Origin of the sequence: Anaerococcus obesiensis ph10, assembly GCF_000311745.1 — a bacterium.
In the GTDB taxonomy this organism is placed as follows: Bacteria; Bacillota; Clostridia; order Tissierellales; family Peptoniphilaceae; genus Anaerococcus; species Anaerococcus vaginalis.
The window spans coordinates 535167-592837 of sequence record NZ_HE978531.1 but is presented as its reverse complement, the minus strand read 5'-3'; the positions used below and the strand labels follow the sequence as shown (position 1 = coordinate 592837).

The window sequence follows — 57671 nt, the reverse complement described above, 5'->3', positions numbered from 1 at the left end:
ACAATGGCGAAAAAACAATATTCTTAAAAAGCTAAAGGTGCTTTTGAAAGAATTTATAAAGTAAACGCCTTGTAGATGGGGGCAGATTTTCCTTTATAAATTGAAGGGAGATCTGTCCTTATATTTTTTTAAAGAAGTGATGAAAACAATAAAGTTGAAGAGAATCTCTCTTAAAGCCGTTAGGCTATTGTTCCTTGAAAACTGAATAGACCATGACGGGACTTTTAATTACTTAGTGAGCGTAAGGAATTTACGCCATGACTTTCCTGCTGAAGAAATTCGGTTTAAATGAATACTGTCAAAGACAAGGATAGAAGGAAACGAGCGATAAATAAATTTTCTTAAAGCAAAGAACGAGGATAACTTTGCGAGCGATGACCTAAGTAATGATAATGATACTTCTTTAGTGAAAGCCGGCTCATCTTAACAGGGGCGGTGGTGAGATTCCAATGTTGCTTATCCTAAGCACCCGTTAATGTCATAAAACTTTAGATAAAATTATATGAGGAGGATTTAGAATGAATAATGAACTATTAAGATATAGCCTCCAATTATCTATGCTGTCTATGTTACTTTCTAAGCACTTGCTCAGTGATATTGAATATAAAAAGATAAAACTAAAGCTGATGAAAAAGTATAATATCTCTACAGAATTATATTTATAATGTTTTGCAAGTGTGGTATAATAGAACTGCATAGAAAGATACAAAAAGGAGGCAGTGCAGTGAAAAAGGATGTTAAAGTTATTAAAGGTGATACCACACTGAAAAGAACTGCATCAGGGTGTGTTCAACGCTCAATAAAGAGAGTGGCAGCTTATTGCAGAGTTAGTACGGATACTGAAGATCAGATTAATAGCTATAATTCTCAGGTAGAACATTACACAGAATTTATACAGAAAAATAAAGAGTGGACTCTTGCCGGAATATATGCTGACGAGGCGATAACAGGAACACAGGTTGATCGAAGAATTGACTTTCAAAGATTAATAAACGACTGTATGAACGGCGATATAGATATGATAATTACAAAGTCTATATCAAGATTTGCAAGAAATACATTAGACACCTTAAAGTATGTAAGAAAGTTGAAAGAGTTTAATGTTGCGGTCTTTTTTGAAGAGGAAAACATAAACACCTTAACAATGGACGGAGAGTTGCTTTTAACAATTTTAAGTTCAGTTGCGCAACAGGAAGTAGAGAACATTTCAGCCAATGTCAAAAAAGGTTTGAGAATGAAGATGGAAAGAGGAGAAATGGTAGGCTTTCAAGGGTGTTTAGGCTATGACTATGATCCGGAAACTAAAAGCATTTCTATCAATGAAAAAGAAGCTGAGATTGTAAGATATATTTTCAGAAGATATATTGAAGGTGTTGGCGGTATGGTAATCTCCAGAGAACTTGAAGAACAAGGATATTTATCGCCAAGAGGAAATAAAAGATGGACGGAAACAACAGTTTTAGGAATCATAAAAAATGAGAAATATAAAGGGGATCTTATGATGGGAAAGACCTATACGGTTGATCCTATTTCAAAGAGAAGATTGGATAATTTCGGAGAACAGGATAAGTTTTATATAGAGAACCATCACGAGCCAATCATTTCGGAAGAAGATTTTGAAAAAGCTCAAGGTATTAGATTAAGAAGGTCAAAAAACAGAAATACCGTTGCTAATAATGGCGGTAAGAGAGAAAAGTATTCAAGAAAATATGCTTTTAGCAGTATGCTTGAATGTGGATTTTGTGGTCATAATCTTTCAAGAAGAAATTGGCATTCGAGTTCAGAGTATACAAAAGTTATATGGCAGTGTGTCAATGCTACTAAAAACGGAAAGAAGTATTGTCCGCATAGTAAAGGGATTGAAGAAGAAGCCATAGAAAAAGCATTCATGGAAAGTTATCGTCAGGTATGCCACAATAATGTTGAAATTACTAATGAATTCCTTAAAACTGTGGAAGAAGAATTGAAAGACAACAGTTTAGCTAAAGACCTGAAGAAGATAACAAATCAACTTGATAAGATACTAAAGAAAGAAAAGGATCTTGTTGAGTTAAGGCTGAATGAATCAATCAGCATGGATATATATCAGGATAAGTATAATGAAATAGCTATTAGTAAAGAGAAATTACTTGCAGAAAAAAGGACTTTAGAAGTAACACTCACTGATGAAAAAGCGTTGAAGAAAAGGCTCGAGGGGTTTAAAAAATTACTTGAGTCCAATAAATATCTTGAGGAATTTGATAGGGCAGTATTTGAAAGTATAGTAGATAAAATCATCATTGGGGGAACTAACGATGAAGGTGAAATTGATCCTGCAATGATTACTATCATATATAAGACTGGAAAAAAAGATTCTCAGGACGGAAGATTATTCAAGAGCAGAAGAAAAAATGCCAAGGAAGTTAATGAGGAAACTGACAACAAATTGTATCCTCATTCAAGCGACGAGGTTAATAATTTGTATTCCTATCCTATTGACAACACATGTGGAGACTGTAGTATTGATGTCAAGAAAATAGAATAACAAGCTATAAAAGTGTTGAAACTAATGGCTTTTAGGATTTTAGAAGAAATCTTAAAAGCTATTTTTCAATTAGAAAAACACCTTGTGGGAACATATCAATAGTAAAAATCGTAGGGGTGTGTAGACAGAATAGATATTTATAGGGAGAGTGGACAGAATAGACATATAAAATATATTAAAAAAAGAGCTAGCCAAAAATAAATAGGCTAGTTCTTTTAGTTAGAAAGGAATCTGATCATCACTTGAAAAATCAAATCCTGAATTAGAATCATCAGTAAAATCTTTATTGTATTCACTGTGGTCGCATAAGATTCCATCTATAAAAAATCTTGTTTTAGCCCCACAAGTTTCGCAGTATCTGGCATTACTTGGGTTATGATGTATTTCACCAATATCATCAAAACCATTAAAATTCTGAGTATGAATTCCTTCACAATCATTATATAAGTTCGTTCCACATATTTTGCAAAATAATGCATTATCACTAAATTCTTCGTTTCCACATTTAGGACAAATTTTTACTTTCATTGTTGATTCATCAAATTCTACACCATCTTCATAAAGCATATCTCGTTCACCTCTTTTTTCTGTATTCTCTTTAATATAATCTTTCATTGTAGTGGGACTTCCGCATGTTGAGCAGTAATAATCAGTTAGTCTAACTTCGTGATCCTTGTTATCAGAACAAGAGTTATATATAGGAACCCCACATATAGGACAAAATTTTGCATGACGATTAAAGTTGTTATGACCACATATAATACAAGTACTATACTTAATAGAATTGTTACTATCAGATAAACGCTTATATTTAAATCCAAAAGCTAAAGATTTAGAACCACAATTAGCACAATAGTCTGTTCCTTTTTCGTGTTCAACACCACACTCAGGGCAATATATACTGAGAGGATTAAATGTGTTTTTAAAGAAAGAAAGCATAGAATTAGAAAAATCTCTTAAGTCTCTTGAAATGTATTGTAATCTAACCTCAGCAGCTGGGACAGTTATGCTAAATAAATCAGATAGCGTGCTAGGATTTTTCTTTTTTTCAAACATAACAACTTGTTCAGCAAGAGGTGCAGGTGATAATAGATTCCTAGCAAAATTATTTGCTTCTTTTTCAAGTTCTTCGTATTTATGTTTACCAACACCCTTTCTGGATAGAACATCAACACCATACATTTGGTGATGACCAATAAAAATATGTCCTAGTTCATGAGCGATGGTAAATCTAATCCAGTTCTCAGTTTTATCCACGTCATTATAATAAATAATATACTTATTTGTATCGGGTCTATAACTACAAGCGCCTAAATCACTATCGAAAAAATCAATCACATCTTGTAAAGAACAGTTAGCATAATTCATATATTCAGAGTAAGTTTTTACACTGATTTCATTGCTAAAGCAATCAATAATTTTATTTAAATCAATAGGAATTTCAGAGATTTCGGCATCTTCCAATAATTCATATGATTTCTCTAGAGAAATCTTATAATCTGGAGCATACCTCACTATTACATATCTCCATTTGCATCGCCGAATTCTTCTTCAAAATGCTTCTTTAATACCTTTAACATCTCTTCTTTTTTTCCTTGATCCATGTTTCTTGCTGCTCTTTGAATAATACGAATTTCTGGTTCATCATCTATTTGCTTATTTAAGGCAAGCAGATAGTTATAGTCGACTTGTAGAACTTCAGATATAGCCTTAAGAGTGTTATTATCTGGAGTTATTTTATCGTCGTTTTCAATTCTTGAAACTGTAGAATTACTAATTTTTACTTTTTTTGCCAATTCACGCTGAGATATTCCTAGTTCTTCACGTCTATTGGATATAACCTTTCCCAAAGTATCTTTCATAAAACTTCCTCCTTGTAATAAAATTATACCACAAGTGTTGCGCGCAATCAACACTTGTGGTATAATTTATGTTGAATAGATGGAACGAGATAACTTCTATATTTTTTTAAGTTAAGCGTTCCATTAAATCAACAACAAGAAAGAAGTTATTTTATCACAAGCTAAAATATAAAGAAAGGAAGATGCCTATTAAAGAAATTCAAGAAGTAAAAGATGCAAATAATAAACTTATTTGTAAAATTGAAGCAGAAACTGGGATATTACAAAATATCTATAAAAAACAAGAAATTAAAGTTAGACTTGAAGTCGGACAAAGTATTGAACTAGCTAGAGGTGGATGTATCACCTTAGTTAAAAGAATAGATAAAACAGAGTACGACATAAAGAGTTACAAAAAATCAGCATAAATTTTTAAGAGTTGCAAGACGGCCTAATTTATCTTAACGGATGAATTAGGCTTTTTTTATAACAAATTATATCAAGCCTGATTAGCTATAAGGGCGTGAGATACACATATAAACTAATTTCAATCAATTTTGAAAGAAGTATATGGAGTACCTCTAGTTTCTTATAGCCTTTTTTAGGTGAAAGACAACTATGCTCCATAAACTGTAGGTAAAATTTGTATTTCTCGCTCCTTGCTATCGGACAAGAAAGCGAGGAATATTTTGAAAATTAGAAAGACTAGATCGGACGAAAGAACCACGTATGTTTATAGGTTTGCAGATGAAACAAAAGTGGAACTAAAACCAGGAAAAGATGGGATAACAGAAGTGGACATCAAAAAACTACATGCTTTAGACGACAGTGAAGTTTACTATAACAACAAGAATCTAAGACCTGAACGAACTAAAGAAGAGAAAGCTGAAATAGATGCGTGGAAACAAGAATTTATAAGCGACTTTAAAAAGAGTCATGGATACGAACCTAATGAGGATTTGTTAAAAGGAGAAGTAGAGGAAAGATTCCCAAGGAACTATAACTTATCTCTTGATTTCGATAACGATGGGGATATTGATCCAGATAAAAGATTAATAGCAACTATTAAATCCAAAGACATGAATGAAGAATTTGAATGGTCGGAGCATATGGAAAATATACTTTCTTTATTAACGGATAAACAGCGATTAGTAATCAAGTTGATGTTTGTGGATGGATACAAGCAGTCAGAAATTGCAGATTTAATGAACATATCTTCAGCTGCGGTTAAGAAACATTTGGATAAGGCAAAAGAAACAATCAAAAATAATTTTTAAATATTTTAGGACGAGGTTAAAAACTCGTCCTTTTTCTTTGCCTGTGATTTGTAAGGGAGATGACCCTTTCAGAAAGGAGGCAAACATGAGGCACAAAATAATCATCAATGTAACAAATGAGAAGGGACAAAAGACAAATGTCCTTAAAGGTGCAGTCGGAAAAATTCCAAACAGATTAATAAAATTTTTGTTTGGAGACTACAGACAAATTTATCTATTAGACCCTGGTATGACAGTTGATTCAGTGGATGTTAGAGAAATTGAGAAAGGAGAAAAAGGTGTCAAGAATAAAGCTACTGATGGAAATCAAAGAAGATGCAGAGAATCTTGCATCTAGTATAGGTGTCCTTCTAACAGCACTAGAAAGTGATGAGGAACTGCCTAAAGAAGAGAAGGCAAAACAAGAAGAAAAGACCTATGAGATTGAAGATGTTAGAAAGATACTAGCCGACAAATCAAGATTAGGCCATACAGCTAAGATAAGAGAACTCTTAGAAAAGTATGGAGCTAAAAAGTTATCTGAGATTGATCCAAGTAACTATAAGGACTTGGTAGCAGATGTGGAGAAGTTGTAATGGGCGCTCATGCTATTTTATCAGCATCATCTTCTAATAGATGGATTCACTGTCCACCAAGCGTTAAGCTATCTCAAAAATATGAAGATAAAGTTAGTCCTTATGCACTTGAAGGCACCTCAGCTCATGCCTTAGCAGAATATAAACTAAAGAAGTTATTAGGTTTAGATATTAAAGACCCAACAGAGGATTTAGATTTTTATGATGAAGAAATGGATGAGCTAACTGAGGGATATGCTTCATATGTGACAGAAGTAATAAGTAGGTACGAAAGCCCAGCCGTCTTTGTAGAGGAAAGGCTTGACCTATCAGAATATGTTAAGGAGTCATTTGGTACAGCTGACTGTGTAGTTGTTGGAGTAAAAGACCTTCATGTAATTGACTTAAAGTATGGTCAGGGAGTTTTAGTAGATGCTGAAGAAAACACACAACTCATGTTATACGGACTTGGTGCTCTGACTCTCTTCGATGGAATTTATGATATCGAGAAAGTACTTCTTCATATCTATCAACCAAGAAGATGTAATATATCAACTTATGAAATTAAGAAGATAGAGCTTTATAAGTGGGGAGAAACCGTACGAGAGATTGCTGAGAAAGCATATAAAGGCGAGGGGGAATTCTCTTGTGGAGAATGGTGTATTTTCTGCAAAGCTAAGAATAAGTGTAGAAAAAGAGCGGAGAAGAACCTAAAACTAGCACAAGAAGAGTTTACTCTGCCACCAGAACTATCTGATGATGAAATTGAAGATATTTTACCAAGATTAGACGAACTGGAACAATGGGTCAAAGATATCAAGACCTATGCTTTAGAAAGAGCAATGAAGGGCCATAGATGGAGAGATTTAAAACTGGTTGAAGGTAGATCTAATCGAAGATACAGAAATGAAGATGAAGTAGTTAAGAAAGTAAAAGAACTGGGATTCAATCCCTTTGAAGAAAAGTTACTTGGCATCACAGCAATGACCAAGTTATTAGGAAAGAAAGTCTTTGATGAAAATATCACCGACTTATTAGAAAAACCAAAAGGAAAGTTAACCTTAGTAAGCGTTAGAGACAAACGAGAAGAAGTAAAAATTGACAATGTTAAAGAAGAATTCGGAGGTAAATAATATGTCAAATATCAATAAAACAAAAGTAATTACAGGTGAAGTTAGATTAAGCTATGCGAATGTTTGGGAACCAAAGTCAATCAATGGTGGTAAGGAAAGATACTCAGTATCCATTATCATCCCAAAGAGTGATCAAAAGACAATCGAAAAAATTGAAAAAGCAGTGGATGCTGCTATTGATGAAGGGCTTTCTAAATTTAATGGAAAGAAACCAAATAAGAAGTCTATCAAACTTCCATTAAGAGATGGTGACACAGAAAAAGATGATGAGGCTTATGCAGATGCATATTTCTTAAATGCCAACTCTATGACAGCACCTCAAATTGTGGATAGAAACGTAGAACCAATCTTAGATAGAAGTGAAGTCTACTCAGGAGTTTATGCAAGAGTATCCCTTAACTTCTATGCCTACAATGTAAATGGAAATAAGGGCGTAGCGGTTGGGCTAGGGAATATTCAAAAGCTAAGAGATGGTCAACCTCTAGGAAATAGGTCTAACGCAGCAGATGACTTTGATGCTATGGACGATGATGACGAAGATTTCTTAGCATAGGAGGACTTTATATGAAAGAAACAATTTTAGCTATTTTGATGGGATTATGGTCTTACTACTGGTATAAGTTAGGCTATGTTCAGGCTCAAATTAATGAAACACAAAAGAGAATCAGGGAAATTTATAGAGATATAGAGAAACGATTGGATGAAACGCAAAGAACTATTGATAAATGCATCCAATCATTGGACGAAATTAAATATAAATGAAGAAAATATCAATAGATCTTGAGACCTATTCTTCAGTTGATTTAGGCAAAAGTGGTGTATACAAATATGCCGAGAGTGAGGATTTTGAAATCCTCCTCTTTGCCTATTCTATTAATGATGAAGATGTTAAGGTCATAGATTTGGCAAGCGGAGAGATTATTCCTAAAGAAATATTATCAGCACTTAGTGATGAAAGTATAGAAAAGTGGGCTTTTAATGCAAACTTTGAAAGGGCATGTTTATCAAGGTTTTTAGGTAAGAGACTAAAACCTCAAGGTTGGTATTGCACCATGATTTGGTCAGCCTATCTTGGTCTACCTCTATCGCTTGAAAAAGTTGGAGAGGTTTTAAAACTTGATAAGCAAAAAATGAATGAAGGCAAGGGCCTTATTAGATATTTTTCTATTCCTTGCAAACCTACTAAGACTAATGGTATGAGGACAAGAAATCTACCCCATCATGATTTAGAAAAGTGGTCTACCTTTAAGGAATACAACCAAAGAGACGTGGAAACAGAAATAGCTATAAAGAAAAAACTATCAGCATTTCCCATGCCTCGATCAGAATGGGAAAACTACTGGATAGACCAGAATATCAACGATAGAGGAATTTTAATTGATGAAGTTTTAGTTGATTCAGCTATTAAATTTGATGAAATCTTACGAGAAGAAAATATGGATAGAGCCATAGAATTAACAGGTCTTGAAAATCCAAATTCTCCTATGCAGCTTAAAGAATGGCTGAATGAGAAAGGCTTAGAGATAGATTCTTTAGCTAAAAAAGATGTAGAGTCTGCTCTTAAAAACGCTGAAGGTGATATTAAAGAAGTCTTGGAACTTAGACAGGAATTATCTAAGTCTTCAGTTAGAAAATATGACGCTATGAAAAATGTAAAAGGAAAAGACAATAGAGCAAGGGGTCTGATCCAATTTTATGGAGCAAATAGAACTGGAAGGTATTCAGGAAGGCTTATTCAAGTTCAAAACTTAAGAAGAAACAATCTAAAAGACTTAGAACTAGCTAGGAGCCTTGTAAAAAATAGAGATTACGAAACTATGGAGATTCTATATGATTCACCATCTGATGTCTTATCCCAATTAATAAGGACAGCCTTTATACCAAAAGAAGGCACCAGGTTTATTATTTCTGACTTTTCAGCAATAGAGGCCCGTGTCCTTGCATGGCTTGCAGGAGAACAATGGGTACTAGATGCATTTGAAAATGGAGAAGATATCTATTGCAGAACAGCATCGAGGATGTTTGGAGTGCCAGTTGAAAAGCATGGAGTAAATGGTCATCTTAGACAAAAAGGAAAGATAGCGACGTTAGCTTGTATTGCTGAAGGCGAGTTGGTTCTTACAGATAAGGGGTTAGTTCCTATAGAAAACCTTACAAAAGCTCATAAATTATGGGATGGAGAAAACTGGGTTTCACATGATGGAGTTATATATAAGGGGATAGGAGAAGTGATTGAATATGATGGGCTTAGAGCAACAAAAGACCATATCGTATGGATCGAGGGGCAAGAAAAGCCAATACAATTTGGAGAAGCTGCCACCAGCGGAGCACATCTCCTACAATCAGGAGATGGTAGGAGAGCAATATGGGTGGGTGAAGATTATAAGCCCAGAAAAAAGATGGGCGAAAAACTGGAATTCTTGTTATGTCCTCACAAGATGTCAAGGCTGTGGAAGCATTCAATGGCAAGACAGGGGAAATTTAACAACAGGAAGGTCAAAAGGATGTCAAGCTTGCTCCCAGCCAAGACAAATTCCACGATGGTTGGACAGAAGGCTAACAGCAGCAAAGCAAAGGTGTACCAACCCAAAAGATCCAGAGTTCAAAAACTATGGAAAAAGAGGAATAAAATTCAAGTTTCCATCAATTCTAGAGGCAGGTCTTTATTTAATAGAAAGATTTGGATTGCCAAAAAGAGAACTAGAAATAGACAGAATAGACAACAATGGGCATTACGAAAGAGGCAACTTAAGATTTGCGACTCGTATAGAGAATGCTTCGAACAAGAGAAATACTGTATTAACAGAATTTCATCAAAAATACTGGCCTTATGCACGAAGTGTTGTTATAAGGAAACTTTCAAAAGGATTAAGCCGAGACGAAATTATAGAGGATGCAGAATTAGCTGTATTCGAGAAAAGAAAAAATTGGAAAGGTATAGAAGCAAGACTAGACTTTATGATATACGAAATGCCGGAAAGAATAACCGTTTTACCGTATCAGGGAAATTAGTTCACAACTGTGGCTACCAAGGAGCCTTAGGTGCTCTTAAAGCAATGGGTGGTATTGAGATGGGTTTATCTGAAGATGAACTTCAATCAATAGTTGATTCCTGGCGAGAGGCTAATCCAAATATAGTGAGTCTTTGGTGGGATATTGATTCAGTTGTAAAAAGAGTCGTAAAGACTAGAACAAAAGAAAAATACAAGAATTTAGTTATTAGCTATGAAAAAGGCATTCTTTTTATACAACTACCCTCAAAAAGAAGACTTGCTTATCCAAAGGCAAAAATCGGGATTAATCGATTTGGTGGAGAATCAATTGTCTATGAAGGAATCGTAGTAGGAAATAAGTGGGACAAGATAGAATCCTACGGAGGAAAATTTGTAGAAAATATTGTTCAAGCAATAGCCAGAGATATTCTCGCTGAGGCTATGATGAGGCTTGACAAAAAAGGATTTAATATCGTCATGCATATCCATGATGAAGTTGTAATAGAAAGTGATTCATCTAGCATAGAAGAAATAAATGAAATCATGTCTTTAGTTCCTATTTGGGCTCCTGGACTTATCTTAGATGCAGATGGATTTGAAAGTGAATTTTATAAGAAAGATTAATGGAGGTTTATTCATGTTTTATGTTAAAGAAAAAATAAATGATGTCATGGAAATAAGCATTGAAATAAATGATGAGAATGTTTTTTGCACCTGTCCAAAGTGTGGAAAAGAAGTTCGAGTAGATTTAGTTGAAGTATTGGAAGAGGGAGATTTAGTTTCTACCCAAGTTTGCTGTAATACTTGTAGTGAAACAATGAGGGATATTTATGAATAAGGAACTATACAACGGGAGTGGGTGCAAGGATCCCACTCCTTATCAAGCAATTAAAAATACAGAGAAGAGATACTATCCCTTGGTATATATCTGCAGTTCATTTTCTGGAGATATTGAAAATAATGTAATCAAGGCACAGAAGTACTCTCGCTATGCTTTGGATAAAGAAAATATTCCCATAGCACCACATCTTTTATTTCCCCAGTTTATGAGTGATAAAAGTGAGAGAGGACTTGCCATGCATTTTAATTATGTCCTTCTTGGAAAATGTGAAGAAGTATGGGTCTTTGGTGACAAGATAAGTCCTGGAATGGCTGAAGAAATAAGAGTTGCTGAGAAGAGAAAAATGAAGATTCGATATATAAAGGAGGTATCCTAATTGAAAATATACACCTCAAATTTAATAGGAGTTGAGTCAAACTGTGTTTATCCAAATGAGATTAATGCAGTAGATGTAAGGTCTTTTGAGAAGGCAGCAAGTTTTGATCATGTAATGGCTAAGTATAAAAACTCCTACAGGTCCAATGATAATTTTATAGAGTCAGAATGTATACCAATGGATATAGACAACGATCATTCAGAAAATCCAGATGATTGGATTTCAGTCAATGATTTAAAGAGAATATTTGATGGAGTTAAATTTGCCATAGTTTACAGCAGAAACCATAGAAAAGAAAAGAATGGAAAAGCTGCAAGACCAAGAATGCACATATATTTTCCAATTCCTAAGATTACAAATTTAGCTGAATATGTAGGAATAAAAGAAAAATTGTCAGAGACCTATACTTTCTTTGATGGAAATGCCTTAGATGGAGCGAGGTTTTTCTTTGGAGTAAAGAACCCTGCTGTTGAAATAGTTAGGGGAAGGAAATATATAACTGATATTTTAAAAGATAACTTTGAAAATTTTGATAATTCTCAAGACTTGATTCAGCAAGGCTCTAGAAATTCAACTATGAACCATTTTGCAGGTAGGGTTTTAATTCGATATGGAAATACAGATGAGGCAAGAGAATTATTCGATAAAAAAGCATCACTTTGTTCTCCACCATTAGAAGATGATGAACTAGAACAAATCTGGAGGTCTGCTTGTAAATTCTATAAAAAGGTAGCAGCAAGCGAAAATTATGTGCCACCTGAAGAATACAATGAAAGATATGAGGAATATAAGCCAGAGAAACTTACAGATATAGCAATGGCTGAAATCTTTACTAAGCACAACAAAGATAAAGCTATCTACACGATATCTCAAGGCTGGCTTTATTGGACGGGCAAGAAGTGGGAAGATTCTGAGCTAAAAGTAATGAGTCTTTATATGGAGACTGCCAAAAAAGTTTTAGAAAATGCAAGTATTGAATTTAAAGAGACATATCAAGAACTAGCAGATGCTGAAATGATGGGAAATAAGGAAGAAAAAGCACAAGCAAAGTTAAAAGTAAATACCGCAAAAGCCTACCTTAATTTTGCTAAAAAGATGAACGACCACGGAAAAGTATCTGGAATATTAAAACTAGCTAAATCTTTGTTAGAAGTTAAAAATGAAAAACTTGATGCAGATGCTTTTATTTTAAATACACCTGTTGGAGTTATTGATTTAAAAACAAGTGAAATAAAAGAGCATGACCCGTCTTACTATTGCACGAAGATTACTGCCCTAGCTCCAAGTAAGGATAATATGGATATGTGGATAGATACTTTAAGGGATGTAACTGGTGGAGATAATGAGTTTATAAATTTCTTAAAGTTCCATGCAGGGTCTACATTAATAGGTCATGTTTATGAAGAAGCACTCCTTATAGCTTACGGAGATGGAGGAAATGGGAAATCTACAGTCTTTAATTCAGAGGCTCATGTTCTTGGAGACTATGCAGGTAAAATCCCAGCTGAGTCTTTAACAACAAGAGCAAAGAATGTGAAGGTTGATCTTGCGGAGTTATGTGGTAAGAGATTTATTCTAGCCTCTGAAACAGAAGAGGGTCAAAGACTGTCAAGTTCTATGCTAAAGCAGATAGCAAGTGTTGATGATATTTCAGCAGAAAGAAAATACTATGCACCCTTTTCATTTACGCCAACGCATTCTACTATTCTCTATACAAACCATCTACCAAAGGTAGGCTCTAATGATAGAGGAACCTGGAGAAGAATTGTGGTGGCTCCATTTTCTGTCGCCATCAAAAACCCTAAGACAGACTATATAGATAAGCTTCTAGAAAAAGCAGGAGGAGCAATTCTACAGTGGATGATTGAAGGAGCAAAAGAATATATAGATGCAGGCTTTAAATATCCAAAGTGTAATGTAGTAGATGATGCAAAAAGATCATATAAAGAAGAAAATGACTGGATAAACCATTTTATTTCAGATAAATGCATAAAAGGAACAAATTATAAAGAGATGAGTGCAAGGTTATATCAAGTTTATCGTGAGTGGGCTGGTTCAAATGGAGAATACATTAGGAACAATAGAGATTTTTCACGAGCCCTTATAGCAGAAGGTTATGAAAAGAAAAGGACAAATAGGGGAATTGAATGGGGCGGTATAACCATCAATGATTTAATGGAGTCGGAAGACGACTTTTTATAAATGCATCTTAGTGTAGCATTTATAGGCTAAATAAAGATGATTGTATAGAAAAAAAGTTTTTCTTAATTAATGAAAAATGTATACACTAAACTACAAAAAGACATGACTATTTACACTTGACTTAATAATGAAATGGCTTAATATACGCATTTTGTATGGTGTGAATAGTTATAGCCTACTTTCTTTTATATATTATTTTTATTCTCTCGTGTAAAAGGTTTATATAAAGCTACACTATACAACACTTAAAAAAATGGAGGATTTATGAATTTCTATAATTACATGATGAAAAATCACTTAAATGAAAAGTCTCCAAGAGGAGATTTAGCAAGAGATATGAAGGAAGATAGAGACTTTCCTAAAAATAAAATAGGGAAATTTAAGGGCTGGAAAAAACTGATTAAAAATTATTTAGAAAGCCAGGGTGCTTGTTATGATTGTATGATAACTTTTGAGAACGCATGGAGGGAGTATGAAAATTGCGAGAGAAAGAGATTGAATCTGCCCTTGTTAAAAGAGTAAAAGAGAATAAGGGTCTATGTCTTAAGTTTACATCTCCTTCAATGACGGGAATACCAGACAGGATAATACTTCTACCTAAAGGTAAAATCGGATTTGTTGAAACAAAAAGACCTGGAGGAGAACCGAGACCAATCCAGAAAAAGAGAATAAGGCAATTTAAAGATTTAGGTTTTAAGGTTTATGTTCTTGATTCAAAAGAAAAAATCGATGAAATAATAAAGAGAATCGGAGGTGACTAATTGGAATACACTCCACATAAATATCAAAACTATGCTACTGAGTTTATAAAAGAAAATAAAGAATCAGCACTTCTACTGGACATGGGTCTCGGCAAGACGGTTATAAGCTTAACAGCTATAAAAGACTTACTCTTTGATTCTTTTGAAATTTCTAAAGTCTTAATAATAGCGCCACTAAGAGTTGCTAGAGATACATGGAAGGAAGAAATAGAAAAATGGTCCCATCTTGATATCTTAAAATATTCAGTGGTCATAGGTAGTGAAAAAGAAAGAATAAAAGCATTAAATAAGCAGGCAGATATTTATATAATCAATAGGGAAAATGTAGACTGGCTAATAAATAAGAGCGTACTACCATTTAACTACGACATGATCGTAATTGATGAATTATCATCTTTTAAATCTCATAGGTCAAAGAGGTTTAAAGCATTGATGAAAGTTAGACCAAAGGTAAAAAGAATAGTTGGACTTACTGGAACTCCATCATCCAATGGTCTAATGGACTTATGGGCTGAGTTTAGACTGCTTGATATGGGAGAGAGACTTGGTAGATTTATCGGTCAGTACAGGGAAGTCTACTTCAAACCAGATAAGAGAAATGGACCAATCATTTATTCTTACAAACCACTGCCTTTTGCTGAAGATGCAATCTATGAAAAGATATCAGATATAACAGTTTCTATGAAAGCTGAAGATTACCTAAAAATGCCAAAGAAGATAAACAATGAAGTCTTTGTAAATCTATCAGATAAAGAAAAAGATATCTACGAGACACTAAAAAAAGACTTGGTAGTTAGTATTAAGGATAAAGATATAGATGCAGTCAATGCTGCAGCCCTTTCTAATAAGTTACTGCAAATGGCGTCAGGCTCTGTTTATGATGAAGATAAAAATATGATTCATATCCATGATAGAAAGCTTGATGCCTTGGAAGATTTAATAGAAGGGGCAAATGGTAAGCCTGTTCTTATTGCTTATTGGTATAAGTCAGATTTGAAAAGAATAAAAGATAAGTTTGATGTAATAGAACTTAAGACAAGTAAGGACTTTAAAGAATGGAATCAAGGTAAAATTCCAGTTGCCATTATCCATCCAGCATCTGCTGGTCATGGATTAAACCTACAAGCTGGAGGTTCAACACTAATTTGGTTTTCTCTTACTTGGTCTTTAGAACTTTATGAACAAACCAATGCCAGACTATATAGGCAGGGTCAGAAAGAAACAGTTGTGATTCATCATATCCTAGCAAAGGAAACCATTGATGAAGATGTAATGAAAGCATTAGAAAATAAGAATAAGACACAAGCTGCACTTATTGATGCAGTAAAAGCAAATCTAAAATGAGTAGAGGTTCTATAGAGAACTTACCTCAAAACTTATGGAGGTAAGAAATGAACGCAAAAGAATATTTAAAACAAGCTTTTTATTTAGACAAGAGAATTAATAGCAAGCTGGAGCAAGTTGAATCACTCAACGCTCTAGCAACAAAAGCTACATCGACCTTATCGGATATGCCTAAGAGTCCTAATAGAGGATCATCAAAACTTGAGGATACTATTGTTAAGATCATAGACCTTCAAGAAGAAATTAATAGGGACATAGATAAGTTGGTGGATTTAAAGAAAGAAATCGTAAGAACAATAAAAAAGATTGAAGATAAAGAACTTCAAGTCGTTTTAGAAAAAAGATATCTTTGTTTTGAATCTTGGGAGAAGATAGCGGTTGAGATGAATTACTCAATTCAGCATATCTTTAGACTTCATAGTAAGGCTTTAAAAAATATAGAAGTATAAAAAATCGGGTGACGCATCAATGCATCACCCGCAAAACTTTCGTTTTCAATTCGTGTTTTTATTATAGTATTAAATTTAAAACTTGTCCAGGATATCGTGGTGTCCTATATCTAAAAGAAATATCAATTCATTATTTTCATAGAACCAAATAATTCGAATATCCATGTTAACAGAAGACTCCCATATTCCATCTGTACCTTGTATTTTCTTAGTTCTTAAAGATGGATGGGTAGGATTTTCTACGAAAAATTTAAGTTTCTTTTTCGTTTGATTCTTTTCAGTATCAGATAGTTTTTAATAATGTTTTTTAAAGGCTTTCGAATAAGTAATTTTATAGGACATTACTTGTCTAACTCCTCGAATAGAGAGTCGATAGAATCAAAAACAGGTTGAGTCCCATTTTTTATAGATTCTTTAATTTCTTTTACTTCAGCTTTTAAATTTTTTATGACGTGTTCTGGATAGATTGCAACTGGAACGAGTACAATTTTTCCGTCATCTTCTATAACTTCAAATTGATCGCCTTGGTTTAATTCCATAGAGTTTACTATGTCTTTTGGGATAGTAACTTGTGATTTAGCTTTTAGTTCAACCAACATAACAAGACCTCCTTAGTTAGAAATTCATACTTTCTAACTAAATTATATTTTCTTCTAATGAAAAAGTCAAGTGGAGAGTAAAGTTGATAGAATGAGAGTAAGTAGTTGTAGTATAGTTAGAATAGCAAAAGAATAATAAAACGAGCCTTGGAGATTTAATCTTCAGGGCTTTCTTTATGGAGTGATAAAGTGCCAAGTAAACCAAAGAGACCATGTTCACATCCAGGTTGTCCTGAATTAGTTGACGGACGATTCTGCAAGAAACATGAGAAAGAATACAACAGAAACTATGAAAAATATAAAAGAGATCCTAGAACTCATAAGCGTTATGGAAAAGCATGGAGACTTATAAGAAAAAGATATGTAGCAGAGCATCCACTTTGTGAGATGTGTTTAAAAGAAAATAGAATGACAAAGGTAGAGGAAGTACATCACATACTTCCTCTTTCTCGTGGTGGAACTAATGACGAAGATAATCTTATGAGTCTTTGTAAATCTTGTCACTCAAAGATTCATGCAAAGAGTGGGGATAGATTTGGAGGATAGTTTTCCGTGGGGAGGGGGAGTCGTTATCTTAAAAGCTGATTTCCCTACCAACGGTGCCGCCCTCTCACGCACAAAAAAACGGGTTCAAAGGGGGTATTAAAGAACATCTTTCCAATTAGGAGGAAAACCCATAAATTTATAGTTGAAGTATCCTTGGTATTTATTAAAGGTATTTTCTAAATCTTTTAAAAGGGATTCCCATTGGTCGTTTGAGTTTAAAATTCTCTTTATGATTAAAAGAATGGGGAATATTTTATTTTGCTTGCCCTTATATTGTTCGTTTTCAGAATAAAGGCGGGGAGTTTCTTTTAAAGGCATATTATAAAGTCGAGTGTAATGGGCACAAATATTTCTTACTTCAACGAGACATAGAATCCAATTTTTTAAATATTTAGGATCTGTGTTGTAATAATTAGAAATTTCTTTTTGATCTTCATCCTTAAGAATACTAAACAAAGAAGATAAATTTCCAAAAGACATGAGTTCAACGGATACCCAGATTGGAAACTTTCCATCATATTTTTTTAGGTGGTGTTTAACAAATGGTTTATTCTTTTGCCTGTCAACTTCGTTGCTCAGATTCTCATTTATGATGGAATATATGGTTTGGCCTTTTTTATTTGTTTTATGAATAAAATTATCTTCGTGCATAAGTACATCGGAACCATACGTCATAGCTAGATGATAAGCAATTTGTGTTCTAAGCTCTATTTCAATTTGCTCAATAGTTCTAATGAGGTTGTTTTTAAATTGGCTATCAAAGCAATAAAGGTTAAAGAGATGCTCGATAGTAATATAATCCTTATAATGCTCTTTATTATTATATTTTTTAAGACCAATACCATAACCTGAAAGTCTGTAATAATTTACTTTTTTCAAAATTTCTGTTGCATAAACTTCATCTTTGATTTTTAAGTTATGGTCAATTTTTAATTTGGTAATTTGATCTTCGTAGTTTAAAGCAGGTTTTAATGTCATATAAGTTCTCCTTAATATAAAAAAGCCCTCTCCGTGGTCCGCATGTAGAAAATCTACATTAAGCGTGGAGAGGTTCTGTTAAATTAATTATAACATAGAACTAGTCAAAGTCAATAACATACATGAGAAAAGAAATAAAACAACTAGGAGGTGATACTATCGCTAAAGACGGAACATACAGAGGTGGAAGAAGAGTAAAAGCAGGAGGGAAACCACAGCCTGCTGCTGAAAAAATAGAAAAAGGTAAAAAAGTAGAAATACTAATGAATGATATTCCAACATTTACTCCAGAAGAAATAGATGCAGTTGACTTACCAGATGGAGCAGTTCTTGATGGAACAGATATGCCAACACCTAGTGACTACCTGTCTGCGAAGCAGAAGAATGGTATACCACTAGGTGCTGATGAAATATATAAAGAGACTTGGGGATGGTTAAAACAGAGGAACTGTGAAAACTTAGTAAATCCAAGATTATTAGAATCATACTCCCAGGCTTTTGCAAGATACATTCAATGTGAAGAGGCAATAAGTCAATTTGGACTTTTAGGAAAGCATCCTACTACGGGAGGGGTTATTGCATCTCCATTTGTACAGATGTCTAGTCAGTTTCAAAAGACAGCAAATCTTTTATGGTATGAGATTTATGACATAGTTAAAGAAAATTGCACGGAAGTTTATGAAGACTATGGGGAAGATATGATGGAAAAATTACTAAGGAGTAGAAAGTAAGGTGATTAAATGTTTGAAAAAGTAAATCCAAAGCACCCTGACAAACAAGCAGATTGTATTGCAGGTGCAATTGTAGATTTAGCATATAAAGAAAAGGAGAACCCTAAAATTGCAGTCGAGGTTTTGCTTGGTCATGGTGAATGCCATGTGATTATTGAAACGGACTGCAAGTTAGATGTTGAAGAAATCAAATCAGCTATTAATAGAATAGCAGGAGAAGTAAAAGCCGATGTAAAAATTGTAGAGCAAGATATTCACTTATCGAACAATCAAAAAGAAAAGATTAGATGTGGGGATAATGGAATATTTAAAGGAGTGCCTACATCTGAAGAAGAAAAGAAACTCTCAACTATAGCCAGAGAAATTTATAGGAACTACCCATATGATGGGAAATATATTCTCGATAGAGATAAACTTATTATTTGCCAGTCTAATGTATCTACGGAAATTTTAAAATCAATTTATCCAAGAGCAATAGTAAATCCATTGGGAGATTGGACTGGAGGGTTTAATGTTGATACTGGAGCGACCAATAGGAAACTCGGATCTGACATGGGAAGATCAGTAACTGGTGGGGGCCTTCATGGCAAAGACCTATCCAAGGCTGATGTATCAATTAATATTTATGCCCACCTAAAGGCACAAGAAGAAAATAGAGAGATTGAATTATTCTGTGCAATTGGAGATGAAACTGTTGATGGTAAAGCCTATGAAGAAATAGTAGAAATTGCCAAAGACTATGTAAAATCTATTGGTGGTTTTGAGGAATTTGCAAAGTGGGGGCTCATCTAATGAAAGAAGGACTATTACAATATGAATTAAAAAATGTAGATGAACTCATCCCATATATTAATAATGCTAGAACGCATACTGACGAACAAATAAATAAGGTAGCTGCATCAATAAAAGAATTTGGATTTTTAAACCCAATCCTAATTTCAGATGACAATGTAATCACAGCTGGGCATTGCAGACTTCTTGCAGCTAAGAAACTTGGACTTAAAAAAGTACCTTGCATATTAGAAAATTATCTTACAGAGGCACAAAGAAAAGCATATGTACTTGCTGATAATAAGCTAAGTCTTGATGCTGGTTGGGATGAAGAACTATTGAGAGTTGAAATTGAATCCCTAGAAGATTATGGATTTAATGTAGAGCTTACAGGATTTTCAACTGAAGAATTATCTTCGCTCTTTGACCTTGGCGTAGAGGCTGAAGAAGATGACTTTGACGTTGAAGAAGAACTTAAAAAGCCTATTTTTTCCAAGGAAGGAGATATTTGGACTCTAGGAAGACATAAAGTTATCTGTGGAGATTCTACTCTATGGGATACTTTTGAAAAGTTACTAGGTGAAACTAAGGTCAATTTAGTATGTACCGATGCACCATATTTTGTAGATTTGAAAAATAAATCAGGAACGATTAAAAATGACAACTTAAATGATAAAGAGGCCTATGAATTTTTAATGAAGGTATTTACTAACTTCAAAGATGCAATGGCCAAAGATGCGTCTATTTATGAATTCTATGCAACTATGAAAGCTAGAGTTTTCTATGATGCTTTTGAAGATGCAGGCTTTAAAGTTGGTGCAGGGCTTGTTTGGAAAAAACCAAGAGCTCCTTTCATGAGAACAGATTGGAAATTTAATATGGAGCCTATTATATTTGGTTGGAGAAAAGATGGAAAACATAACTGGTATGGAGATCAAAAGCAAACAGCAGTCTTTGAATTTGATGGAATTAAAGATTCAGAAAAAGAAGGATGTGGTCATCCATCATCAAAACCAGTACCACTTATTGCTTATTTAATAAAGCAATCAACTCAAACAAATGGCTTAGTCCTTGATGGATTTTTAGGAAGTGCATCTACATTAATTGCCTGTGAGGAGCTTAATCGAATCTGCTATGGAATAGAAATAGAACCTAAATTTGTTGATGTAGCAGTAAAAAGATATTTAAATTTAGTGGGTAGTGATGAAGAAATAAACTTATTAAGGGATGGCAAAGAGTATAAGTATAAAGATGTTATTAATCTGACTTGATATAAATCAGTATTTGAGTGATATATGTATGTGAGGTGATTAGATGATTTCAAGGGAAATTATACAAAAATTGAAAGAGACATTTCCAGTAGGTACAAGAGTAAAACTAATCCAAATGGAAGATGACGGGGCACCTCCAGCTGGAACCTTAGGCACAGTCTATGGGGTGGATGCCATTGGATCAATCCTAGTAAAATGGGATAATGGCTCAACATTAAATGTAATTTTTAGGGAGGATATTATTGAAAAATCTAATTAAATAACCATACATTGCTTGACTATTCCTCTATTGTACGGGAATATGTGTACAACAAAAGAGGAGGTACAAAAATGAAAAAGATTGAATTGTTAGAAAACATTAAAGAAAAAGAAGAATTTGAAGAAAATAAAATCAGTTACAGATTTTATTGGGCATATAGAGAATCTCAAAGGATTGGTCGAGACATCTTAAACTTTGAAGACATCGGATTTGAAGAAAACCACCAAGAAATCATAGATAACCTTGAAAGATTTGGGATACAAGAATTTACAATTTCAGACCAGTCAACAGGCCTTATGAAAGGGATAAAAAGTTTTAAAAGAAGAGATTATTTTCCTGAAGACATAATTGAAATAGATACAGGAAGAACCCATTGGAACTTCAAAGAAAACAAGGAAGAAAAAGAATATACACCTGCACTTCTTTTCAAGAGAAATTAAGAATAAAAATAAAGAGTTGAGCAAGATGATTGCTTGACTTATCTCTCGTTGTACGGGAATATGTGTACAACAAAAGAAAAGGAGAGCATTACCATGAAAAAAGACCTTTTAGAAAGATTAGAATCAGAAGTTAAAGCTTGCAAAAGATACGCAGAAAACTCAATAAAAAAATCAAAAGAAGGCAAGATTGGAGCAGCCATTAACCTTTTAGACATAGCAGGAACTGCAAAGAAATGTGCAGACCAAGTTCATGAAGAACTTTGGGAAGTATCAAAAGGAAATTTAACAGATGAAGAATTTCAACTTTTTGCAGAATCAGAAACACTAGATAGAGAACTTAAGAAAGCATACAAAGAATTAAACATAGCAAGAAAAAGATAAAAATAAAATTCTAAATAGAGTGTGGACTCTATTTGTCGTATTAGAAGTCACAATCAGGTGGCTATTTTTTATGCCCATTTTTAGAGGAAGGAGGTCAAATGAAATATAAACCAACAAAATTTATGCTACCTACATCTCACTATGATAAAAATAAAGCAGACTATGCTGTTACCTTTATAGAATGTCTGAAACATACAAAAGGTAGATGGGCAGGTAAAGACTTCAAGCTTATTGATTGGCAAGAAGAAATCATAAGAGACTTGTTTGGCATTGTGAAAGATACTGGATACAGGCAATTTAATACAGCCTATATTGAAATACCAAAGAAGATGGGAAAGTCAGAACTTGCTGCTGCTGTAGCACTTCTTCTTACTTGTGGTGATGGAGAAGAAAGAGCAGAAGTTTATGGATGTGCTGCTGATAGACAACAAGCAACTATAGTTTTTGATGTTGCAGCTGATATGGTAAGAATGAGTCCAGCCCTATCTAAAAGAGTAAAGATTCTAGCATCTCAAAAGAGAATGATATATAAGCCGACTAATTCTTTCTATCAAGTTTTATCTGCAGAGGCCTATTCCAAACACGGATTTAATATTCATGGTGTGGTTTTTGACGAACTTCATACTCAGCCTAATAGAAAGTTATTTGATGTTATGACCAAAGGGTCTGGTGATGCAAGAACCCAGCCTCTATATTTTCTTATAACAACTGCAGGAACGGATACGAAATCAATCTGCTACGAAACGCATCAAAAGGCAGTCGACATACTTGAAGGAAGAAAAACGGATCCAACTTTCTATCCTGTAATCTATGGAGCAGACAGAGAAGATGATTGGACAGATGAAAAAGTATGGCATAAGGCAAATCCGTCTTTAGGAATAACTGTACCAATAGAAAAAGTAAGACAAGCTTGTGAATCGGCTAAGCAAAACCCAACTGAAGAAAATGCCTTTAGGCAACTAAGGCTTAACCAATGGGTCAAACAAGCAATCAGGTGGATGCCTATGGAAAAATGGGATTTATGTAATTTTGCTGTTAATGAAGAAGAATTAAAAGGCAGAGTCTGTTATGGAGGTCTTGACTTATCATCTACAACGGATATTACAGCTTTTGTTTTAGTTTTTCCTCCAATAGATGAAGATGATAAATATCAAATATTACCCTATTTTTGGTTGCCAGAAGATAACCTCGACCTAAGAGTAAAAAGAGACCATGTAAATTATGACCTATGGCATAAGCAAGGCTATATTCAAACTACAGAAGGCAATGTTGTCCACTATGGTTTTATTGAGAAATTCATAGAGGACTTGGGAGAAAAATATAACATCAGAGAAATAGCCTTTGACAGATGGGGAGCAGTTCAGATGGTTCAAAACTTAGAAGGAATGGGTTTTACAGTTGTTCCCTTTGGTCAAGGATTTAAAGATATGTCTCCACCAACAAAAGAATTAATGAAACTAACACTTGAAAGAAAAATAGCCCATGGAGGTCATCCAGTTTTGAGGTGGATGATGGATAATATCTTCGTACGAACTGATCCTGCTGGAAACATAAAAGCAGATAAGGAAAAATCTACAGAAAAAATAGATGGGGTTATTGCTACAATCATGGCCCTTGATAGGGCTATAAGGTGTGGCAATGATACAAGTGAATCTGTTTATGATGATAGGGGATTGATTGTTTTTTAATCCCTCTTAGCATTATTCCTGAAACTGGTATATGCCGTTCCGATACTCTTGACATTATTCCGATGAAATAATATCATAAATTATGAATAGGAGGAGAGTTATGTTTACAGGAGTAAGTGAAATTGCAAAAAAATGGGGCATATCAGAAAGAAGAGTTAGAATTTTATGCAGTGAAGGAAGAATTCCCAATGCCTATAAAGAGGGTAAGATATGGAAAATTCCATCCAATGCAATAAAGCCGACAGATGAAAGATTTACAAAACCTAAAACTCTTCTTCCAATAATTGATGAAAAATTAGCAAAATTAAACACATTAAGACCTCTTACAGAGGGAGAGGTCGCAAGGCTTTTAGAAGATTTCATGATTGAATACACATATAATACGAATGCGATTGAAGGAAACACTCTTACTTTAAGAGAAACAGATATGGTTCTTAGAGGGCTTACTATTGATAAAAAACCATTGAAAGATCATATAGAAGCGGTTTCTCATAAAGAAGCTTTTTACTTTGTTGTAGATTTAGTTAAAGAAAATAGAGAATTGACAGAGAGTCTAATAAAGCAAATTCATTATCTTGTATTAGGAGATAAAAAAGAAGATAGGGGAGTTTACAGAAAAGTTCCTGTTCGTATAATGGGTGCAAGTCATGAGCCTGTGCAACCATATTTAATTGAGCCCAAAATGGAGGAACTCTTAATAAATTATAAAGCATCAAGTGAGCATATTATAACTAAACTTGCAAAATTTCATATAGAGTTCGAGGGGATTCATCCTTTTATTGATGGAAATGGAAGGACTGGCAGACTTTTAGTTAATCTCGAACTTATGAAAGAGGGTATTCCACCGATAGATATTAAATTTACCGACAGAATAAAATATTATGAGGCATTTGATGAATATCACGTAAAAAACAACTTGAGTGAAATGGAAAGCTTATTTGCGTCTTATGTTAATGAAAGATTAGATGAGTATCTAGGAATACTTGAAATAAAATAATTTATATTTAGCACTCTTTTAGATGAGTGCTATTTTTATGCCTAAATTTAGGAGGTGGTAATATAAACATTTTAAACTTAATATTCAAGTCGCGAGACAAACCTAAAGACGGGGAGAGGATATCTTCATCGTCTTTTTTATTTGGAAGAACTACAGCAGGAAGGAATGTTAACGAATTTACTGCCATGCAGATGACAGCAGTTTATTCATGTGTGAGAGTTCTTGCTGAAACCTTAGCAGGACTTCCTCTTCATCTATATAAAAGAGGAGATTCAAACTCAAAGGAAAAAGCTAAAGACCATGCCATATACTTCTTATTACATGACGAACCTAATGATGAAATGACTTCATTTGTATTTAGAGAAACACTAATGACCCACCTTTTATTGTGGGGTAATGCCTATGCTCAGATAATTCGTAATGGAAGAAATGAGGTTATTGGACTTTATCCCTTAATGCCAAACAAGATGACTGTTATGAGAAGTGAAGATGGAGAAATCTTCTATAAATACAATCACAAATCAGAAGAAGTTTATCTTTTAAAAGAAGATGTTCTTCATATACCTGGACTTGGTTTTGATGGTCTTATAGGATACTCACCAATAACCATGGCTAAAAATGCCATTGGTATGGCTATGGCTTGTGAAGATTATGGAGCGTCATTCTTTCAAAATGGCGCACAACCAGGTGGAGTTTTAGAGCATCCAGGTATTATTAAAGACCCAGAAAGAGTTAGAGCGTCGTGGAATGCAGCCTTTCAGGGGCCTAAGAACGCCAACAAAGTGGCTGTACTTGAAGAAGGGATGAAATACCAACCCATAGCCATAGCACCAAGTGAGGCCCAATTTTTGGAAACAAGAAAGTTTCAGTTAAATGAGATAGCAAGGATATTCAGAATACCGCCTCATATGATTGGAGACTTGGAGAAGTCGTCATTTTCAAATATAGAACAACAGTCACTTGAATTTGTTAAATACACTCTTGATCCTTGGATTGTTCGTTGGGAGCAATCCTTAGAAAGAGCACTACTAACAAAGAAAGAAAAGGAATCCTACTTTATTAAATTTAATCTTGATGGACTTCTAAGAGGAGACTATGAATCAAGAATGAATGGATATGCTGTCGGAAGACAGAATGGGTGGATGAGTGCAAATGACATAAGAGAATTAGAAAACCTAGATAGGATATCGGCTGAAGAAGGTGGTGACCTATACCTTGTAAATGGAAATATGCTACCGCTTGATAAAGCTGGTAGTTTTTATCAGCAGAAAGGAGAAGAAATAAATCCTAATGAAGAACAATAAAATATTTTGGAACTGGAAAAAGGATTCAAATGAACTCTATATAGATGGAGTTATTGCAGAAGAGTCTTGGTTTGATGATGAAATCACTCCAAGGCTCTTTTTTGAAGAATTAAAAAACAAAAGTGGAGACATAACTGTGTGGATCAACTCCCCTGGTGGAGATTGCATCGCGGCATCAAGAATTTACACCATGCTTTTAGAACACAAGGGAAATGTGACCATTAAGATTGATGGACTTGCAGCATCAGCAGCATCAGTCATTGCCATGGCAGGAACTGAAGTATTGATGAGTCCTACATCATTAATGATGATTCACAATCCTTTAACTGTAGCTATTGGTGACTCGAAAGAAATGCAAAAAGCTATAGATATGTTAAAGGAAGTTAAGGAATCAATCATCAATGCTTATGAGATTAAGACAGGTTTATCCAGAGAAGAGATTTCAAATCTAATGGACGGGGAGACTTGGTTTGATAAGAATAAGGCCATCGAGATGGGTTTTTGTGATGGAACTCTCACTGACAAAAGAAAAGATGAAAAAGTCACTAATATGGTTTTTTCAAGACGAGCGGTTACAAACTCACTTTTAACAAAGATAAATAAAGAAGTAAAGACTCACTCAATGAGTGAGGTAGAAGAAAGATTAAACAAAATTAAAAACACTTGGAGGTAATTATGAATTTAAAAGAACTTTTAGAAAAGAGAACTAAGGCTTGGGATGAGGCAAAGGCATTTGCTGAATCTAAGAAAGATGAAAAGGGTCTAATGTCTGATGAAGACTTTAAGACATATGAAGAGATGGAGAGAACTATCGAGAATTATACTCGAGAAATTGAAAGAAAGAAGAGGGAAGAAGAAATGGATAAATCCTTAGAAAAACCTACTACTCAAGCACTAACAAATGAACCTGCTACTTTTAATGAAGAAGAAAAGCCAATGAGAGCAAGAAATGTCTATAGGAAATCTATGATGAAAGCACTAAGAACTAACTTTAGAGATATTTCAAATGAATTAAAAGTAGGTACAGATGAAAGTGGTGGATATTTAGTTCCAGAAGAAATGGAAGTAGATATTGTAAATGGTCTTGAAGATGAAAATATTGTAAGAAAACTAGCTACAAAAGTTCAAACTTCTGGACTTCATAAAATTAATATTGCAGCTACAAAGCCTGCTGCTCTATGGGTAGAAGAAGGTGGTCAACTTACCTTTGGAGATGGTACATTCGACCAAGTATCTCTTGATGCACACAAACTTCATGTTGGTATTAAAGTAACTGAAGAACTTCTCTATGATGCAGCCTTTAATTTAGAAAAATACATCACTGAAGAATTTACTAGAGCACTAGCAAATGCTGAAGAGGATGCCTTCTTAAATGGTGATGGAGTAAATAAGCCTACAGGAATTTTTGACTCTAAAAAGGGTGGAGAACTTGGGGTAACAACAAAGGCTCAAACAATTACTGCTGATGAATTAATTGATTTAGTTTACTCTCTAGACAGACCGTATAGAAAGAAAGCAGCCTTCATTTTAAATGATGCAACAGTTGCTCAAATTAGAAAACTTAAGGATGTTAATGGTGCATATATTTGGCAACCATCACTTAAAGATGGAGAACCAGATAGACTTTTAGGATATCCTGCTTATACATCTGCCTTTGCTCCTAAAGCTGAAAAAGGAAAACTTGCAGTAGCCTTTGGCGATTTTTCTTACTACAAGATTGGAGACAGAGGAAATAGGTCATTCCAAGACTTAAAGGAACTATTTGCTGGAAATGGTATGGTTGGTTTCTTAGGTAAGGAAAGAGTTGATGGAATCTTAGTTTTAAGAGAAGCAGTTAAACTATTAAAAATTGGTGCTACTGCCTAAGGAGTAAATTATGATTACTCTTGAGGAGGCAAAGTCCTATTTAAGGGTGGATTTTGATGATGAGGATGAGATGATTAATTCTCTCATCCAATCATCAATAAAGCACTCCATGGATGTAGCCAGGGTTGATAGTGAAGAAGAACTTTCTAAAAATCCAAATGGAAAGATAGCTGTATTATATATGACTGCTTATCTTTATGAACATAGAGAAGAGGCAGATTATTCTGAACTAAACTTAACTCTAAGGGCTTTATTATTTGGAATGAGAAAGGCTGAGTTTTAATGAAGGTATCGGATTTAAATAGAAAAATAACCTTTCAAAATAAAAATGTTGAGGTAGATGAAATTGGTAACCATAAATCAGTATGGACGGATTATCTAGAAACGTCAGCCTATATTTCTTTTCAAGGTAAAGGCGAAGAAGTTTTTTTAGGGATGGAAGTAGACAGGTCAGATATTTCTTTTACTGTAAGATTTCAAAATAGGTTGAAGAAGATTAACACTTCAGAATATAGAATTCTATTTGAAGACGAAATTTACAATATCATCTCTATTGACTTTATGAACTATAAAAATAGATTTATAAAGTTTAGGTGTAGGAAGGTGAGTAGATGAATGTAAAAATTGAAAACCTCGCCAGTGAAATAATGAAGGGCTTAGAAGAATATTCTGATATGGCTACGGATGAAGTCAAAAAGGAAGTCAAAAAAGCTGGTAGCAATATTAGAAAAGACATACAAGAAAATGCACCTGTAGGAGAGACAAAAAAATATTCTAAATCTTGGTCTGTTAAAACTATGAAAGAAACTTCGAACTCAATAGAACTCGTAGTTCACTCAAGAAATAGATACCAGCTGGCTCATCTACTTGAAAAAGGACACGTTCTAAGACAAGGAGGAAGAGTATCTGCTAAGCCACACATTGGACCAGCTGAGGAGAAAGGAGTCAGAGAATTGGAAGAAAATATAATGAGGAAGTTAAGAGAATGAAGAGGTTAATGAATATAATTAATGAGATTGGACTTCCTTTTGCATACTCCCACTTTGCTGAAGGGGAAAGTCCAAACCCACCATTTATGGTCTATCTATTTCCAAAGAATAAACACTTTGGTGCAGATGGATATGTATATTATAAAAACACCCAGATAGACTTAGAACTATACACTGATAAGAAAGATTTAAAATTAGAAGAAAATATAGAAGAGATACTTGATAGAGAAAAAATCTATTATGAGAAATCTGAAGTTTGGATTGAATCAGAAAGACTCTATGAAGTTTTGTATGAATTCACACTTAATTTAAAAATCATGGAGGTAAATAATAATGGCTAATAAAGTTAAATTTAATATTTGTAACGTACACTACGCTCTCTTTGATAAAACCGAAGAGGGCGTTATTAAATATAAGACACCAGTACCAATGCCTGGTGCTGTTTCGATTTCATTAGATCCTAATGGAGAGCCTGAAAGCTTTTATGCAGATGGAATTGAATACTACACTATTTCAAACAATATGGGATATGATGGAGATTTGGAAATAGCTCTTATTCCAGAATCTTTTAGGACGGATGTTTTAATGGAAAAATCAGATTCAAATAAAGTTCTTATTGAATCTTCAAATTCTGAAACTGCGAACTTCGCACTTCTTTTTGAGTTTGATGGAGACCAAAAGAAAATCCGTCATGTCATGTATAACTGCTCAGCAGCAAGACCTACCCTTGAAGGAGAAACCAACGAGGAATCAAGAGAAGTTCAACCAGAAACCTTATCTATTCAAGCAAGACCACTTCCAAATGGAAATGTAAAGGCTAGAACAGGTGAAGAGACTACGAAGGAAACTTATGATGGTTGGTACAAGTCAGTCTATATGCCAACAGAAACTACAGTAACACCTTCAAGAGCAAGTGTTGGAGGTAAATAAATATGGCACTAACCAAGAAAATTCAAATCGATGGGAAAGAAGTTGTTTTCCGTGCATCAGCAGCTATCCCAAGAATCTATAGACTTAAATTTGGAAGAGATATCTTCAAAGACTTAATGGAACTTGAAAAATCCATGAAGAAAAATGATGAAGATAAATCTAATCTTGATATAGGCTCATTAGAACTATTTGAAAATATAGCCTATGTAATGGCAAAGCATGGAGATAAATCTGTTCCTGATAGTCCAGAAGAATGGCTGGATAATTTCTCAACCTTTTCAATTTACCAAATTCTACCTCAGCTAATTGAGTTGTGGGGACTTAATATAAAATCGGAAGAAGTTCCTAAAAAAAAGTAAGACCAACAGAAAGACCAATGACTACACCCTTGTTTTTACTAAGGGCAGTGGAACTTGGTCTTTCTGTTTCTGATTTATCTCTACTAACGATTGGACTTGTAAATGATATGTTCACAGAAAAGAATAATGACGACTATAAATACAAAGAAGTAGCTATGCAAGAAGATTATGATAAGTTTTAATCTTCAAGCTTAGCTACTCTTTTTTCAGCATCTTTATAGACTTTGGATTCCGCTCTTGCACCGATAATAATGACAAGAACTTCGTCATCTGATTTTTCCAATTTATAAACGATCCTAAGACCTGAACTCTTAAGTTTAATTTTCATAAGACCAGCAAGCTTAGAATCAGAAAGGTTAGAAAGAGGCTTGCCATACCCACCTTCGGTATTAGGAAGAGGATTTATTAAGATCCTCTTAAGTGCTTTATCGACAATTTTTCTTTGAGATCCATCTAAGGACTTATAGTCTTGGATGGCTTCTTTTATAAAGGATAGTTTATAGTTCATTCGATTTCGTCCTCATCAAGAGGAGAGACTTCATTTAAATCGATATGAAAGGCTTCTTCAAATTCATCTTGAGAAATTAAATCGGATTTATCCATTGATGACATCCTTGTATTGGCAAGCATAAGATCTCTTGCATCTTCGAGCTCATCAATGAGTTTCGTATATTCATCAGGGGAAACAAGAATGCACTCAGGAGTGTTGTTCTTTAATACGACCTTAGAACCGTTCACTTTGACATCATCGAAAATACGTCCAGCTAGGCCTCGATTAAATTCAGAAATGGATACAGTCTTGTTGGATAATTCTTTTACAAAATTCATACTTATCACCTCAAGATAAGTATAGCAAAAATTGATAAAAACATCAATAAAAACACTGATAAATATATCCCTAAAGAGGAGGTGAGGTATTGGCAAATAGAATAAAAGGGATAACTGTTGAGATTGGTGGAGATACTACCAAATTACAGACTGCACTAAAACAAGTTAATACTGAGATTAAACATACTCAGTCTGAACTTCGTGATGTTAACAAACTTCTTAAACTTGACCCTGGAAATACAGAACTTATCTCACAAAAGCATAAGCTATTAGGACAGACCTTAGAAGAAACAAAAAATAAACTAACATCATTAAAAGAGGCACAAAAACAAGCTGAACAGGCTCTTGCAGAGGGTAAAATTTCACAAGAACAATATGATGCCCTTAAACGAGAGATTATTGAAACAGAACAAGCCCTTAAATCTCTAGAAAGGCAAGGGGCAACTACTAATCAAACTCTTCAAAACATAGCTATTACTGGAGAAAAATGGCAAAACACAGGGCAAAATATAGAAAACGTGGGAAGAAAAATGATGCCAGTATCTCTTGCAGTAGCAGGTCTTGGGGTAGCGGCAGTAAAGACTGCATCAGATTTTGACTCTGGCATGTCAAAGGTAAAAGCAGTATCTGGTGCAACAGGGTCTGACTTTGATGCTCTGAGGGAAAAGGCTCGTGAAATGGGAGCCAAGACAAAGTTCTCAGCATCTGAAGCGGCAGAGGCTATGAACTACATGGCTATGGCTGGTTGGAAAAGTAAAGATATGATTAGTGGTATTGAAGGAGTCATGAACCTCGCTGCAGCTAGTGGTGAGGACTTAGCTACTACTTCAGATATTGTCACAGATGCCCTTACAGCCTTTGGTCTAAAAGCAGAAGACTCTTCTCACTTTGCTGATGTTCTCGCTGCTGCATCATCTAATGCAAACACCAATGTTTCATTAATGGGTGAAACCTTTAAATATGCTGCACCTATTGCTGGGACCCTTGGATATTCAGTTGAAGATACAGCAGTAGCTATAGGTTTAATGGCTAACGCAGGAATAAAAGGTTCACAAGCAGGGACAGCTTTAAGGTCTGGACTAACAAGACTCGCATCACCAACTAAAGAAGTTATTAATGGAATGTCCATGTTGGGCTTATCTATTGAAGATGTACAGGGTCTTTCACTTGATGAGACATTAAGTACCTTTAGAGTAGCCTTTGCTAATTTAGATGGAACTCAAAAAGCACAAGCAGCATCCATGATATTTGGTAAAAATGCCATGTCTGGAATGTTGGCAATTATAAATGCCAGTGAAAAAGACTATAACAGTTTGAGTGATGCCATTTATAACGCAGATGGAACAGCAGAAAAAATGGCTGCTACTATGCAGGATAACTTAGCTGGTCAATTAAAGATCCTACAATCTGCCTTAGAAGAATTAGCCATATCCTTTGGAGAACTTTTAATGCCTGCTGTTAGAAAAGCAGTAGATATATTAACAAAACTGGTAAATGGACTTAATGCACTTCCAGGACCAGTAAAAGGCATTATTGCAGGTATCGGTCTTTTTATAGCTGCTCTTGGACCTGTACTTATGATTGTAGGAAAACTTATCTGGTCAATTGGAACTATTATGACCAAAGGTCCTCTAATAGTAGGAGGAATAACTAAGATAGTTGGAATCTTTACAGGTACACTTATACCAGCAATCACTGCAGTAGTATCAGCCATTGGGATTGTTCCTATTGCTATTGGTGCAGTAATAGCTGGTCTTGTTCTTTTATGGAAGAAGTGCGACTGGTTTAGAGAAGGGGTCATCTCCATATGGGAAACTATTAAGGAATCAACTGTTGCCATTTGGAATGGAATAAAAGAATTCTTCGTAAACCTCTGGCAAGGAATATCAGAATCTTGGACAAGCACTTGGACTGATATTACAAGTTTTCTATCAGAATTTTGGTCTGGATTTATTGAAGGAGTGAAGACTACTTGGAAAGGCATCAAGGACTTCTTTGCCAACCTATGGAATGGACTTTCTGAAGGATGGAACAGTATCTGGACATCTATAACAACTTTTCTAACTGAATCTTGGAATACCTTTATTGAGGGAGCAAAGAGTCTATGGCAAAGTTTAGGAGAATTTTTTACGAGCCTCTGGACGGGAATTCAAACTACCTTTACCAATATATGGACAGCTATTTCAACTACAACTACAGAAGTATTTACAGCAGTTGGAGAGTTTATAAAAACTACTTGGGAAGGTATCAAGACTTTAATTTCAACACTTCTTGATGCGATCAAAGTAAAAGTAGAGACTATTTGGAATGGACTAAAAGAGTTTTTAACAACAGTTATTACTGCTATTGGAGAATTTATTTCTACCTCCTGGACAAACATAAAAACTACAATTGAGACTATCTTGACTTCTATTAAGACAGTCCTTGAATCAGTCTGGAACGGGATAAAGACCTTTATGTCATCAACAATGAATAACATTAAGTCCTTTGTTTCATCTGCTTGGAACTCCATAAAGTCGACTATTTCATCTGCAGTGAATACTACAAAGTCAGCAGTATCATCAGCATTTAATTCTATGAGATCAAGCATTTCATCGACCATGTCAAATATTCAGTCCACTATTAGAAATGGATTTAATAATGCAGTTAATCACATTAAGAATTTGGCATCCCAAGCTTATACATGGGGAGCCGATATGATTAACGGAATTGCTAGAGGGATTAGAAGTGCAATTAGCAATGTTACATCGGCTGTATCGAATGTGGCATCAACTATTAGGTCTTACTTGCACTTCTCTGTTCCAGATGTTGGACCTTTAACTGATTATGAATCTTGGATGCCAGACTTTATGGAAGGTTTATCAAAAGGAATTGAAAAGAGCAGAAGATTAGTACAATCTTCAATGAAAAATGTCGCAAGTGATATGGTTTTAAGCCCAAGCATATCAGCTGTTGGTATAGGTGTACATGATAAAGAATCAGCTATAAATGGCATTGACATAGGAAGACAAATATCCGATGCACTTGCAAATATCAATTTAAAATCTGAAAATACTGGAGATATAGTTATACCAGTTTATCTTGGAGGGACTCTCCTTGATGAAGTTATTGTCAATGCATCTATGCGTAAGAATTTAAGATGTGGAGGTAGATAATGACCTAACCCAAAATCTATGATTTTGTTGGTAGGTCAGATGCAGTCTCACCCCATGAACAAGGAGCAAAGCGACGCAGTGAATGGAGGTGTAGTCGTATAATGAAACATCAGTCATATGTAATTATTGAAGGAGTAGACCTACCTCTACCAAATTCTTATGATTTGGAGTTTAGAGATATAGAGGCAGATACTGGAGGCGAGACAGAGGCAGGTACTATTCAGAGAGATATTGTAAGAAACAAAGTAGCAAGTATTTCTGTAAGTTTTTCTTGTAGCCCTAAGCTTGTGAAGATATTGAGTAGTTTTGCTAACAATTCTAATCTTAAAGTTAAATACTTAGATACAGAAACGTTAGAACTAAAAGAGACACTAATGTATATAGACAAGTTTCAAGTCAAATTAATAAAAGATACTTCTTATAAAGGATTGTGGGAAGTATCTATTTCTTTGGAGGAATACTAATGTATCCAACAAGCAATGAATATAAAACAGTTATAAAAAAGAATTCTCGTAAATTTTACTGGACGGGAAATATCATCTTAAAAGACGAAACTACTATTCCCTTTACCAATAAAGATATTCTTAAAGGGTCTGGATACATTCATCGTTCATGTTCTGGATCTTCTGAACTTGAAATAGGTACAGTTTATGCTGGAGAATTTGGAATCAGTCTTTTTTCAAATATAGATAGGTATTCTCTAGAGGATTCAAAGCTAGAACTTTTTTATCATCAAGAACTAGAAAGCAAAAAGATAGAAACCATACCAATGGGCATCTTTGATGTCACTGAGGCAAATAGGTCTAAGAAAATTTTAGAACTAAAAGGATATGACTATATGCTTAGATTTGATAAGAACTTCCCAGTTACAGATACCTTTGGCACAGCCTTTGAATTACTAAGTCTTTCATGTGAGAAGTGTAAGGTGGAACTAGGTATGACAGAAGATGAGGTGAAAGCTTTTGTAAATGGAGAGGAAGTTTTGGCAATTTATCAAGACCATGATATAGAAACCTACAGAGACTTTATTCACTATATAGCATCTACCCTTGGCGCTTTTGCTGGGATTAGTCGTGATGGAAAATTAATTTTAAGAAAGTATGCAGGAAACATATCAACTGAAATTAAAACAAGAGAAAGATTTTCTTCATCAATATCAGATTTTAAGACAAGATATACAGCCATCAACTCAACAAATGCAAAAACTAAAATAGCTGAATACTACTCTTTAGAAAATGACGATGGACTAACTATGAATCTTGGGATAAATCCACTTATGCAATTAGGACTTCCAGAAAAAAGAAAAAGAATGTGTGAGGCTCTTCTTACTGAAATTTGTAAGATTCACCACACACCCTTTGATATGGTAACTATAGGGGACCCCAGTCTTGATGTAGGAGATAGGATAGCTATTTCTTACGAAGAAGAAAAGATTGAAGGGCTTATCACTGATATAGAATACAAGATAAATGGAAAACATAGAATTCTTGGTGTAGGGAAGAACCCATACTTATCTAGGGCTAAAAGCAAGAATGATAAGAATATAGCAGGACTGTTAAATCAGATTGAATCTGAAAAATTAGTCGTTCATTCCTATTCGAATTATTCTGCTTTCAATCTTTCAACAACAGATACACCAATAATTCGTATAGAATTTGCCTCCAATAAAGAAACGGAGGCAATTTTTAATGCATCTATTTTGTTAAATATAATTTGTGACACTGAAGAAAAAACTAGAAAGATATCAAGAAAGGTTAAGAAACAAGTAGAGGTTTTAAATAGCGAAGGAAAATCCTATGATCCTCCAAAGTTTGAAGAAAAAGAAGAAGTAGAGGAATTAGACTTTAGTGAAAATATAGAAATACCAACAAGGATAGTTATTACTTATGTTTTCAATGATACGAAAATAGAACATCACATTCCAAAGGAAACCTACCTAAGCGGTGACCATATTCTAAATCTTTTTTATCCACTAACTAAACTTCAGGAAAAGACAATGAACAATTTTTCAGTTTTAATACGACTTGAGTCTGGTCAAGCAATGATTGGAAAAGATAATGCTATCGCAGCTATCTCTGGTCAATCTCTAGGTTCTACAGAGGCTTGGGATGGAAAGCTTAAGATTGATGAATCCTGGAAGAAGATAGAACTTAGCCATTCATTTCTTCTTAGGAAACTTAAAGCAGACTACAAAGTAGAAAGACAAGTCCCAAGGCCACTAGTATTTAATGAAAAGGTAGGAAGATTTAAATATCAAGGATTGGTGCTTGGAAAATATAAAGAAGAAATAACTACAGAATTTAAAGATAAGGAGGAAGAAGAAAATGCTCAAGGGTAAATCAGTCATTGAACTAACTGATGTGAGGACAAATAGGAAGGAGATATATGAAGATGAAAACTTAATAACTAATGCAGTCCCAGATTTATTAAGGCTCAATCCATCAGGGCTTATGTATCCGATATATAAAACCAATGCAGAGGAATACAAGGAAGAAATATTCCCAATAGCAAATAAGTGTTATGGCGGCATTTTATTATTTGAGGCTCCTCTCGATGAAGATGCAAATAAATATATAGCACCTGCAAATAATAAGATAATTGGATATGCATCGAATGATGTTAATTCAACAGATACACCAAAAAGAGGCTCTGCCAATTTAACTGAATCTACTCCTATAGAAAACGGATATAAATTTGTTTGGGATTTTTCAACATCGCAAGCCAATGGAAGAATATCTGCTCTTGCACTAACTCATTATAAAGGGGGGAGATATTTTTATGGAGATGCTTATGGTAGGCAGTCTTGCTTAAGGTTAAATTACACCTATACATCCATAGATAATGAAATTTTGAAAGTTTACGTAGGTATGGTAGAAGCTGATGCTCTCCATAATACAATTACTTCTGTTTGGCCATTGGAAAACAAAACATTAGAAATATTAAAAATACAAGAACCATTAACCAGTCTTGGATTAAATGATCCAATCTTTAAAAATGCTCCTAAAAATTTAGAAAAGACGACAATCTCTATAGAGGACTTTTATAAAAATATTGGAACGTATGACTGGTACGAATCGGGGTTTTTTGATGGCAAAGATGGCTATTACTATGGCTTCATAAGAAATCTTGAAAATAATTATACTGACTTAAACAGGATAAAGATAAAAAAGGATGATTATAGCTATACGATAGATCATTGGAAATTAAATAATATTAGACTCTATAGAATTGGATCATACCCATCAAGTTCTAATAGTGCCTATAAAAATGGTTATAGCTTGCTAAAGAATGGATATCTATATGTCCCTGATACTGACTGCAATAAAATCTATAAAATTAATGCAAATAATCCAGTTGATGTTTCAGAAATAGCCGTTGATTTTGAAATGAAATACACATCTGGAGAAAGTACAAGTTTAGGAATTTATGAATGGGGTGACTATATACTGGGATATAAGTTTGTGATTGATGGAGACGATAATATCATTCAAACGAGCAATGCAACTTTTTATGACATGATGACTCCATCAATTGAATTAGGGCCGTTTAGGGTAGGATATGGGTCTTTTAGGGGAAATCTCTATAAGAATTTATATTTGCACACTCCGTATCTTGGAACAATTAATAACTTATCAAGTCCAATATTAAAAACGGCAGATAAGACAATGAAAATAACTTATACATTAACAGAGGAGGAATAAAATGAATAAGTTTTTAGAAATATTAAAAGTATGCTTTACAGCTATCGGAGGATGGTTGGGATTTTATCTTGGAAGTGTAGATGCTTTTATTTATACGCTGCTAGCTTTTGTAATAGCTGACTATTTAACAGGGGTTTTAAGAGCAGGGGTCGAAAGAAAGCTATCCTCATCCATAGGATTTAAAGGGATAGCAAAAAAGATTATGATTTTTATAGTTGTAGGCATAGCAAACCTATGTGATGTAAATTTAATTAAAGGTGATGGAACAATGATAAGAACAGCCATCATCTTTTTTTATATAGGAAATGAAGGTCTTTCTATTTTGGAAAACTCCGTAGCTTTAGGCTTGCCAGTACCAGAAAAATTAAAGGAGATTTTAAAACAATTCAAGGAGGAAAAATAAATGAGTAATAGCCCATTAGTACAAGCAAGAATTCTTTCACCTAACCATAGTGGAAGAAGGAATCAAAAGATAACGAAAATAGCTATTCACCACGCAGCTGGAGTTATAAATGGTAGAAATCTTGCTGGAGTATTTGTGCCAAGGTCAAGACGTGCATCAGCTAACTACAACTTAGGTTCAGACGGAGTTATTGTTTTAGGGGTTGATGAATCTAACAGAGCCTGGACAACTTCATCTTCCTGGTGTGACAACCGAGCAGTAACAATTGAAGTAGGGAACTCTACGAGGGGACCTCAGTGGTTAGTTTCTGATTATGTTTTAAATAGACTAATTGATTTAGTGACAGACATCTGCAGAAGAAATGGAATCTATCCTTGCACCTACACTGGAGGTAAGGATAGTGTGCTTCAAAAACACGAGTGGTATAAAAGTACTAACTGTCCTGGTCCATATCTTGGCAGCAAGTTTCCATATATAGCAAGTGAAGTAAATAAAAGACTAAGAGGCGATAAGACTGTTAGCAAACCAACAAGTGGACTATATAGAGTTAGAAAATCTTGGTCTGATGTAAGAAGCCAGAAAGGTGCATTTAAGAATTTAGATAATGCCAGAAGATGTGCCGATAGATTCGGATTAAAAGTATTCGATGCTAATGGCAAGATAGTATATCCAGTTGGAAAGACAATCGATGAGTTAGCAAGAGAGGTTATACGTGGGAAATGGGGGAATGGAGAGGAAAGAAAAAGAAGATTAACTGATGCTGGATATGATTATTATGTTATTCAAAAAAGAGTAAATGAATTAATTTAATACAATAATTAAAGCCTGATAGATTTCTAATTTAGAAGTTTATCAGGCTTTTGCTTTTTTAAAAATGATAAAACCCTATTTTCGACCAGTGTATTGAAATTAATTATCTACTGAGTCAAAATAAAACTGACTGTAGCGTCGGAATTATTTACTGACAGGAGATAAAGTTTTGAATGATAAAAAATTGAAAGTAGGAGAAAAAAGTAAGCTAGTCGCATAAACTATTAAAAGTGTTGCCTCAAAAAATGAAAGTATATGAGGCTTATTTGCTATGCACATTTTTTAAGTTTTGTTACTTGAAAAAATTTTAGAAAATTTTTAAAAATAACTATTGACTTTCTTAGTTGGTCTATTAAAGTTATAAGCGTTAAGCGTGTTATTTAATTATTATCATTATACCATAAAATTGAAATGTTTGTATTTAATAGAAAAGCTTAAAATATAGATGTACGATTAATTTGTTATAGTCTAATTTTTATATAAAAACTAAATTTTGGGGTATAATTTAATTGATTATTATGATGCATTAGGAGGTAGAGTTTTGGAATTAAATCATGAAGATATTATAGAAAATGTACTTGAAGGATATATTTTTTCTGAAAAAAAGGTTACTGATGAATGTAAAATTTATACAATTGAAAATTCTACTGGCTGTGGCGAAATGCGTTGCTACAATTTATTTGAAGGTGTTCAATTATCTTATAATAATCTAAATATGGAGACAGCATATCAAAAAATAAATCCTAAAAGCGGGGTTTTAGAAATAGATCATTGCTTAGAGGGATGTTATGAGTTTAAACTTGAAAATAATGAACGTGCTCTGATAGGTAAAGGTGATCTAAGTGTAATCGAAATAGGTAAAGTTCCTTTTGAAGATTCATGCATACCAACAAAAAAATATGTGGGACTTTCAATATTTATTGATATTGAAAAGGCACAAAAATCTATTGATAAATACTTTCCGTATGCAAAAATTGATTTGTTAGAAATAAAAGATCGTTTGTGTAAAAATGGTGAAGCTTTAATTATTCATTCACGTCATGAGATAGACCATGTTATTAGTGAACTTTATAGAGTAGATTCTAGAATAAGACTTTCTTATTCAATTATAAAAACAATAGAGTTGTTATTATTTTTAAATTTAGTTGAAAGTTCAGATACTTTTAAGTTAACATCTTTTTCAGAACCAGTATATAAAGCAACTGTAGAATCATATAAGACGATTCTAAATAATCCTTTTGAAAGATATTCTATTTCTGATTTATCAAAAAAATATGCTATTTCAGAATCCAGTTTGAAGAGATGTTTCATATACATAACTGGAAGCTCAATAGGTAATTTTATTAGGGAAAATTGTTTAGAAGCCGCTGCTAAATTATTAATTCATAAACCCTTAATGTCAATAGGAGAGATTTCTGATTTGTCAGGATATTTGAATCCTAGTAAATTTTCTGAGTCATTCAAAAAACATTTTGGGCAAACTCCTCAAGAATATAGAAAAAAATCCATCTGACCTTTTTAGAGCAAATAAAGAGCTGTCAGGTTATAAAGAAAATATCCATCTTACTTTATAATAAAGTTGAGATGGATATTTTTTTGTAAATATTCTCTATACACATTCTATGTACATTTTATTAATTAACGGAGGTGTTTTATGAACAATAAAAAAATGACTACAAAAGATGTAGTAACAGTAGCTATTATGATTGCTTTATTTTATGCAATATCTATTGTTATTGGAATGAGTACGGTTGCTGTTCCGGTTGTATATATTTATGGTACTGCTGGAATTGAAATGTTTATAGGAGCTATTTTCTACTTGGTAGCAGCTAACAGACTTAATAAACATGGGCTATTATTTATATGGATATTAATTTATGGTCTTATTACAGCAGCTATGGGTTATGTGTTTATGCTTCCATATTTTATTGGACTTGCTATTTTGTGTGAAATAGTAATGATAGGCAAAGACACTTATATAAATCCAATAAGAAATATGATTGGCTGGAGTGTTTATGGTGCTGGTATGTTCATGGGAATAGGAGTTCCATGTTGGATAGCTTGGGAATCTTATCAAAAGCAAGCTTTAGAGAGTGGGTTTGCAGATAAGACATTAACATTGCAATATAATTTGGTATCTTCACCAAAACTACTATTATTAGGTGTAACAATAACCGTTATATTATCTGCTTTAGGTGTTTTGTTTGCACAAAAAATTCTTAAAAAGCACTTTAAAAAGGCGGGTATTTTAGAGTAAATGGAGATATATGGGAAATGAAAATAGAAAAAATAAGTGGAATAACTTGTCTTTTTTTAACTATTATTTCCTGTATGGTGTCAATATTTACAAAAAGTTACTATATGCATGCTCTGTTTGTAGGATGGCTTTGTATGCTTTTAGCATATTTTGGTTTTATCAAACAGAGCATAATTTATTTTATGATATATAGTTTTACTACATTTTGGTTATTAAAAATGATACCTAGTGGTGTAGTTATAATTTCACCAATGCTTTTGGGAATGTTGTATAAATTCATAGTTCCAATCATGGCAGGATTTTTAACTTTTAAGATACCATCAGGAAAATTAATTTCAATATTTCACAAATTAATGTTGCCACGAAATTTTGTACTTATATTAACGGTAATTATTCGATTTGTACCAACAATTGCTGGGGAATTTAGAACAATAAAAGAAGCTATGAAAGTAAGGGGATTTACAGGTAACTTTTTTCATATTTTATCAAATCCTTTGAGGACTCTTGAATATGCTATAGTTCCTTTAATTTTTCGTTCTATAAAAGTAGGAGATGAATTATCAGCAGCAGCGATTGTTAGAGGAATTGAAAACCCAATAAAAAGGGATTCATATTATAGTAACAAGTTGTGTAAATTAGACATAATTATAATAACTGCAAGCTTTGTTTTATTTATATTATGTCTTATATGAGAGGTGCATCATTGAATAATAAACTGGAAATTAGGAAATTATCTTTTTCATATAATAGCAATAAAGATGAACAGTTGAAAGATATAAATTTAGACATTAAAGATGGTGAATGTTGTGTAATTATAGGGGAGTCGGGGTGTGGCAAGTCTACTTTGACAAGGGCTATAAATGGATTAATTCCAAATTTTTACGAAGGAAATTTAGATGGAGAAGTATTTATTGATGGCAAATCTATCAGAAATTTAAAATCATGGGAGATAGCAAAGTTAGTCGGTAATGTATTTCAAGATCCTAGAAGCCAATTTTTTGCCAATGAAGTTAATGGAGAAATTGCATTTGGACCGGAAAATTTGGGATATAAGCGTGATGAAATAATAAGAAGAGTAAATGAATCAACTGAGAGAATGAATATTGATAAATTGCTAAATAATAGGATATACAATTTATCCTATGGAATTAGGCAAAAAGTAGCAATTTGTTCAGCAAGAGCCATTGAACCATCTATTTATGTATTTGATGAACCATCTGCAAATCTTGATTTACAATCAATATATAAATTTTCAAAACTTGTAATGGACTTAAAAAATGAAGGAAAAACTATAGTAATTGTTGAGCATAGGTTATTTTATTTAAAAGGAATAGCTGATAGGTATTTATTGATACAAAATGGATCTTTAATAAATAGTTATAAAGCAGAAGAATTTGAAAAAATTAGTTCAAAAGACTTAAATGCATTGGGCTTACGCTCAATAAATCTTAATGATATTGTTGTAGATGACCACAAAGTTAAAGAAAAAGAAATTAGTAGTGACAATTCTTTTGATTTTGAGGTGAAAAATATTAGTAAAAAATATAAAAATAATTTCGTACTAAAAGATGTGTCACTTAAATTTGATAGCAATGAGACTATTGCTTTAGTAGGAATAAATGGAACAGGTAAAAGTACACTCGGTAAAATTTATTCTGGGATTCAAAATCAGACTGATGGAGAAATAAAGATAAATGGACTCAAAGCTAATAAAAAGATGAGGTTAAGCAAAGTGTGGTATATTCCTCAAGATTTAGACTCTCAATTATTTGGGGAAGATTTGATGGATGAATTATTAACTGGGTTAAAAAATAGAGAAGATTATATCACGAAAGCAGAGGAACTTTTAAAAAAAGTTGGATTATTTGATATAAGAGATAAGCATCCAGCAACTTTATCAGGTGGTCAAAAACAGAGATTGGTTCTATGCGTAGCTATGTTGAGAGAAACACCTTTTATTATATTGGATGAGCCGACATCAGGGCTTGATTTCAGGAGTATGGATAAGGTGGGGAGATTAATCAAAGAGGAACAAAAAAAAGGAACAAAATTTTTGATAATTTCTCATGATATTGAATTTATAGCAAAGACGTGTGATAGACTTGTAAAACTAGAGAATGGGATAATAACAGAAGATTTTTATATTGATAATATAGGACAGCTGTTAAGAGCTATGGAGGCTAAATAATTTAGGAGGTGCGTAATGGAAGTTTTAAAAAAGCATATAGGACAAATTTTATCATCAGTTATTATTGCAGTAATTGGTGTTTTTTGTAGTGTTGTACCATATTTTGCTTTAGCTAAGATTACTCAAAATATAGCAATTAATAATACAGAATTAGAATTCTATATAAGACCAATTTTGCTTATTTTAGTTGGGTTAATAGGAAGTGTTATTTTTCATGAGATTTCAACTTTAATTTCTCACAACTTAGCATTTCGCATAATAGAGGATGAAAGAAAGAAACTTGTAAGAAAAATTAATAGATTATCAATGGGAGAAATTGAAAAACGATCTAGTGGAGAATGGACTCAGTTTATGGTAGAAACTTTGAATAAAATTGAGCAACCGATAGCTCATGTTATTCCTGAAGTAATAGCTAATCTTATCATTCCAATCGCTTTAGTAGTTATTATTTTTATAATGGATTGGAGGATTGGAATTGCAAATCTTATTACATTACCACTAGGGGTGTTATTTTCAATTCTAATGATGGGTGGATATGAAGAAAAATCACGAAATTATCAAGAAGCCGCAAAAAACATGAATACAACAGCTGTTGAATATATTAGAGGTATTCAAGTTATAAAGGCATTCAATAAATCTGCATCATCATATGGAAAATTTGTAGATGCTGTAAATAGTAATAGAGACAGTATGCTAAATTGGTATTTAAGTGTTTGCTTCTATATGACAGCAGCAATGGAAGTTTTACCATCAACTTTATTATTTGTTTTACCAACTTCTTTATACTTGTATATGAATGGAAGTATTGAAGTAGGCAATCTAATAATGTGTGTTTTATTATCTTATGCCTGCTACAAACCTTTGATTAAAGCTATGAGTCATATGGATACTATGGCGAATGTAAGAGTTGTAATAGATGAAATAAAAAATGTTATGGAGTTACCAGAGTTAGAACGAGGTAATGGAGAGGAAAAAATAAGATCATACGATATTAATTTTGAAAATGTATGTTTTGCCTATAATGATAAGAAAAAAGTTTTTGATAACTTATCCTTTAGTGCAAAAGAAAATAAACTTACAGCTATTGTTGGTTATTCTGGCGGTGGAAAATCCACTATTGCTAAGCTAATTGCGGGATATTGGAACATTAATAAAGGGAAAATATCCGTAGGAAATGTAAATCTTAAAGATGTTTCTCTTGAAAAGAACATGGAACTTGTAACCTATGTATCACAAGAAAATTATCTATTTAGAAAAAGTATTATAGATAATATGAGAATGGCAAATCAAAATGCTAGTATTGAAGAGATAAAAGACGCTTGTAAAAAAGCTTCTTGTCATGACTTTATTATGAGTCTTCCTAATGGATATGAAACCATAATTGGAGAATCTGGGAGCAACTTGTCTGGAGGAGAGAGACAAAGACTTACAATAGCAAGAGCTTTGCTTAAAGATAGCCCAATAGTTTTATTAGACGAAGCTACAGCATATTCTGATCCAGATAATGAAGCTGAAATTCAAAAATCTATAGATGCATTAGTTGAAAATAAAACGGTTATTATGATTGCTCATAGGCTTTCTACAATAATAGGAGCCGATAAGATCATAGTATTAAACAATGGGGAAATTGAAGCAGAAGGAACTCATAAAGAACTTCTTGGAAAAAGTGAAACATATGCAAAAATGTGGAAATCACACATAAGTTTATCAAACGATAGGGGTGAGTAAATGAAAGAATTAATTCACAAGTTATATTGGGTCGCTGGAAAAGAATCTTCCAAAATTAGCAAGATGTTTTTCTTTGAAGTATTAAAAAGTATATTTGAAGGAATATCCCTTGGAGCTACAATGTTGCTTTTACTTAAAATATTTCAAAATATATTTGAAGGAAGAAATATTACACAAGAAGACATCTATGTCGTATTTGCAATAGCTCTACTAAGTGTAGTAGGGAAAATATTATCTAGTTATATGGCTGATAGAAATAAATACATCGCAACTTACAATATGGGAGCAGAAAATAGGCTATATATAGGTGATCAGCTAAAAAAAGTGAATATGGGATATTTTAGCAGTAATCGCCTTGGAAACATTTCAGGCGGATTAACCACAGTTATAGGTGAACTTGAAACCGTAGGAGTTAATATAATAGAAACTTTATTTGTGGGAGTAATTCAAACTATAATAATGGCGATATTTATGATTCCGTTTGATATAGTTACAGGTTCTATAATTTTAGGAACTTTATTCTTAGGAATGTTATGCAATGTTATCTTTCAAAAGAAATCAGATGAGTTGACTAAAAAATTACAAGCGTTAAAAATAAATCTAAATGCATCTACTTTAGAGTATGTTAAAGGTATTAGCGTCATTAAGTCGTTTGGAAAAAGTGGTGAAATGACTAAAGAATTGGACAGAGAGATTTATAAAAATAGAAGAGGATTTATAAATGTTGAAAAAACTGTAGCACCTGCTGCTTTGATATTTCTAATTATATTTAAATTAGGGATTTGTCTTATTATATTTTCAGCTATTTATAGATTTTGTATAGGAGAAATTGATCACTATAAAGCTGTAATGCTTGTAGTGTCTAGTTTTATTGTTTTTTCTGGTTTTGAAATGGCTGGAAGTATGCAAAACGTTAGAGGAATAGCTATACAAAACTTGGATTCAATTGCTAAACTTAGGAATTTACCAACAATTTCAGAAGGCACAAGAACAAGCTTTGAAAAAGGAGATATAAATCTAAAGGACGTTGACTTCTCATATGACGAACAGAACTTATTTAACCGTTTAAATTTAGATATTCCAAAAGGTAAGACTACAGCAATTGTAGGTGGTTCTGGAAGTGGAAAAACAACACTTTGTAATTTGATAGCTAGATTTTGGGATGTAGATTCTGGAGAAATATTGATTGATGATAATAACATAAAAGATTTTAGGTATGACAATCTGTTATCTAATTTCACTTTTGTTTTTCAAGACGTCTATTTATTTGATGACACTATAAAAAACAACATTAAGTTCGGAAATCCAGAAGCTAGTGATGAGGAAGTTATTAATGTTGCTAAGCAAGCACAGTGTCATGAATTTATTATGAAGTTGTCAGATGGTTATGACACAGTTTTACAAGAGGGTGGTTCAAATTTATCTGGAGGAGAGCGTCAGAGAATATCTATAGCAAGAGCTATGCTAAAACCAAGCAGAATTGTTATTCTTGACGAAGCTACTTCAAGTGTAGATCCAGAAAATGAACAACAACTTATAACTGCTTTAAACAATTTGTTAAAAGATAAAACTGTAATTGTGATTGCACATAAACTTGAAACTATTAAAAATGCTGATCAAATTGTTGTTATGGATAAAGGAAATATTGAAAGTATTGGTAAACATAAAGAGCTTATGGAAAAATCACACATATACAAGAGTTTTATTGAGAAAAGAGAAAAAGCTACTGGTTGGAAAATTGAATAAAATTTAATAGAGGATGATTTTATGAAACAAGATATGAAAGAACAATTATTAACAAAAAGACCTATAGATTTACTTTTTCAATTATCTGTCCCTGCTGTAATAGGAATGATAGTAATAGGTCTTTATCCACTAATGGATGGAATTTTTGCAGGAAATATTATAGGACAAACAGCAATGACAGCTTGTGGTGTAGCTATGCCACTTACATTTTTCAATAGTGGTGTATCTACACTTATTGGTGTAGGTTCAGCATCGGTTTTATCAAGAGCTATAGGAAAGGGTGACCAAAAAACAGTTGATAAAATTATGGGGAATTTAATCTTTTGGGTTATTCTATTCTCATCAATTATTACAATAGGCGGAATTTTACTTGCACCACATTTTTTAGATATGGTTGGAGCAAGTGGAAAAATTAAAGAATATGGTATCAGATATTTACGAGTAATTTTCATTGGTTCTTTATTTGTAAACTTTACTCAATCAGCAAACATGGTTATGCGTGGAGAAGGATTAATGAAAAAAGCAATGCTCATTATGGGGCTAGGGGCTTTTTTAAACATAATTCTTGATCCAATTCTAATGAAATTAATGGGAAAATACGCAATAGAAGGGGCTGCACTTGCAACTATTACAGCACAATTTGTTCAAGCGATAATAACACTCCATTACTTCAAATATAAAAGTAAAGCAGTAAAAATAAATAAAATCAAACCTGATCAGGAAATAAAAAAAGAAATGTTTGGCGTAGGGTCATCTGCTATGATGATGCAAATTTTATTTATGATTCAACAAACAATGCTATATAAAATGTCATTTAAATATGGCGGAGATACAAATGCTATCTTGATGGCAGCAACACTTAGAATATATGCCTTTTCATTCATTCCACTTTGGGGAATGAGTCAAGGTTTACAACCTGTAGTTGGTACAAATTTTGGAGCGAAAAAATACGACAGAGTAAAAGAAGCTATGAAAGTATTTTCTATCGGAGGATTAGTTCTTGCATCAATATTTTGGATACCAGCATTAGCATTTTCAAAGAATATTCTGTCTTTATTTGGAGTAGAAGAAAGTATTATAACTCAGGGAATAGGGAACTTTAGACTATTTTATTCTATCTTTATCCTATATGGAGTAATGGTAATGACTATAACATTCTTCCAATCAATAGGAAACGCTAAAAAAGCTGGCATAATAGTCATGCTAAGGCAGTTATTTTTATTCATACCTGCCATGATTATTTTACCAATGATATTTGGAGTTAAAGCAGTATGGTTTGCAGAACCCCTTGTAGATTTAATTATGATAATAGTTGGTGTAGTAATGATGTTTGGGGAATTAAATAGGATGGATAAAATTAGTTTGAAAAATTCGAGTAATGAATAATAAGTGGGTTTATTTAAAAGAATGGAGGGAAATATGCAAATAAATATAATTAAAGTAAATTTACCTTTTTTCTTTGGTTTACGCTGTTTACAAGTTAGATAACTCAGTTAAAAAATTAAATACAATTACTATTAGAAAGAGTTTCTTTCATTCTAGAGGACTAACCATGCCCAAGAGCAGGAGTCCTCTTTTTTTGTTCCTTGAACTTACAAGCATACATGAAGACTGAAAAACAGAAAACTTTATAGTAAAAGAATACTCATCTGATATTGGTAGATAAAAATCAATATTTTACATATCTTTTAACACTTTTTAAAAAGGATGTGCAAAATCATAAAGATTCATTCTAAAAATAAAGCATTAAATTGTATCCAAATAGAGAAAGTTTGAGACCCTCCTTAAAGAACAGAATCATTACATAAAAATCAAATATTATATTTGACCTATTGGTATTCGTACAGGAATACTGATAGGTCTTTTTTCATCTAAATTTTTTAATTATTTAATTTTTACTCAAAACTACTCCATTTGTCCTAAGGAATATAGAGAAAAGATAATTAAGGTTAAAAATAGCCTTAATTTCTTTGCCTGTGATATAGGAGGTAGAGTATGAGAGTAGAAAAGTTTGAAGGTAGACAAGAAATTATAAAAACTGAATACACTAAAAGGGATTTAAAGGCAGAGCTCAATTTCTATCTATCGGATAAGTTTATCCAAGACCTATTTCTTTTGGATGAAATTAGCCTTGAAGAATATAGAAAAATTAGGAGAGAAAACATAAAAAAAGTCAAACCTATTCTTTCAGAATTATTGCTATAAGACTTGATATATGCTCACTTGTACGGGAATATAGCACTAGCAGAAAGGAGGTTGAATGGATGAAAAAGATAACAAAAATAGAAGCGAATCAAAAAGAAGAATCTATATTAAGAGTAGCGGCCTATGCAAGAGTATCGACAGACGAGGAAGCTCAGCTTTTAAGTCTTAAAACGCAAAAGGCACACTACGAAAAGATGATAGCAGAGAACAATTCATATACTTTTGCAGGTCTATACTTTGATGAAGGCATCACTGGAACCAAGAAAGAATGTAGAGACGGTCTTCTAAAAATGCTAAAAGACTGTGAAGACGGAAAAATAGACTTTATCCTAACTAAATCCATCTCAAGGCTTGCAAGAAACACAACAGACTGTTTGGAAATCGTAAGAAGACTCCTTGATTTAAATATTGGTATCTATTTTGAAAAAGAAAATATTGATACTAGGACAATGGAAAGCGAGTTGATGCTATCCATACTTTCATCCCTTGCAGAAAGTGAATCCAGGTCTATTTCAGAAAATAACAAATGGTCTATAAAGAAGAGGTTTCAAAATGGAACTTTTATTATATCAAGCCCACCTTATGGCTATGAGAACATAGACGGAAAGATGGTAGTGAATGAAGAAGAAGGAAAAATAATTAAAGAGATATTTGAAAAGTATCTTTCAGGTAAGGGAACGCATAAAATTGCAGAAGACTTAAATAAGAGAAATATTAAAGGACAAAAAGGAGCAAGCTGGCATGGGTCAACTATAAACGGAATCTTAAAAAATGAAAAATATATAGGCGATGTCATCTATCAAAAGACTTATACAGACGATAGTTATAAGAGACACAAGAATAAGGGAGAAGAAGACCAGTATAAGATTATAGATAATCATGAAGCCATTGTGAGTAGAGAGGAATTTGATAAAGTTCAAGACCTAATAAAGATAAGGGCTATAGCAAAAGGAAACGGAAAAGACACTAAAAGATATCAAAATAGATATAGCCTATCGGGGAAAATCAAGTGTGGCGAGTGTGGTTCAAGCTTTAAGAGAAGACATCACTATAATGGCAAAGAAAAATATATAGCTTGGACTTGCAGTGAACACCTTAAAGATATTAATAAATGTTCTATGAAGTTTATTAAAGACAAGGACATAAAACTAGCATTTGTGACTTTAGTAAACAAGCTAATCTTTGGAAAAGATAGTATCCTAATGTCACTCTTAGAATCATTAAAGAGAGTGGATAGCAAGGAAGAAGTCGAGAAGATAAATAAAATCGAAGAAAGCTTAGAAAAACTAAGGGAAAGAAAAGAGGTTCTAAGCAAACTAATAACTTCAGGAGTTTTAGATGCAAGTATTTACACAAAAGAAAGCAGTGAGATTTCAAATGAAGAAAGAAAGCTACTTATAGAAAAGGAAAGAAGTAAAAAAGCCATCCTTGGAAATGATGAAGAAATAAGAGAACTTGAAAAACTAATAGGAATCTTAGGAAAAAGTGAAATGATAGATCACTTTGAAGGTGAATTGTTTGAAGAAATCATTGACCACATTCAGGTTGTCAATAGAGAGACTCTTGATTTTCATTTAAGGTGTGGACTTGTATTAAGAGAGGAAGTGAAAGAAGATGTCTAGGTTATGCTATGGCTATACCATAAGAGAAGGAAGATTAGAAATTCAAGAAAAAGAAGCGGAGAACATAAGAAAAATCTTTAAAAATTATCTTGCTGGCAATGCCCTTATAAAGTCGGCAGACCTTGCAGGCTTGAAGAAAAACAGCTCCAGTGTAAAAAGAATCCTTACCAATAAAAAGTATTTAGGAAATGAAATCTATCCCAAGATAATAGATGGAGAAAGCTTTGAAAAGGCAGGTCAAATGTTAAAGAAAAGGGCAGTGGCCATGGGACGAGTTTGGGAAAAGGAAGAAGAGATTATTAGAGTTCCTTGTAAGTTTAGGTATAAAGAGGAAAGAGTTCTACCAATAGATCCCTTTGAACGAGCAAGCCACCAGTACAATTTAATCGAGGTGATAGATGATGAATAGCAAGGTCATAGTCATACCAGCGAAGAAGAAAAAAGGAAATTCCATCAAGGAATCAGAAAAGAAGAAACTAAGGGTAGCTGCCTATGCGAGGGTATCAACGGATAGTGATGAACAAGCAACTTCTTATGACACTCAAGTAGACCACTACACAAACTATATTAAGAAAAATCCAGATTGGGAATTTGCAGGAGTATTTTCTGATGAAGGTGTTAGTGGAACTTATACTAAGAAAAGAGATGGCTTTAATAAAATGATTGAAGAAGCCATGGAAGGAAATATAGACTACATCATCACAAAGTCCATATCGAGGTTTGCCAGAAACACATTAGACTGCTTAAAGTATATACGTAAACTAAAAGAAAACAACATCCCAGTCTATTTTGAAAAAGAAAACATCAACACCATGGATGCCAAGGGGGAAGTCCTCCTTACCATTATGGCATCTCTTGCACAACAGGAAAGTCAGTCCTTATCTCAAAATGTGAAGCTAGGCTTTCAATATAGATTTCAACAAGGGCAAGTGCAAGTAAATCATAATAGGTTCTTAGGCTACACAAAAGACGAAGAGGGAAAACTTGTCATCGTTCCTGAAGAAGCAAAAATTATAAAAAGGATCTACAGAGAATATTTAGAAGGAGCAAGCCTACGAGATATAAAAGAAGGGCTTGAAAAAGATAAGATAGTAAATGGTGCAGGGAATAAGAAGTGGCATGTATCGAACCTCAATCAAATTTTAACCAATGAGAAATATATGGGGGATGCCCTCTTACAAAAGACTTATACAGTGGATTTTCTGAATAAGAAGAGAGTAAAAAATGATGGAATTGCACCTCAATATTATGTAGAAAATAGCCATGAAGCCATCATACCAAAAGAAATCTTCATGCGAGTCCAAGAAGAAATTGATAGACGAGCTAATATGGTAAGTGGCAAAGGAAAAAGAAGAATTTATTCCAGCAAATATGCCCTTTCAAGTATTGTCTACTGCTCAAAATGCGGCGATATTTACAGGAGAATAGCATGGAATAACAGAGGGAAAAAGTACACCGTTTGGAGGTGCTGCACAAGGGTAACCCATGGACCAGATGCCTGCCATGCAAGAACCATAAAAGAAGAAGACCTACAAGAAGCAGTTGTGGAAGCCATCAATCAGCTTATATCTGAAAGCAGTGAATTAATGGAAATAATAAAAGAGAACATTGAAAAAGCCATCACAGGTGATGGAAGTAGGCAGATAGAAGAAATAGACAAAGAAATGCTTGAGGTACAAGAAAAACTTTTAAAAGTAGCTAATGCCAAGAAAGACTACACAGACCTTGCAAAAAGGGTAGAAGAATTAAGAAATGAGAAAGAAAAGATACTTCTAGATTTAGCGGAAGAGAAGAATGAACAAATCAGACTAATAGAATTAGAAGAGTTTTTAGATAATCAAGAATTAGAGATGGAAAGCTATGATGAAGAATTGGTAAGGAAACTTATAGAGAAGATAGTTGTATATGAAGAAAAACTGAAAGTTATATTTAAGTCAGGATTTGAAATTGAAATAGAGAACTAACTTAGGTATAATAAGTTTGAAAATATTTGAATAAAATAAGAAATTTGGTCATAAATAGGGGTTGCAAAATCCCTATATTGATAGTATAATAAATTTGCAGGTAGAAATACGCTGTATACTCATGATATCGAATTTGCGTTTAAGCGATATGTAATATCGTCGATCATGAGGCCACCTAATGGTGGCTTTTTTTATTATGGAGGAAGAATTAGTGAATATATATGTATATTCTGATGAATCAGGAGTGTTTGACAAAGAACATAACGACTATTTTGTCTTTGGGGGATTAATTCTAATAGGGAATAAAGAAAAGGAAAAATGGTCTAGAATGTATTCTCATGCAGAAAATATAATCAGAAATAACAAGGGCGTTAACAGGCATTATGAATTGAAAGCTACAAGGGTAACAAATAAAGAAAAAGGTAGTTTATTCCGTTCTTTGAATAATTGTTATAAATTTGGTGTAGTCGTACAGCAACAAAAAGTGTTAGATAGAATATTTAACAGTAAAAAGGATAAACAAAGATATTTGGATTATGCATATAAGATTGCTGTAAAAAGAGCTTTTGAAAGATTGATTTCAGACAATAAATTAATACCAGAAAACATCGACCGAATATTTTTTTGTGTTGATGAGCATACAACAGCTACTAATGGAAGATATGAATTAAAAGAAGCACTTGAACAAGAGTTCAAATGGGGAACATATAATTTTGAGTATAGCAAATTTTACCCACCAATTTTTAGCAATATGCGAGATGTTCAATTAGATTATTGTAATTCATCATCTAAACTCCTAATAAGAGCAGCGGATATTGTTGCTAATAGAATATATTTTTTAGCCAAGAGTAACAAATACTTAGAGTTAAAAAATATAAGGAATGCTAACATTATATATCTTCCTTAGTTTTACTACGCTAGTTTTGATGATTTTTACACTAATGACATTAGAAAATGGATTTTGTGAAAGAGATATCTAAAAGGAAGTAACTATATTTTGTATAAAATATTACTCAATCTGTTAATTAATGGGAATTACATATTTATGAGTTAGATTTAGTACCTTGAGCGTTTTAAATGAAAGAAGCATATCAAGTAGTTATATAATGAACTGATTTATATTTATAATATGTAAAATCTATTAGACCTATTTCCACATACAAGGCGTTTGGAAAATACTAAATTTTATCCATACTGACCACTCGAGCCATGTGGAGACTGTAGCGTTGATACAAAAAACGTAAAACTTGAAATCCTCCATTTTAAGCAGTTTTACAAGCATTTTGTCTTTGATAAAGATGAAGAAGGATACGTCAAAAAGACTCAAAAAAACTACATGGACGTAAGAGTAGTTTTGAGACTAGTATGAGGAAACACAAAAAATATAATTAACTCATTTTGTACTTTCTACAATAGTAGCTTAAAAGGCTGCTCTTTTTTTCTAAAAAGTAGGTACATATAAATTTTAAATATTACTAATAATAGAAAATCTGATTTCCGAAAAGCAGAAGTCCAGACTTCCGAAAATCGGAAAAAAACTATAATAATATTAGGAATATTGAGTTAAGAAAGAATAATTTTAGAAAGGGTGTAAGGATTCATTACATCCTTATTTATATAAGAATTATAGTATGTAATAAAATCAGACATGAATGTGGAGTATAATATGAAATACATATAAAAAAAAGTATAAATGAAAATTAAATAGTGGCAATTAAAGAAGTCAAATAAATTAAATTGCAGAAGATATGATTTATTAAAATTGCTTGATGAGTATTAAAAAGACTAGAATATATAATAATCTAAGGTTAATAGTTTATCTTGGACTTGATGTAAATTTAAATATAATTAGTATGAATGATCTAGTAGCCTGAAATTGTTGCACCATTTAACATGGAACATGAATAATATAACTTACAGAATGAGATTTACTTTTAAAATTAAGAGCTTTTGATAATATAAATTTCTACTAGTTATTTTATGGCCCATAGAAGAATGAAAATATTTTGATTAATTATGATTATATGTTATGGAGAACTGTAGAGATAGAAAACCATAATTTTAAGTATCGTTTACCAGCTACAATCTCTTTAATATATAAAGCTAAATCAAAGATATATACATTTAAAGATGTATAAATTTTATAAAAATTTTCAACATAGATTATTTTGAAACATTTAGAAAAGTGATATATTCTAAATCTTGTAATGAAGACATAACCATTTTATAGTTTGGATTGAGAATTGTTAAAATATTTTCGAGATGTGAAAGGATTATATAAACGATATTTTTTAATGTTAAGTGTTAAATAAGGTTTAGTGTTGGTGTTTAGGAGAAAGATTGAACACATTATTTATAGCACTTTATATTTATACTGAAAAGCCAATTATAATTTAAGATATAAAACAGCAGAAGGATTAACAGATTTAAAAAAGCGATAATAATGAGGTTATATGACCGCATTATTATTGACAAAATAAAAAAAAGATTTATCATATAGTTAACTTAATGGAGGTGACTAAGTGAGTGTGCCAGCTAATGTGGAAGATATAAGAGATTTTCTTACTGAAGCAAAGAACTTGATGTCTGCAGGTGAGTATGATTTTGTAGAAAGAAGAAAGAATATGCAAGCTTTAGCAGCAAACGGTCTTTCACTTATAGATGCAAAGTCACAAATATTGTCTCTTGAAGTTGGAGATTACTATAAAGGACCTAAACAGGATTTTGACTTAAGTAGACCAGGAGATATTTGGGAGTTCAAGAAAAATATTGATGGAGTCAGATTTTATGTGAAACTGAAAATTACAAAAGTTAATGGGAGAGATACTCTTAAATGTATAGGGTTTCATGAAGATGATTTTGCTTAGTATAGGAGGTTACTTTAATGAAAAAATATTGTGAAAAATGCGGAAAAAAAGTTGAGACAATAGTAATTTTAAAGAAAGAAACATACAAAGTTCTTGGAGAAGATATTGATGTTGAAGCTAGGGTACTTGTGTGTCCTGAATGTCACAATGAATTTTATTGTGAAGAGTTAGATAATGCAACTTTAACAAATGCTTATAATAAATACAGAAAAAGACATAAATTACTTCTTCCTTCAGAAATAAAACAGATTAGAGAATTATATGGATTGAGTCAAAGAAGTTTTGCAAAACTTCTAAATTGGGGCGATAAAACCATTAATAGATATGAGAATGGATCAATTCAAGATAGTGCACATAATAGTTTATTGTTATTTTTAAGAAATCCTGAGAATATGAAAAGTTATCTTCTTGAGAATGAAAATTCACTTGATGAAAAACAAGAATCCAAATTATTAGAAGTAGTTAACAAGCTAATCAGTGAAAATGAAAAAGAATGCAGCGATAAATTTTTTGAAATATATATTTCCAGTGAGCCATCAATTGATAATGGATTTAAAAGTTTTGATTATGAAAAGTTTGCTGCCATGGTAGTTTTTTTTGCTATCAAAGGCACAGACTTGCTAAAGACAAAATTAATGAAGTTATTGAATTATTCTGATATGCTTTTTTATAAAGAGAATTGTGTTTCAATATCAGGATTGAAGTATGTTCATTTACAGTATGGACCAGTACCAGAAAAATTTGATGTATTACTTGGAAAATTAGAAGAAGATAAAATTGCTCATATTGAAGTGGAATTTTTTGGTAAGTATGAACGACATAAGGTAGTACCAGATGAAAGAACAATTATTGAAGAATTAACTGACAAAGAAATAAAAGTTCTTGAACGTGTTTATAATAAATTTATTGATTTTGGTTCTGTTGAAATTTCTAACTACTCACACAAAGAAATGGGATACTCTTCAACTTTGCAGGGAGAAATAATTTCTTATTCATATGCTTCAGATATTGAATTAAATTAGTAATAAAATTTAACATAGCTCGGATAAATATCAATTTTATCCGAGCTATGTTAAATTCAGGGGCGACAATTTTGTCAATAGAAAATACAGTATCTAAAAGATCAACGGTTTCTTAAGAGGTAAAAATAATATGGAATCTATTTATGTTCAATGTTGTGTTATGTAATATAATTTTAATTAAATAATCAATGTTGATATTATTTTTGATATTAGAGTTATTAGTTTAGTAAAGAACTAGTAGCTACTACAGTATTATATTTCTAACTAATAATAAGATTTATAGTATGAGATTTTTATTCAATTAGAATGTCGGTAACGCTTAAATTTAGAATTTAAAAACAATCTTTATTTTGATTTATTAAGAAGTAGGGAATGGATCTGCCATATTTCTCTTGATAATTTTTCTATCTGATTATTCATAGATTCAATTTCATTTTTGTAAATAAGGCCAGTTGTATTAGTAGCTATTGCAATCTGGTTTATATTATTTGTTGCATTCGAAAGTAGCCATTGTAGGTTTCTAAATGGTTCTAAATCTACTACATAAATTTCTTTTTCTAATACACATTTTCTAAGAAAGTGGGACATTGTTTTACAGTTTGCAAGTTTCATTTTCTTTTCAAAGATTTCTTTTTCTTCTTTGGTTAGTTTTATTTCTATTCTTTCATTTCTAAATCTATTTGCCATTTTATTCTCCTTTATAAAATATATTTCGGGGTCTTAGGGTTCTCCCTAACAAGGTAAAAATTAAAAAAATGGAGCATTCCTTAA

Annotated in this window: 63 protein-coding genes and 1 pseudogene (1 of these 64 only partly in view); 57 read left to right on the top strand and 7 right to left on the bottom strand. The window is 32.9% G+C overall.

Going from position 1 to position 57671, the window contains the following annotated elements; all coding sequences use genetic code 11:
* Positions 1-64: the 3' end of a sigma factor-like helix-turn-helix DNA-binding protein gene (locus HGAG_RS03080; RefSeq protein ID WP_001051307.1), read on the top strand. Its footprint begins 353 nt before the window's first position; only the last 64 of its 417 coding nucleotides appear in the window; its start codon lies off the left edge, out of view; its stop codon occupies positions 62-64.
* Between the two features lie 660 nt (positions 65-724).
* Entirely contained in the window at positions 725-2524 is a 1800-nt protein-coding gene (locus HGAG_RS03070; protein WP_019117880.1) for a recombinase family protein, read from the top strand.
* Positions 2525-2743: 219 nt separating this feature from the next.
* Here HGAG_RS03070 and HGAG_RS03065 read toward each other — a convergent pair whose 3' ends face one another.
* Both HGAG_RS03065 and HGAG_RS11105 read right to left on the bottom strand, forming a co-directional pair.
* Complete coding sequence (locus HGAG_RS03065) at positions 2744-4039, bottom strand: ImmA/IrrE family metallo-endopeptidase (protein WP_019117879.1); 1296 nt, start codon at positions 4037-4039, stop codon at positions 2744-2746.
* A 2-nt stretch (positions 4040-4041) separates the two neighbouring features.
* Positions 4042-4386: a helix-turn-helix domain-containing protein gene (locus tag HGAG_RS11105; protein ID WP_019117878.1), complete on the bottom strand. Its 345-nt coding sequence runs from the start codon at positions 4384-4386 to the stop codon at positions 4042-4044.
* A gap of 182 nt (positions 4387-4568) precedes the next feature.
* Here HGAG_RS11105 and HGAG_RS03055 point away from each other — a divergent pair, with 182 nt between their 5' ends.
* The 15 genes from HGAG_RS03055 to HGAG_RS02985 all read left to right on the top strand — a co-directional run bounded on the left by HGAG_RS03055 (position 4569) and on the right by HGAG_RS02985 (position 16295).
* On the top strand, positions 4569-4793 hold the full coding sequence (locus HGAG_RS03055; protein ID WP_019117877.1) for a hypothetical protein: 225 nt from the start codon (positions 4569-4571) through the stop codon (positions 4791-4793).
* A 261-nt stretch (positions 4794-5054) separates the two neighbouring features.
* Entirely contained in the window at positions 5055-5642 is a 588-nt protein-coding gene (locus HGAG_RS03050; protein WP_019117876.1) for an RNA polymerase sigma factor, read from the top strand.
* 85 nt (positions 5643-5727) lie between these two features.
* The gene (locus HGAG_RS03045; RefSeq protein WP_019117875.1) at positions 5728-5979 is read left to right on the top strand and encodes a hypothetical protein; all 252 of its coding nucleotides are present in this window, start codon (positions 5728-5730) and stop codon (positions 5977-5979) included.
* Positions 5942-6217, top strand: a complete 276-nt coding sequence (locus HGAG_RS03040; RefSeq protein ID WP_019117874.1) for a hypothetical protein — start codon at positions 5942-5944, stop codon at positions 6215-6217. Before HGAG_RS03045 ends, HGAG_RS03040 begins: the two co-directional genes overlap by 38 nt.
* Complete coding sequence (locus HGAG_RS03035) at positions 6217-7329, top strand: DUF2800 domain-containing protein (RefSeq protein WP_019117873.1); 1113 nt, start codon at positions 6217-6219, stop codon at positions 7327-7329. The genes HGAG_RS03040 and HGAG_RS03035 overlap by 1 nt, the downstream gene beginning before the upstream one ends.
* Before the next feature lies 1 nt (position 7330).
* On the top strand, positions 7331-7882 hold the full coding sequence (locus HGAG_RS03030) for a DUF2815 family protein (protein WP_019117872.1): 552 nt from the start codon (positions 7331-7333) through the stop codon (positions 7880-7882).
* 11 nt (positions 7883-7893) lie between these two features.
* Positions 7894-8091 carry a hypothetical protein gene (locus tag HGAG_RS03025; protein WP_019117871.1) on the top strand — a complete coding sequence of 66 codons (198 nt, stop codon included), beginning with the start codon at positions 7894-7896 and terminating at the stop codon, positions 8089-8091.
* On the top strand, positions 8088-10946 hold the full coding sequence (locus HGAG_RS11925; protein ID WP_019117870.1) for a DNA polymerase: 2859 nt from the start codon (positions 8088-8090) through the stop codon (positions 10944-10946). Before HGAG_RS03025 ends, HGAG_RS11925 begins: the two co-directional genes overlap by 4 nt.
* Positions 10947-10959: 13 nt before the next feature.
* Complete coding sequence (locus tag HGAG_RS03015; protein WP_019117869.1) at positions 10960-11160, top strand: hypothetical protein; 201 nt, start codon at positions 10960-10962, stop codon at positions 11158-11160.
* Positions 11153-11539, top strand: a complete 387-nt coding sequence (locus tag HGAG_RS03010) for a DUF7768 domain-containing protein (RefSeq protein ID WP_019117868.1) — start codon at positions 11153-11155, stop codon at positions 11537-11539. The genes HGAG_RS03015 and HGAG_RS03010 overlap by 8 nt, the downstream gene beginning before the upstream one ends.
* Positions 11540-13741: a phage/plasmid primase, P4 family gene (locus HGAG_RS03005; RefSeq protein ID WP_019117867.1), complete on the top strand. Its 2202-nt coding sequence runs from the start codon at positions 11540-11542 to the stop codon at positions 13739-13741. It abuts the gene before it with no gap.
* Between the two features lie 264 nt (positions 13742-14005).
* Positions 14006-14263, top strand: coding sequence for a sterile alpha motif-like domain-containing protein (locus tag HGAG_RS03000; protein ID WP_019117866.1), 258 nt, complete (start codon positions 14006-14008; stop codon positions 14261-14263).
* Positions 14221-14502: a VRR-NUC domain-containing protein gene (locus HGAG_RS02995; protein ID WP_019117865.1), complete on the top strand. Its 282-nt coding sequence runs from the start codon at positions 14221-14223 to the stop codon at positions 14500-14502. Before HGAG_RS03000 ends, HGAG_RS02995 begins: the two co-directional genes overlap by 43 nt.
* A complete protein-coding gene (locus tag HGAG_RS02990; protein WP_019117864.1) occupies positions 14503-15846 on the top strand; it encodes a DEAD/DEAH box helicase in 1344 nt (447 codons plus the stop codon).
* 47 nt (positions 15847-15893) lie between these two features.
* Entirely contained in the window at positions 15894-16295 is a 402-nt protein-coding gene (locus tag HGAG_RS02985; protein WP_019117863.1) for a DUF1492 domain-containing protein, read from the top strand.
* A 341-nt stretch (positions 16296-16636) separates the two neighbouring features.
* Here HGAG_RS02985 and HGAG_RS02980 read toward each other — a convergent pair whose 3' ends face one another.
* Positions 16637-16894 carry an AbrB/MazE/SpoVT family DNA-binding domain-containing protein gene (locus HGAG_RS02980; RefSeq protein WP_019117862.1) on the bottom strand — a complete coding sequence of 86 codons (258 nt, stop codon included), beginning with the start codon at positions 16892-16894 and terminating at the stop codon, positions 16637-16639.
* A gap of 189 nt (positions 16895-17083) precedes the next feature.
* Here HGAG_RS02980 and HGAG_RS02975 point away from each other — a divergent pair, with 189 nt between their 5' ends.
* Positions 17084-17440: an HNH endonuclease gene (locus HGAG_RS02975; RefSeq protein WP_019117861.1), complete on the top strand. Its 357-nt coding sequence runs from the start codon at positions 17084-17086 to the stop codon at positions 17438-17440.
* A 96-nt stretch (positions 17441-17536) separates the two neighbouring features.
* Here HGAG_RS02975 and HGAG_RS02965 read toward each other — a convergent pair whose 3' ends face one another.
* Positions 17537-18418 carry an Abi family protein gene (locus tag HGAG_RS02965; RefSeq protein WP_019117859.1) on the bottom strand — a complete coding sequence of 294 codons (882 nt, stop codon included), beginning with the start codon at positions 18416-18418 and terminating at the stop codon, positions 17537-17539.
* Positions 18419-18540: 122 nt separating this feature from the next.
* Between HGAG_RS02965 and HGAG_RS02960 the strand changes: the two genes are divergently transcribed.
* The 18 genes from HGAG_RS02960 to HGAG_RS11570 all read left to right on the top strand — a co-directional run bounded on the left by HGAG_RS02960 (position 18541) and on the right by HGAG_RS11570 (position 30586).
* Positions 18541-19149 (top strand): P27 family phage terminase small subunit, encoded by a 609-nt coding sequence (locus HGAG_RS02960; RefSeq protein ID WP_019117858.1) that lies wholly within the window; start codon positions 18541-18543, stop codon positions 19147-19149.
* A gap of 9 nt (positions 19150-19158) precedes the next feature.
* Complete coding sequence (locus tag HGAG_RS02955; protein ID WP_019117857.1) at positions 19159-19941, top strand: S-adenosylmethionine synthetase N-terminal domain-containing protein; 783 nt, start codon at positions 19159-19161, stop codon at positions 19939-19941.
* Complete coding sequence (locus HGAG_RS02950; protein WP_019117856.1) at positions 19941-21191, top strand: site-specific DNA-methyltransferase; 1251 nt, start codon at positions 19941-19943, stop codon at positions 21189-21191. Before HGAG_RS02955 ends, HGAG_RS02950 begins: the two co-directional genes overlap by 1 nt.
* 43 nt (positions 21192-21234) lie before the next feature.
* Positions 21235-21450 (top strand): DUF4314 domain-containing protein, encoded by a 216-nt coding sequence (locus tag HGAG_RS02945; protein ID WP_019117855.1) that lies wholly within the window; start codon positions 21235-21237, stop codon positions 21448-21450.
* 71 nt (positions 21451-21521) lie between these two features.
* Positions 21522-21890 carry a DUF7698 family protein gene (locus tag HGAG_RS02940; RefSeq protein WP_019117854.1) on the top strand — a complete coding sequence of 123 codons (369 nt, stop codon included), beginning with the start codon at positions 21522-21524 and terminating at the stop codon, positions 21888-21890.
* 93 nt (positions 21891-21983) lie between these two features.
* Positions 21984-22271: a hypothetical protein gene (locus tag HGAG_RS02935; protein WP_019117853.1), complete on the top strand. Its 288-nt coding sequence runs from the start codon at positions 21984-21986 to the stop codon at positions 22269-22271.
* Between the two features lie 98 nt (positions 22272-22369).
* Positions 22370-23959, top strand: a complete 1590-nt coding sequence (locus tag HGAG_RS02930) for a terminase large subunit (protein ID WP_019117852.1) — start codon at positions 22370-22372, stop codon at positions 23957-23959.
* Between the two features lie 100 nt (positions 23960-24059).
* Complete coding sequence (locus HGAG_RS02925) at positions 24060-24956, top strand: Fic family protein (RefSeq protein WP_009431964.1); 897 nt, start codon at positions 24060-24062, stop codon at positions 24954-24956.
* A 185-nt stretch (positions 24957-25141) separates the two neighbouring features.
* Positions 25142-26260, top strand: a complete 1119-nt coding sequence (locus HGAG_RS02920) for a phage portal protein (RefSeq protein ID WP_026074033.1) — start codon at positions 25142-25144, stop codon at positions 26258-26260.
* Positions 26247-26933: a head maturation protease, ClpP-related gene (locus tag HGAG_RS02915; protein ID WP_019117850.1), complete on the top strand. Its 687-nt coding sequence runs from the start codon at positions 26247-26249 to the stop codon at positions 26931-26933. The genes HGAG_RS02920 and HGAG_RS02915 overlap by 14 nt, the downstream gene beginning before the upstream one ends.
* Before the next feature lie 2 nt (positions 26934-26935).
* Positions 26936-28126 carry a phage major capsid protein gene (locus tag HGAG_RS02910; RefSeq protein WP_019117849.1) on the top strand — a complete coding sequence of 397 codons (1191 nt, stop codon included), beginning with the start codon at positions 26936-26938 and terminating at the stop codon, positions 28124-28126.
* A 10-nt stretch (positions 28127-28136) separates the two neighbouring features.
* Positions 28137-28409 carry a head-tail connector protein gene (locus HGAG_RS02905; protein WP_019117848.1) on the top strand — a complete coding sequence of 91 codons (273 nt, stop codon included), beginning with the start codon at positions 28137-28139 and terminating at the stop codon, positions 28407-28409.
* Entirely contained in the window at positions 28409-28741 is a 333-nt protein-coding gene (locus HGAG_RS02900) for a phage head closure protein (protein WP_019117847.1), read from the top strand. The genes HGAG_RS02905 and HGAG_RS02900 overlap by 1 nt, the downstream gene beginning before the upstream one ends.
* Positions 28738-29115 (top strand): HK97 gp10 family phage protein, encoded by a 378-nt coding sequence (locus tag HGAG_RS02895; RefSeq protein WP_019117846.1) that lies wholly within the window; start codon positions 28738-28740, stop codon positions 29113-29115. The genes HGAG_RS02900 and HGAG_RS02895 overlap by 4 nt, the downstream gene beginning before the upstream one ends.
* Complete coding sequence (locus HGAG_RS02890; protein WP_019117845.1) at positions 29112-29456, top strand: hypothetical protein; 345 nt, start codon at positions 29112-29114, stop codon at positions 29454-29456. The genes HGAG_RS02895 and HGAG_RS02890 overlap by 4 nt, the downstream gene beginning before the upstream one ends.
* The gene (locus HGAG_RS02885) at positions 29449-30045 is read left to right on the top strand and encodes a major tail protein (RefSeq protein ID WP_008901312.1); all 597 of its coding nucleotides are present in this window, start codon (positions 29449-29451) and stop codon (positions 30043-30045) included. The genes HGAG_RS02890 and HGAG_RS02885 overlap by 8 nt, the downstream gene beginning before the upstream one ends.
* A 2-nt stretch (positions 30046-30047) precedes the next feature.
* Positions 30048-30404: a hypothetical protein gene (locus tag HGAG_RS02880; RefSeq protein ID WP_019117844.1), complete on the top strand. Its 357-nt coding sequence runs from the start codon at positions 30048-30050 to the stop codon at positions 30402-30404.
* Positions 30405-30421: 17 nt separating this feature from the next.
* Entirely contained in the window at positions 30422-30586 is a 165-nt protein-coding gene (locus HGAG_RS11570; RefSeq protein WP_019117843.1) for a hypothetical protein, read from the top strand.
* On the opposite strand, the gene HGAG_RS02870 is transcribed toward HGAG_RS11570, so the two are convergent.
* Both HGAG_RS02870 and HGAG_RS02865 read right to left on the bottom strand, forming a co-directional pair.
* Complete coding sequence (locus HGAG_RS02870; RefSeq protein ID WP_019117842.1) at positions 30583-30912, bottom strand: type II toxin-antitoxin system RelE family toxin; 330 nt, start codon at positions 30910-30912, stop codon at positions 30583-30585. The two genes, HGAG_RS11570 and HGAG_RS02870, sit on opposite strands and share 4 nt — an antisense overlap.
* Positions 30909-31232, bottom strand: a complete 324-nt coding sequence (locus HGAG_RS02865) for a type II toxin-antitoxin system Phd/YefM family antitoxin (protein WP_019117841.1) — start codon at positions 31230-31232, stop codon at positions 30909-30911. The genes HGAG_RS02870 and HGAG_RS02865 overlap by 4 nt, the downstream gene beginning before the upstream one ends.
* Positions 31233-31321: 89 nt before the next feature.
* Between HGAG_RS02865 and HGAG_RS02860 the strand changes: the two genes are divergently transcribed.
* From HGAG_RS02860 to HGAG_RS02760, 21 genes and pseudogenes are all read left to right on the top strand, one after another.
* On the top strand, positions 31322-34387 hold the full coding sequence (locus HGAG_RS02860) for a phage tail tape measure protein (RefSeq protein ID WP_019117840.1): 3066 nt from the start codon (positions 31322-31324) through the stop codon (positions 34385-34387).
* A 101-nt stretch (positions 34388-34488) separates the two neighbouring features.
* Positions 34489-34851: a hypothetical protein gene (locus tag HGAG_RS02850; protein WP_019117839.1), complete on the top strand. Its 363-nt coding sequence runs from the start codon at positions 34489-34491 to the stop codon at positions 34849-34851.
* Positions 34851-36725: a hypothetical protein gene (locus HGAG_RS02845; protein WP_019117838.1), complete on the top strand. Its 1875-nt coding sequence runs from the start codon at positions 34851-34853 to the stop codon at positions 36723-36725. The genes HGAG_RS02850 and HGAG_RS02845 overlap by 1 nt, the downstream gene beginning before the upstream one ends.
* Entirely contained in the window at positions 36712-38088 is a 1377-nt protein-coding gene (locus HGAG_RS02840) for a hypothetical protein (protein WP_019117837.1), read from the top strand. Before HGAG_RS02845 ends, HGAG_RS02840 begins: the two co-directional genes overlap by 14 nt.
* A 1-nt stretch (position 38089) precedes the next feature.
* A complete protein-coding gene (locus HGAG_RS02835) occupies positions 38090-38491 on the top strand; it encodes a phage holin family protein (protein ID WP_019117836.1) in 402 nt (133 codons plus the stop codon).
* On the top strand, positions 38492-39301 hold the full coding sequence (locus HGAG_RS02830; protein WP_019117835.1) for an N-acetylmuramoyl-L-alanine amidase: 810 nt from the start codon (positions 38492-38494) through the stop codon (positions 39299-39301).
* Between the two features lie 541 nt (positions 39302-39842).
* Positions 39843-40814: a helix-turn-helix domain-containing protein gene (locus HGAG_RS02825; protein WP_019117834.1), complete on the top strand. Its 972-nt coding sequence runs from the start codon at positions 39843-39845 to the stop codon at positions 40812-40814.
* A gap of 141 nt (positions 40815-40955) precedes the next feature.
* Entirely contained in the window at positions 40956-41558 is a 603-nt protein-coding gene (locus tag HGAG_RS02820) for an MptD family putative ECF transporter S component (protein WP_019117833.1), read from the top strand.
* Between the two features lie 17 nt (positions 41559-41575).
* Complete coding sequence (locus tag HGAG_RS02815) at positions 41576-42250, top strand: energy-coupling factor transporter transmembrane component T family protein (protein WP_000687642.1); 675 nt, start codon at positions 41576-41578, stop codon at positions 42248-42250.
* On the top strand, positions 42238-43746 hold the full coding sequence (locus HGAG_RS02810) for an ABC transporter ATP-binding protein (RefSeq protein ID WP_019117374.1): 1509 nt from the start codon (positions 42238-42240) through the stop codon (positions 43744-43746). Before HGAG_RS02815 ends, HGAG_RS02810 begins: the two co-directional genes overlap by 13 nt.
* Positions 43747-43761: 15 nt before the next feature.
* Positions 43762-45474, top strand: coding sequence for an ABC transporter ATP-binding protein (locus HGAG_RS02805; protein WP_019117373.1), 1713 nt, complete (start codon positions 43762-43764; stop codon positions 45472-45474).
* Positions 45475-47220, top strand: a complete 1746-nt coding sequence (locus HGAG_RS02800; RefSeq protein WP_006701969.1) for an ABC transporter ATP-binding protein — start codon at positions 45475-45477, stop codon at positions 47218-47220.
* Between the two features lie 21 nt (positions 47221-47241).
* Positions 47242-48606, top strand: a complete 1365-nt coding sequence (locus tag HGAG_RS02795; protein ID WP_019117831.1) for an MATE family efflux transporter — start codon at positions 47242-47244, stop codon at positions 48604-48606.
* A gap of 609 nt (positions 48607-49215) precedes the next feature.
* Positions 49216-49425 (top strand): SHOCT domain-containing protein, encoded by a 210-nt coding sequence (locus HGAG_RS02790; protein WP_019117830.1) that lies wholly within the window; start codon positions 49216-49218, stop codon positions 49423-49425.
* A gap of 59 nt (positions 49426-49484) precedes the next feature.
* A complete protein-coding gene (locus HGAG_RS02785) occupies positions 49485-51047 on the top strand; it encodes a recombinase family protein (protein WP_019117829.1) in 1563 nt (520 codons plus the stop codon).
* Positions 51040-51456 (top strand): recombinase family protein, encoded by a 417-nt coding sequence (locus HGAG_RS02780; protein ID WP_019117828.1) that lies wholly within the window; start codon positions 51040-51042, stop codon positions 51454-51456. Before HGAG_RS02785 ends, HGAG_RS02780 begins: the two co-directional genes overlap by 8 nt.
* Positions 51449-53011 (top strand): recombinase family protein, encoded by a 1563-nt coding sequence (locus HGAG_RS02775; protein WP_019117827.1) that lies wholly within the window; start codon positions 51449-51451, stop codon positions 53009-53011. The genes HGAG_RS02780 and HGAG_RS02775 overlap by 8 nt, the downstream gene beginning before the upstream one ends.
* Before the next feature lie 196 nt (positions 53012-53207).
* Entirely contained in the window at positions 53208-53918 is a 711-nt protein-coding gene (locus tag HGAG_RS02770) for a DUF3800 domain-containing protein (RefSeq protein ID WP_208853641.1), read from the top strand.
* 602 nt (positions 53919-54520) lie between these two features.
* A pseudogene (locus HGAG_RS12470) lies at positions 54521-54601 on the top strand (replication initiator protein A); the annotation flags it as partial.
* Positions 54602-55533: 932 nt separating this feature from the next.
* Positions 55534-55878: a type II toxin-antitoxin system MqsR family toxin gene (locus HGAG_RS11235; protein WP_019117825.1), complete on the top strand. Its 345-nt coding sequence runs from the start codon at positions 55534-55536 to the stop codon at positions 55876-55878.
* Between the two features lie 17 nt (positions 55879-55895).
* Positions 55896-56900: a type II TA system antitoxin MqsA family protein gene (locus HGAG_RS02760; RefSeq protein ID WP_019117824.1), complete on the top strand. Its 1005-nt coding sequence runs from the start codon at positions 55896-55898 to the stop codon at positions 56898-56900.
* Between the two features lie 345 nt (positions 56901-57245).
* Here HGAG_RS02760 and HGAG_RS02755 read toward each other — a convergent pair whose 3' ends face one another.
* A complete protein-coding gene (locus HGAG_RS02755; RefSeq protein WP_019117823.1) occupies positions 57246-57587 on the bottom strand; it encodes a plasmid mobilization protein in 342 nt (113 codons plus the stop codon).
* Positions 57588-57671 lie beyond the last annotated feature (84 nt).

Excerpts from the sequence above, each read along its gene's own strand:
- HGAG_RS11925 (WP_019117870.1), top strand. The coding sequence starts at position 8,088 with ATGAAGAAAATATCAATAGATCTTGAGACCTATTCTTCAGTTGATTTA.
- HGAG_RS02865 (WP_019117841.1), bottom strand. The coding sequence starts at position 31,232 with ATGAATTTTGTAAAAGAATTATCCAACAAGACTGTATCCATTTCTGAA.
- HGAG_RS02755 (WP_019117823.1), bottom strand. The coding sequence starts at position 57,587 with ATGGCAAATAGATTTAGAAATGAAAGAATAGAAATAAAACTAACCAAA.
- HGAG_RS03025 (WP_019117871.1), top strand. The coding sequence starts at position 7,894 with ATGAAAGAAACAATTTTAGCTATTTTGATGGGATTATGGTCTTACTAC.
- HGAG_RS02780 (WP_019117828.1), top strand. The coding sequence starts at position 51,040 with ATGTCTAGGTTATGCTATGGCTATACCATAAGAGAAGGAAGATTAGAA.
- HGAG_RS02760 (WP_019117824.1), top strand. The coding sequence starts at position 55,896 with ATGAAAAAATATTGTGAAAAATGCGGAAAAAAAGTTGAGACAATAGTA.
- HGAG_RS02830 (WP_019117835.1), top strand. The coding sequence starts at position 38,492 with ATGAGTAATAGCCCATTAGTACAAGCAAGAATTCTTTCACCTAACCAT.
- HGAG_RS02880 (WP_019117844.1), top strand. The coding sequence starts at position 30,048 with ATGGCACTAACCAAGAAAATTCAAATCGATGGGAAAGAAGTTGTTTTC.
- HGAG_RS03010 (WP_019117868.1), top strand. The coding sequence starts at position 11,153 with ATGAATAAGGAACTATACAACGGGAGTGGGTGCAAGGATCCCACTCCT.
- HGAG_RS02850 (WP_019117839.1), top strand. The coding sequence starts at position 34,489 with ATGAAACATCAGTCATATGTAATTATTGAAGGAGTAGACCTACCTCTA.
- HGAG_RS02925 (WP_009431964.1), top strand. The coding sequence starts at position 24,060 with ATGTTTACAGGAGTAAGTGAAATTGCAAAAAAATGGGGCATATCAGAA.
- HGAG_RS02930 (WP_019117852.1), top strand. The coding sequence starts at position 22,370 with ATGAAATATAAACCAACAAAATTTATGCTACCTACATCTCACTATGAT.
- HGAG_RS02905 (WP_019117848.1), top strand. The coding sequence starts at position 28,137 with ATGATTACTCTTGAGGAGGCAAAGTCCTATTTAAGGGTGGATTTTGAT.
- HGAG_RS02845 (WP_019117838.1), top strand. The coding sequence starts at position 34,851 with ATGTATCCAACAAGCAATGAATATAAAACAGTTATAAAAAAGAATTCT.
- HGAG_RS02950 (WP_019117856.1), top strand. The coding sequence starts at position 19,941 with ATGAAAGAAGGACTATTACAATATGAATTAAAAAATGTAGATGAACTC.
- HGAG_RS02935 (WP_019117853.1), top strand. The coding sequence starts at position 21,984 with ATGAAAAAAGACCTTTTAGAAAGATTAGAATCAGAAGTTAAAGCTTGC.
- HGAG_RS02775 (WP_019117827.1), top strand. The coding sequence starts at position 51,449 with ATGAATAGCAAGGTCATAGTCATACCAGCGAAGAAGAAAAAAGGAAAT.
- HGAG_RS02795 (WP_019117831.1), top strand. The coding sequence starts at position 47,242 with ATGAAACAAGATATGAAAGAACAATTATTAACAAAAAGACCTATAGAT.
- HGAG_RS02885 (WP_008901312.1), top strand. The coding sequence starts at position 29,449 with ATGGCTAATAAAGTTAAATTTAATATTTGTAACGTACACTACGCTCTC.
- HGAG_RS02815 (WP_000687642.1), top strand. The coding sequence starts at position 41,576 with ATGAAAATAGAAAAAATAAGTGGAATAACTTGTCTTTTTTTAACTATT.
- HGAG_RS11105 (WP_019117878.1), bottom strand. The coding sequence starts at position 4,386 with ATGAAAGATACTTTGGGAAAGGTTATATCCAATAGACGTGAAGAACTA.
- HGAG_RS02890 (WP_019117845.1), top strand. The coding sequence starts at position 29,112 with ATGAAGAGGTTAATGAATATAATTAATGAGATTGGACTTCCTTTTGCA.
- HGAG_RS02805 (WP_019117373.1), top strand. The coding sequence starts at position 43,762 with ATGGAAGTTTTAAAAAAGCATATAGGACAAATTTTATCATCAGTTATT.
- HGAG_RS11570 (WP_019117843.1), top strand. The coding sequence starts at position 30,422 with ATGACTACACCCTTGTTTTTACTAAGGGCAGTGGAACTTGGTCTTTCT.
- HGAG_RS02810 (WP_019117374.1), top strand. The coding sequence starts at position 42,238 with ATGTCTTATATGAGAGGTGCATCATTGAATAATAAACTGGAAATTAGG.
- HGAG_RS02945 (WP_019117855.1), top strand. The coding sequence starts at position 21,235 with ATGATTTCAAGGGAAATTATACAAAAATTGAAAGAGACATTTCCAGTA.
- HGAG_RS03055 (WP_019117877.1), top strand. The coding sequence starts at position 4,569 with ATGCCTATTAAAGAAATTCAAGAAGTAAAAGATGCAAATAATAAACTT.
- HGAG_RS02910 (WP_019117849.1), top strand. The coding sequence starts at position 26,936 with ATGAATTTAAAAGAACTTTTAGAAAAGAGAACTAAGGCTTGGGATGAG.
- HGAG_RS03030 (WP_019117872.1), top strand. The coding sequence starts at position 7,331 with ATGTCAAATATCAATAAAACAAAAGTAATTACAGGTGAAGTTAGATTA.
- HGAG_RS03045 (WP_019117875.1), top strand. The coding sequence starts at position 5,728 with ATGAGGCACAAAATAATCATCAATGTAACAAATGAGAAGGGACAAAAG.
- HGAG_RS02915 (WP_019117850.1), top strand. The coding sequence starts at position 26,247 with ATGAAGAACAATAAAATATTTTGGAACTGGAAAAAGGATTCAAATGAA.
- HGAG_RS02940 (WP_019117854.1), top strand. The coding sequence starts at position 21,522 with ATGAAAAAGATTGAATTGTTAGAAAACATTAAAGAAAAAGAAGAATTT.
- HGAG_RS02820 (WP_019117833.1), top strand. The coding sequence starts at position 40,956 with ATGAACAATAAAAAAATGACTACAAAAGATGTAGTAACAGTAGCTATT.
- HGAG_RS02955 (WP_019117857.1), top strand. The coding sequence starts at position 19,159 with ATGTTTGAAAAAGTAAATCCAAAGCACCCTGACAAACAAGCAGATTGT.
- HGAG_RS03000 (WP_019117866.1), top strand. The coding sequence starts at position 14,006 with ATGAATTTCTATAATTACATGATGAAAAATCACTTAAATGAAAAGTCT.
- HGAG_RS02770 (WP_208853641.1), top strand. The coding sequence starts at position 53,208 with ATGGAGGAAGAATTAGTGAATATATATGTATATTCTGATGAATCAGGA.
- HGAG_RS02895 (WP_019117846.1), top strand. The coding sequence starts at position 28,738 with ATGAATGTAAAAATTGAAAACCTCGCCAGTGAAATAATGAAGGGCTTA.
- HGAG_RS02980 (WP_019117862.1), bottom strand. The coding sequence starts at position 16,894 with ATGTTGGTTGAACTAAAAGCTAAATCACAAGTTACTATCCCAAAAGAC.
- HGAG_RS02800 (WP_006701969.1), top strand. The coding sequence starts at position 45,475 with ATGAAAGAATTAATTCACAAGTTATATTGGGTCGCTGGAAAAGAATCT.
- HGAG_RS03035 (WP_019117873.1), top strand. The coding sequence starts at position 6,217 with ATGGGCGCTCATGCTATTTTATCAGCATCATCTTCTAATAGATGGATT.
- HGAG_RS02900 (WP_019117847.1), top strand. The coding sequence starts at position 28,409 with ATGAAGGTATCGGATTTAAATAGAAAAATAACCTTTCAAAATAAAAAT.
- HGAG_RS02920 (WP_026074033.1), top strand. The coding sequence starts at position 25,142 with ATGCAGATGACAGCAGTTTATTCATGTGTGAGAGTTCTTGCTGAAACC.
- HGAG_RS02870 (WP_019117842.1), bottom strand. The coding sequence starts at position 30,912 with ATGAACTATAAACTATCCTTTATAAAAGAAGCCATCCAAGACTATAAG.
- HGAG_RS02835 (WP_019117836.1), top strand. The coding sequence starts at position 38,090 with ATGAATAAGTTTTTAGAAATATTAAAAGTATGCTTTACAGCTATCGGA.
- HGAG_RS02790 (WP_019117830.1), top strand. The coding sequence starts at position 49,216 with ATGAGAGTAGAAAAGTTTGAAGGTAGACAAGAAATTATAAAAACTGAA.
- HGAG_RS03040 (WP_019117874.1), top strand. The coding sequence starts at position 5,942 with ATGGAAATCAAAGAAGATGCAGAGAATCTTGCATCTAGTATAGGTGTC.
- HGAG_RS02785 (WP_019117829.1), top strand. The coding sequence starts at position 49,485 with ATGAAAAAGATAACAAAAATAGAAGCGAATCAAAAAGAAGAATCTATA.
- HGAG_RS02840 (WP_019117837.1), top strand. The coding sequence starts at position 36,712 with ATGCTCAAGGGTAAATCAGTCATTGAACTAACTGATGTGAGGACAAAT.
- HGAG_RS02965 (WP_019117859.1), bottom strand. The coding sequence starts at position 18,418 with ATGACATTAAAACCTGCTTTAAACTACGAAGATCAAATTACCAAATTA.
- HGAG_RS02960 (WP_019117858.1), top strand. The coding sequence starts at position 18,541 with ATGAGAAAAGAAATAAAACAACTAGGAGGTGATACTATCGCTAAAGAC.
- HGAG_RS03015 (WP_019117869.1), top strand. The coding sequence starts at position 10,960 with ATGTTTTATGTTAAAGAAAAAATAAATGATGTCATGGAAATAAGCATT.
- HGAG_RS02985 (WP_019117863.1), top strand. The coding sequence starts at position 15,894 with ATGAACGCAAAAGAATATTTAAAACAAGCTTTTTATTTAGACAAGAGA.